This window comes from Paraplanobispora siamensis (genome assembly GCF_016863175.1).
GTDB classification, from domain to species: Bacteria; Actinomycetota; Actinomycetes; order Streptosporangiales; family Streptosporangiaceae; genus Planobispora; species Planobispora siamensis.
In genome coordinates, this window is the sequence record NZ_BOOJ01000069.1 from 1 (window position 1) to 57,399 (window position 57,399).

A 57,399-nucleotide genomic window follows, 5' to 3' on the forward strand; every position below is an offset into this window, starting at 1 on the left:
AGAGGGGGTGATGGCCCAGGCGAAGGAAGAAGGATTAGAGTGCCTGGGCCACGTACTGTCCATGTACTCGCCGATGCTGGAGGAGACATGAGCAACCTGGATGAACGGGCCGAGAGACTGGCCGTGCAGAGGGCGAGCTGGCCGATGCTGTACGACGTCGATGACGGCGCCACGGTGGACATGGGCCAGGTGTGGTCTCTCACACCGGGGAAGATCGGACACGACAAACGGGGGACCGCGCTTGTGGAGGCTCTGGCCGGGCAGGCCGGCGGGGCGGCTGAGCGGCTGCTGTTCGGGGTGCGTTCGTTGTTCGACCGGCGTGACGACGACCTGACGGTTCAGGTGGACGTGGAGGACGGCGACCTGCTGGAGATCACCGCCTGGTCCGCGGGATGTTCGTTGAACCCCGACCGCAGCTGGTGGTTGCGGTGCACGCTGGCCGTGGAGTCCACGCTCGGGTTCGAAGCCGGCGGAGTCAACGGTGTCCAGCTCCGTCCTCACCGGTCGGCCTTCGCCGTCGGCGGCGTGGACGGGGTGACGGTCTTCCGGGAGGACTTCGGCGGTCCGCTGGGGGACATCGCGGCGAGCTTCTACCTGGCGTGGGAAGGCCGTCGTGCGATCGCGGACCGCCTGGGGTGGCGGCGACCCGAGCCGCCATCCGGGACGCCGACGCTGGCGGAGTTCCTGCGGCGGGCACGACAGCGTGTGTGGTCCTGACGGCCCGCCCCTGAGCTTCTCCAACACCAGACGGCCCGCCGGCTGGGCAGTGGGATGAGGAACGCCTACTGCTCAACCGACGGGCCGTTCGCCGTTCCCTCACGGAAGGTGGGGAGACGACGTGACGGGATCAGGGGACGATGAACAGACCGTCGCCCACGGTGCGCTCGCGGCCGTCGGAGGGGCGGTTGATGACCTTGTTGCGGATCACCATCGCGGTCGAGCCGCCGCCGTCGAAGTTGATGGCCTGCTTGGCGCCCAGCCAGCGCATGACCTGGGCGGCCTCCACCATGGAGGCGCCGACGGAGACGCCCGGGTTGCGGCCGTCGACCGTGACCAGGATCAGGCCGCCCGACTTGGTGACGCCGACCATCGTGCGGGGGTGGCGGCGGAGCATCATGTTGACCGAGGCGTGCCCGTCGGCTCCCGCCGTGATCCGGACGCGGCCGTTCCTGACCAGCCCGACGCCGCCGCCCATCACGTAGGTCTGCGGGGTCAGGGGGATGGCCCGGCGGGTGCGGAGGTCGACGACCTTGGTGCTGACCTTCATCAGCCCGCCCTCGGCGGCGTGCTCGTACAGCCAGTCGGCGAAGGTGCCGGTGCCGTGGAGCACGTAGTGGCCCTTGGGTACGGCGCCGCCGGCGGCGCGGGCGTTGACGATCCGGCCCCGGGCGTCGACCACGACCTCGGCGCCGCCGTCCGCGGCGGTCTTGGCGCCGAACTCCTCGGTGTAGAGCACGAGCTCCTCGGCGGCGGCGGCCCGGTTGATCCCCTTGACCTCCGTCTTCGCGCCCGTGGAGGAGATGGCGATGACCGTGGTCTGCAGCTCGGTGATGCGGGCCTTGCGGCCGGTGATGACCAGGCCGCTGCGGCCGGGGACGCCCTCGCTGAGCAGCTTGCCGCCCACCACCGACACGCCCACGGGGTCGCCCTGGAGCGCCCTGGCGGTGTGGATGTTGAAGAATCCGCCGTTGACCCCGGCGACGGCCTTGATCTGCTTGGACATGGAGCTGATGGTCTCGCGCTTGGCGACGCCGGTGCCGACGCTGGTCTTGTAGGTGCCCCGGAAGGTCCTGGGGTCCACCATGACCACGCGCATGTCCCAGGGGCCGGTGGTCACGTCGCCGTCGTCGCCGAGATAGTCGGTCTTGGCCCGGATGTCGAACTCCTTGAGTTCCTTGACCACCTTGTCGGCCTTGGCGCGCTGCTTGAACGTCCACAGTCCCACCCGGACCATGTAGCGCTCGACGGCGGGGGCGTCCGCCGCGGCGGGCTGCACGATCTTCAGCACGCTGGGGGTGAACCCGGCGGCCTCCACGGCCTCGGCCCTGGCCTGGGCGGTGGGCAACGGGCCGTTGTCGTGCCCGTTGGGCATCAGCACCGACACCGTCCACCCCTGCGTGGACTTGCCGTGCATCACGTTGAAAAGCTCGACACCGGGAGCCACCGTGCGCTGGTTCTTGGTCGGCACGCCGCGCTCACCGAGCGGGAACGCCGAGGCGGGAAACCTGACACTCGCCTGCTCGGCCTCCGCCGGCATCGCCGTGACCGCGAGGGCCACGACCGAAAGACCGGCGATGAAACGTCGCGACATATTCTTCTCTCCCCGTGCTGGCCAAACGTCGGTGAACCATGCTGCCGGGATTCATCCGTCAATGGCGGCAAAACGCCGGAAACGGCCTAACGTATCGCCCGACAATGAACCCGCTTATCAGCCAAAGATCGTTCATATCACAACAAGATCGGCTATGTGCGGCGGGAGAGAGGTCAGCCGCGCGGGATCTCCCTGCGGAAGGACTCCAGTGCCAGCAGGGCGACGTGCAGGGAGAGGCAGGACTCGACGTCGTCGAGATCGGTGTCGAGGATGCGTTCCAGGCGGCGGAGCCGGTCGTAGAAGGCGGGCCTGGACAGGTGGGCCTTCTGTGCGGCGACGGCCTTGTTGCGGCCGGCGTCGAGATAGATGCGCAGGATCCGGGTCAGGTCGCCGCCGCGCTGGGCGTCGTGGGCCAGCAGCGGACTGAGCTCGCGCTCGGCGAAGGTCTGCAGCCGGGCGTCGTCGCGCAGCAGGTGGAGCAGGCCGCGCAGGCGCAGGTCGGGCAGACGGTAGAAGGCCCGGCCGTCAGGCTGCCGGACGGCGACGTCGGCGACCTGCTCGGCCTCCAGGAAGCTGCGCCGTACGTCGCGGACGGACTCGACCACCGAGCCGGCGGCGAGCACGAACGGGGTGGTGAAAGTGGCGCGCAGGCGCTCGGACAGGGTGCTCAGGGCGGGCTCGGCGAAGACCCGGGGCGGCAGGGGGAGCAGGACGCCGACGCGGTTCTGGTCCAGTGCGCCGACCAGGGCGGCCATCCGCGCGTCGCGGCAGGCGGCGGCGGTGGCGTCGGCCAGCTCGCCGAGCCTGGCGAGCTGCTCCTGGCTGTCGGGCTGGCCGTCGGGTGAGTCGGCCAGGCGGAGCACCGCGCTGATCAGCTTGCGGCCGGTGAGCGGCACGCCGACCGCCCGGGCGCGGGCCGCCGCCTCGTCGGGATCGGCGTAGGCGTGGGTGAGGATGCCGGTGATGATCGTGCCGTGGGCCTGGCGTTCCAGCGACTCCTGGTGGCGTTCCAGCAGGCGGCCCAGAGCCAGCGTGGTCGCGGCGCGCTCGGCGAGCACGATGTCCCTGGGGCTGGGATCGGCGTCGCACAGCAGGATGAGCCGGCCCCAGTCCTGGCCGCGGGCGCCGACCATGGTGACCAGCCAGCCGGAGGAGGCGTCGTAGGCGGTGCGCTGGCCGGGCGCCACCGCGCGTGAGCGGGTCTCCCAGCTCGCCAGCAGCGTGCCGGTGTCCCGGCCGACCGTCTCGCAGGCGAGCACCTGGTGGGCGAGGTTCTCCAGCAGCACGGGGCGGCCGGACAGGCGCGCGACCTGGCTGAGGACCTCGGCCGGGGAGGCGCCCTCGACGGACAGTTCGGTGAAGACCTCGTGGAGCTGCTCGGAGGCGCGCAGTTCCTCCAGCTGCCGGTCGATGATCCGGGCGTGCACCGACTCGGTGATCTGCACGAACGGGGTCTCGCGGGCCAGCGTGATCAGCGGCAGGCCGTGCTCCTCGGCGGTGGTGACCACCGAGCGGGGCAGCTCCCTGACGAACTTGCGGCCCAGCTCCACGATCAGGCCGGACGCGCCGACGGAGGCCAGCTCGGCGATGTAGCTCGCCAGCTTGTCGGGGTCGTCGGGCAGGGCGATGCCGGTGGTGAGCACCAGTTCGCCGCCGCGCAGCAGGTGGGCGATGTCGGTGACCTCGCCGACGTGGACCCAGCGCACCCGGGTGTCCAGCCGGTCGGCTCCCGCCACGACACGGGGGTTGCCGCGACGGACGGTGTCCAGGGCGAGGACGTCGGCGACGGTGGGGAGCACTCACCGAGAATAGCCGATCAAAGTGTATGTGTGATGGCTCGATGTCTTACATCATGTCCGTGACGCCTCGTCGGGGTCCGCGGCGATGCCCGGGACGTCGGCCCGCGCCCTCTCCCGGCACTCGGCCAGCCGTACCCGCAGCCCGTCCAGCAGACAGGTCAGGCCGAAGTCGAAGGCCAGCGCCCGGACGACGTCGGGGTCCTTGGCCTGGTACTCGTCGAAACGCCGGAGGATGTCCGGGTGGCCCTGGGCGGCCTGCCGCACCGTCTTCATCATGGCCGCGTCCAGTTCCCGGCCGCTCATCCCCGAGCTGTCGAGGGTGGCCCGCCAGGCGAGCTCGGGCCCGGTCCAGCCGAGGACGAAGGCCAGCAGCGTGGAGACCGCGTAGTCCAGCGGCGGGCTCGTGAAGCCCGCCCGCTCGAAGGCCTTCAGCATCTGGGAGGACATGCGCATCGCGTTGGGGCCGAGGGAGGGCATGGTCCCGACGAGCGGGATCACCCACGGGTGCTTGACGAACGCCGCGCGCAGGCCGTACGCGAGGATCGAGGCCATGTCCTCCCAGCTGGTCACCTCGGGATCGGGGAGTGAGAGCTCGCCGTAGACCTCGTCCATGACGAGCTCCATCAGCTCGTCCTTGTGTGCGATGTGCCAGTAGAGGCTGGTGGCGCCGGAGCCGAGCTTCGCGCCCAGGCGGCGCATGCTCAGCGCGTCCACCCCCTCGGCGTCCAGGATCTCCATGGCCGCGCGCACGATCTGGTCGCGGCTCAGGCCGGGGTTCTTCGCGGGCCGGCCCTCGCGGGTCCACACCGAGCTGAAGGGCTCTTTCACGGTTCCAGCATAAATCCCCTCGCACACTGTTCGACTATCGTCGTACGCTGTGCGGGTGACATCGAACACTGTACGATCCGAATCGAACGACGTGCGAGACGAGCGGGATCCGCGACGCTGGTGGATCCTCGGCGTCCTGTGCCTGAGCCTGCTGGTCCTGGTCGTGGACAACACCGTCCTGAACCTGGCCATCCCGTCCCTGATGACCGAGCTCGGCGCGAGCCCTGCGGACATCCAGTGGATCATCGACGCCTACGTCCTGGTCTTCGCGGGACTCCTGCTCACCGCGGGCAGCCTCTCCGACCGGTACGGCCGCCGCCGCTTCCTGATCATCGGCCTGGTGCTGTTCGGCGGGGCCTCGGCGCTGGCCCCGCTGGTCGCCGAGCCGTGGCACCTGATCGCGGTGCGGGCGCTGATGGGCGTGGGCGGCTCCATCCTCATGCCGAGCACCCTGTCGATCCTGATCACCGTCTTCGACGACAGCGAGCGCCGCAAGGCCATCGCGGCGTGGAGCGCGGTGGCCATGGTCGGCGTGATCGCCGGGCCCACCCTGGGCGGCTTCCTGCTGGACCACTACGGGTGGGCCTCCGTCTTCCTGATCAACGTGCCCGTCGCGCTCGTGGCCATCGCGGCGGCTGTCCTGCTGATGCCCGAGTCGCGCGGCCCGAGCCGGCGGCTCGACCCGCTCGGCGTCCTGCTGTCCGTCACGGGCATGAGCGCGCTGGTCTTCGTGGTCATCTCCGTGCCCGCCGAGGGCTGGACCGCGCCCTCCGTGCTGACCGCCGCGGCCGTGGCCGTGCTGGCGATAGGCGCCTTCGTGCTCTGGGAGCGCCGCGCCGAGCACCCGATGCTGCCGCTGGATCTCTTCCGCGACCGCAACTTCAGCGGCGCCTCGTTCTCCATCGTGCTGCTGTCGTTCGGCACCGGCGCGCTGCTGCTGATGCTCACCCAGTACCTGCAGTTCGTGCTGGGCTACGACCCGATGAAGGCCGGGCTCGCGCTGCTGCCGTACGCGGTGGCGGCCGCGCTGTTCAACGCGGTCGGCGCGGGCCTGGGGCAGAAGGTGAGCAACCGCACGCTCATGGCGGCCGGTCTGGGCGTCATGGCGCTCGGTTTCGGGGTGCTCGCCCTCATGACCGCCGAGAGCGGGTACGGCATGCTGATCACCGGCCTGCTGATCATGGGGGTCGGCGGCGGCCTCGCGGGGCCGGCGGCCTACACGACGCTGATGGGCGCGGTCCCGCCGGCGCACGCGGGCGTCGGCTCGGCGCTCAACGACACCGTCCAGCAGGTCGGCATGGCGCTGAGCGTCGCGGTGCTCGGCAGCGTGCTCGCCGGGGTCTACACCTCCTCGATGCCCGCGGACGCGCCCGCCGCCGCCCGCGACTCGATCGCCGGGGCGGCGCAGCTGGGCGACCCGGCCGTGATGGAGGCCGCCGACCGGGCGTTCGTCTCGGCCATGTCGTTCGGCTCCTGGGTCGGCGTCGCCTTCTGCCTGGCCGCCGTGGCCCTGGCGCTGGCGGTGATCCGTCCCCTGCCGAAGCCCCCCGCGGCCGCGGAGCCCGGCCTCGCGGAGGCGGGACAGGCGGCAGGTTCCTGAAGGCGCCCGGTTCCCGGGGATCCCGTACGGTCCGCACCGTCTCCAGCGGGGGCGCGGGCCGTACGGGATCGGGATGCGGGCCGTGCGGGAGCAGGTGTGAACCGTGCGGGAGCAGGTGTGAACCGTGCGGGAGCGGCACGTCACCGGGCTGACACCATGACGGGTTCGGGGTCTTTTCCCCGACACTCTGGCGGTAGGACCGGAGGTGGCGAACCGGGATACTCAATGCATGTCGGACCTTCTTGCGCGCCACCGGGCGGTCATGCCCAACTGGGTGGCCCTCTACTACAACGAGCCCATCGAGATCGTCGGCGGCAAGGGCAACCGGGTCGTCGACGCCTCGGGCAAGAGCTACCTGGACTTCTTCGCGGGCATCCTGACCAACATGATCGGGTACGACGTGCCCGAGGTGCGCGAGGCCGTCGAGCGCCAGATCGCCACCGGTGTCGTGCACACCTCCACCGTCTATCTCCTGCGCGGCCAGATCGAGCTGGCGGAGAAGATCGCCAAGCTCTCCGGGATCGAGAACGCGAAGGTGTTCTTCACCAACTCCGGGACCGAGGCCAACGAGACGGCGCTGCTGCTGGCCACCTACGCGCGCAAGACCGACCAGGTGCTGGCCATGCGGCAGAGCTACCACGGCCGCAGCTTCGGCGCGCTCGGCGTGACCAGCAACCGCTCCTGGAAGAACAACTCGCTCTCGCCGCTGAACGTGCACTTCCTGCACGGTGCCGACCGGCACCTGTCCCAGTTCCGCGGGCTGTCGGACGCCGATTACATCGCGGCCTGCGTCGAGGACCTGCGCCACGTGCTGTCCACCGCGGTCGGCGGTGACGTCGCCGCGCTGATCGCCGAGCCCATCCAGGGCGTGGGCGGGTTCACCATGGCCCCCGACGGCCTGTTCGCCGCCTACAAGGAGGTCCTGGACGAGCAGGGCATCCTGTTCATCTCGGACGAGGTGCAGACCGGCTGGGGCCGTACCGGATCGGCCTTCTTCGGCATCCAGAACCACGGCGTCACGCCGGACATGATGACCTTCGCCAAGGGCCTGGGCAACGGCTTCGCGGTCGGCGGCGTCGTGGCCCGGGGCGACCTGATGGACGGCCTGCACGCGACCGGCCTGGCCACCTTCGGCGGCAACCCGATCTCCATGGCCGCCGCCAACGCCACCCTGGACTACGTGCTCAGCCACGACCTGCAGGCCAACGCGGCCCGCACCGGCGCGCTGATCGTCGACGGGCTCCGCGAGGCCGCGACCCGCCTGCCGGTCGTCGGCGACGTGCGCGGCAAGGGCCTGATGTTCGCCGTCGAACTCGTCGAGCCCGCCACCGGCGCGCCCTCCCCGGCGCTGGCGGCCCGGTTCATGGAGGAGACCAAGAAGGCCGGCCTGCTCGCCGGCAAGGGCGGCCTGCACGGCAACGTGCTGCGCATGGCGCCGCCGCTCACGCTGACGACCGAGGAGGCCGCCGAGGGCCTGGGCATCATCGTCAACGCGCTCGAAGTCGTCAACGCGGAAGCCGCGCAGTAGGCGCACGGCGGACGCGCAAGGAGCACACAACCGTGAAGAACGTCACCCACTGGATCGACGGCGCCCCCGCCGAGGGCGCCGGCCGTACCTCCGAGATCTTCAATCCGGCCACCGGCGAGGTCGCCGGGAGGGTCCACCTCGCCTCGGCCGCCGAGGTCGACGCGGCGGTGGCCGCCGCGGTGGCCGCCTGGCCCGCCTGGCGGGACGCCTCGCTGGTCAAGCGGGCGCAGGTGCTGTTCCGCTTCCGGGAGCTGCTGGTCGCCCACCGCGACGAGCTCGCCACGCTGATCAGCTCCGAGCACGGCAAGGTCCACTCCGACGCGCTGGGCGAGGTCGCCCGCGGCCTGGAGGTCGTGGAGTTCGCCTGCGGAATCCCGCACCTGCTCAAGGGCGGTTTCTCCGAGGGAGTCTCCACCCGGGTCGACTCCTACTCGATCCGCCAGCCGCTGGGCGTGGTGGCCGGGATCACCCCGTTCAACTTCCCCGCCATGGTCCCGATGTGGATGTTCCCCGTCGCGATCGCCTGCGGCAACGCCTTCGTCCTCAAGCCCTCCGAGCGGGACCCCTCGGCGTCGCTGCTGATGGCCCGGCTCTGGAAGGAGGCGGGGCTGCCCGACGGGATCTTCAACGTCGTCCAGGGCGGCAAGGAGGCCGTGGACCGGCTGCTGGAGCACCCGGACGTCAAGGCGGTGTCGTTCGTCGGTTCGACCCCCATCGCCAAGTACGTCTACGAGACCGGCACCTCCCACGGCAAGCGGGTCCAGGCGCTGGGCGGGGCCAAGAACCACATGCTGGTGCTGCCCGACGCCGATCTCGACCTGGTCGCGGACTCGGCCGTGTCGGCGGGTTTCGGTTCGGCGGGGGAGCGCTGCATGGCGATCTCCGTCGTGCTGGCGGTGGACCCGGTCGGCGACGAGCTCGTCAGCAAGATCGTCGATCGGGTGGAGAAGCTGGTCGTCGGACCCGGCGACGACCCGAAGTCCGAGATGGGCCCCCTGGTCACCGAGGTCCACCGCGACAAGGTCGCCTCCTACCTCGACCTCGACGAGGGCTTCGAGATCGTCGTGGACGGCCGCGGGACCCCGGTCCTCGGCGGCACCACGGCGGAGGAGACCCCCGGCTTCTGGCTCGGCCCCACCGTGCTCGACCACGTCCGCCCCGGCTCGCAGGTGCACACCGAGGAGATCTTCGGTCCGGTCCTGTCGATCGTGCGGGTCTCCTCCTACGAGGAGGGCCTGGCGCTGATCAACGGCGGCGAGTACGGCAACGGCACCGCGATCTTCACCAACGACGGCGGCGCCGCCCGGCGCTTCCAGAACGAGGTCGAGGTCGGCATGGTCGGCATCAACGTGCCGATCCCGGTGCCGATGGCCTTCTACAGCTTCGGCGGCTGGAAGGCCTCCCTGTTCGGCGACACCCACGTGCACGGGACCGAGGGGGTGCACTTCTACACCCGGGGCAAGGTCGTCACCTCGCGCTGGCTCGACCCGAGCCACGGCGGGGTCAACCTCGGGTTCCCCACGAACAAGTAGGCCCCGCGGTGCGGGGAGGCGGCCCGCGGCTCCCCGCACCGCGGGCCGCCTCCGGTGCCGCGGGGCCGTACGGCTCCGCCCGCCGGGTCGCCGAAAGGCCGGTAGGCTCCGGGAGGCGGATGTCGGCGGAGGTGCTTCGAGGGGGTTTGCGTGCGCGGGAACAGGCTCGGCCGTACGCGGCTGGCGGCGGTCGCGGGAGCGGGCGTCCTCGCCCTGACGGCCTGCACCGCGGCGGGGGCCGAGAGCGCCGGACCCGTGCCCGGCGCGAGCGCGACCCCGGGCGCCGGGACGAACGCGAGCGCGGGTGCGAACGCCGGGACGAGCCCGGGTCCTGCGGCGAGTCCGTCTTCCACCGCGAGCCCGGGCCCGGCCGCGAGCCGGACCGCGAGCCCGGCGGCGAGTCCCTCCGTGAGTCCCACCCCCTCGGCGTCCATCGGCGCCTCCGAGGGCACGTTGCGGGTGCTCACCTTCGTCGGCCACGTCGAGTACGGCGGGATGAGCCACAGGGCCAACTGGGTGGGGCCCTTCGAGGAGGCGACCGGATGCCGGGTCGCGACGCTCGACCGGGTCACCACGAGCGAGGAGATGGCGGCCAAGTTCGCCGCGAACGCCTACGACGTCGTCTCGCCCTCCCCGGAGCTGGCCGGGCTGCTGACGGCCCGGGGGAGCGTGGCGCCGGTCGACACCTCCCTCATCGAGGGCTACGGGGACATCCCCGAAAGGCTGCGCGAGCTTCCCGCCCTGCGGCGGGGCGATCGGGTCTACGGCATCCCGTACCTTTGGGGGATCAACCAGGTCATCGGCCCGCGGGGCGGCGGGGACGGCCCCGCTGACCTCTACGCGGCGGGCCCGTCGGCGATCAGGAACAGCCCGCTGAGCATCGCCGACGCCGCGCTGGTGCTCAAGAGGACCGAGCCGGCCCTGGGGATCGACGACCCGTTCCGGCTCACCCCGGCCCAGCTCGACGCCGCGGAGAAACTGCTGGCCGCAGGAGACGGGCCCGACCGGATCTACTGGAGCGACCCCGTCGAGGTGATCAGGGCCGTGGCCGGCGGCTCGGCGCGGCTGGCCCAGGCGTGGCCGTACCACGTGGACCTCTTCGAGCGCGCCGGCCGGCCGGTGCGCGCGGTCGAGGCGGCGGAGACGACCGGCTGGGTCGACTCCTGGATGCTCGCCGCCGATACCGCCAGCCCGAACTGCGCCTACAAGTGGCTCAACTGGATCACCTCGCAGGAGGTGCAGCAGCGGGCCTCGGCCTGGACGGGCCTGGCGCCGGCGAATCCGGAGGGCTGCACCGGGCACGCCCGCCCCATCTGCGACCGCCACCACCTGGGGGACGACAAGTGGCTCGACCGCGTCTTCTTCGCCGTTCGCCCGTCACGGGATTGCGGGGGACAAGATGGGGAATGCACTGATTACGACGACTGGGCCAACCGCTGGAAGAAGCTGGTGAGCTAGCCGGCGACCCCCGGTCCGAACGTGAGAGCTGCGGGCGCGTCCGTCCCCCCGCTGGACGTCGCCTGCCGGGGCGCTCTGGGCGCTCCCCCGACCCCGGGGCGCCCCACTCGCGAGCCTCTGATCAGCCCAGTCCCTGATAGGCGACGGAGAAGGCCTCACGGATCACCGCGTAGCAGGAGCAGGCGTGCCCCCGCAGCCGCTCGTGGTCGGTGACGTCGATGGTGCCGCGGCTGTAGCGGATGCATCCGTCGGCGGCCAGGGCGGTGGCGACCTCGCTGACCGAGGCGCGGCGCACCCCCAGCATCTGGGCCAGGAACTCCTGGGTGAGGTCGAAGGAGTCGCTGTGCACCCGGTCGGCGGTCATCAGCAGCCAGCGGGCGCAGCGCTGGCGGATGTTGTGGGCGCGGTTGCAGGCGGAGTTGCGGGCCATCATGGTGAACACGGCCTGGACGTAGCGCTGGATCGCGGTCTGCAGCCCGCCGTCCAGGACGACGACGTCGTTGCGGAACTGCTCGGCGCTGATCCGCAGGGCGGCGCCGGCGATCTGCACGCTGGCGCGCTCGGTGGGCGGGCCGGCGCCCAGGAACACCGACAGCCCGGCCATGCCCTCGTCCCCGACGGTGGCCACCTCCACCAGCTGCCGGCCGCCGAGATCGGTGAGCAGGGAGAGCACCGCGGTCAGCGGGAAGTACACGTGGGAGACGTTGCCGCCGGCCTCGTAGAGCACGTCGCCGACCTTCAGCGTCACGGGTTCCAGATGCTCGGCCAGGCGGTTCAGCTCGGACGGGGGAACGGCCGCCAGGACCTGGTTGCCGCGTACGTCTATCTCGGTCGTCACTGCTGTCTCCACCTCGTGTTCCGTGCTGCGGATCGCCTCAACCGGTCTCGGCGGGCATCACCGGCGCGCTCGCCCAGGGGGGTACGGCCTGGGCCCAGGATGGCAGCGCCGTGCGCATCATCGACGCCGCCCCGGGCGTCATTACCAGCGCGGTGATCGCATCGGCCAGCACGGGCAGGGGCAGGACGAAGTCGACACAGCCCGTGGCGATCGCCGAGGCGGGCATCTGATAGGCGTGAGTCTGGCAGGTCGACTCATGCTGGGCCAGCACCCGGCCGCCCGCGCCTTTGACGTGGCGGACCCCGGCGGCGCCGTCGTCCAGGCGCCCGGACAGCACCCCGGCGATCAGGCGGGAGCCGTACAGCGCCGCCGCCGAGGCGAACATCGCATCGGCCAGCCGGTGCCCCTTCTTGGGCCGCAGAGTGACCGTCCCGTCGGGGCCGAAGGTCGCCTCATGCCCGGCCGGGACCACGTGCACCGCGCCCGCCGCCGGGAGCTGTCCGTCGGCCAGCGTCACCACCGGCAGCGCCGAGTGCCGGCCCAGCACGGTGGGAAAGTTGTCGGGCAGTTCGGCCGAACGGTGCTGGACCAGAACGATCGCGGCCGGGAAGGAGACCGGCAGCGCCGACATCAGCCGGCCGTAGGCGAACACCCCGCCCAGCGACGCGGTGAGGCAGACCATGTCGAAGGCGCCTTCGGCCGCCGTGCTCTGTACGGTAGCGGACACACTCACACTTTAGAGTACGCCACCGTACAAAGCCGCGAGGCCCCGCTGATCTCCCTGGGGCACGGACGTGCCGATCTCTCCCCGGGCCGCGGTCCCTCACCTGCGAGGTCACAGTCCGAACTCGGTCCGAACTCGGTGCAGAAAATCCTGGCGCCGCTATTGGCTGGTCAGTCAGTCAGTGGATAGAGTCCCGCCATGAGAATCCTTCTTGTGGGAGCCGGCGGCGTCGGCTCCGCCGTCGTTCCCATCGCCGCCCGCCGAGATTTCTTCGAACACATCGTGGTGGCGGACTATAAACAGAGCCGCGCCGCCGAGGTGGTGGCCAAGATCGGAGACCCCCGGTTCAGTGCCATCGGGCTGGACGCCTCCGACCAGGCGGCGGTGGAGGCCGCCCTCGCCGAGCACCGTTGTGACGTGCTCTTCAACGCCGTCGATCCGCGCTTCACCATGCCGCTGTTCCGTGCCGCCCTGAACCGCGGCGCCCACTACCTGGACATGGCGATGTCCCTGTCGCGCCCCCACCCCGGCCGGCCGTACGAGCTGCCCGGGGTCAAGCTGGGCGACGAGCAGTTCGCGCTCGACGGCGCGTGGCGCGAATCCGGGAAGCTGGCGCTGGTCGGCATGGGCGTGGAACCGGGCCTGGCCGACGTGTTCGCGCGCTACGCCGCCGACCACCTCTTCGAGAGCATCGAGGAGATCGGCATCCGCGACGGGTCGAACCTGGTGGTGGAGGGATACGACTTCGCTCCGACCTTCTCCATCTGGACGACCATCGAGGAGTGCCTGAACCCGCCGGTGGTCTGGGAGGACGGCCGGTGGTACACCACCGAGCCGTTCAGCGAGCCGGAGGTGTTCGACTTCCCCGAGGGGATCGGCCCGGTCGAGTGCGTGAACGTCGAGCACGAGGAGGTCCTGCTGGTCCCCCGCTGGATCGACGCCAAGCGGGTGACGTTCAAGTACGGGCTCGGCGAGGAGTTCATCGGCGTCCTGAAGACGCTGCGCAAGCTCGGGCTGGACAGCGCGGAGAAGGTTCGGGTGGGCGGGGTCGAGACCTCGCCGCGTGACGTGGTCGCCGCCAGGCTGCCCGACCCGGCCACGCTCGGCGACCGGATGCGCGGCAAGACCTGCGCCGGGACCTGGGTGAAGGGCGTCGGCAAGGACGGCTCGCCGCGCGAGGTCTACCTGTACCACGTGGTCGACAACGAGTGGTCCATGCGCGAGTACGGCTCCCAGGCGGTGGTCTGGCAGACGGCGGTGCACCCGGTGGTCGCGCTGGAGCTGCTGGCCTCCGGCGTCTGGTCGGGCACGGGCGTGCTGGGGCCCGAGGCCTTCGACGCGGTGCCGTTCCTGAACCTGCTGAACGAGTACGGCTCGCCGTGGGGTCTGCGCGACCAGACGCCCGCGGCGCACGAGGAGGCCGGCGAGGTGCTGCTGTCCGCCTGACGTCTGACGTCTGAGCGCGGCCGGCCGGCGCCGCGAACCGACGCCGAAGGGCGGTGACCAGGGGTTCCTGGTCACCGCCCTTCGGCGTACAGGGACAACCGATGTCTATGGTGCTGCCGATCAGGTGTCGAACGTCACATCGTCCGGGAAGCCCGTTGTGTTACAGAATCCGGACACTGTTACGCCTGATCGTTACACGAGACGTCCTATCTTTACTTTGCGTCCAGGTATCGTTTCGAGCATCCCGCATTAAACCGTAAAAAGCGGGATTAATCGTGCGTTTATTGGGGTTTTGGCATGCCCAGATCATGGGCCGGCCGCGTTGCCCCTCGAGCTCTCGGTGATACACGAGGGGAGGACGATGGGCGCCTTTCTGCTGAAGCGGCTGGTCAGCAATGTCCTGCTGGTGGCGATCGCCGCGAGCATGGCCTACTTCCTCGCCGCGACCAGCCTCAACCCGCGCGCCAACTACGAAGGCCGGCAGCCGCCGGTGGCCGAATCGGTCGTCGACGCGACGCTGGAGCAGTACAACCTCAACGACAAGACGCCGGTCTTCGAGCGGTACGTCACCTGGGTCTCCGGGGTCGTCACCGGCGACCTGGGCGAGACCTGGGGCGGCAAGTCCATCAACGACGAGATGGGCCGCCGCATCGGGGTCAGCCTGCGCCTGCTGCTCGTCGGCACGCTCGTCGGCTCCGCCGTCGGCGTCACCGTCGGCGCCTATGCCGCGGTCAAGCAGTACCGGCTGAGCGATCGGGTGATCGGGGTGAGCGCCTTCGTCATCATGGCGATCCCGGTCTTCGTGCTCGCCACGATGCTCACCCTGGTCGCGGTGGGGATCAACGACACCCTCGGGTTCACGCTCCTGGAGTACACCGGTGAGTACAACCCGGCGCTGAGCGGCTGGGACCAGTTCACCAACCGGCTCAACCACCTGATCCTGCCGACGATCTCCCTCGCTCTCGGGCAGATCGCCTTCTACAGCCGCATCCAGCGGAACATGATGCTCGACGTGCTGGGTCAGGACTTCGTCCGCACCGCCCGGGCCAAGGGCCTCAGCCGCCGGACCGCGCTGTTCAAGCACGCGCTGCGGACCTCGCTGATCCCGGCCGCGACCTACTTCGCCTTCGCGTTCGGCACGCTGCTGACCGGCGCGACCTTCACCGAGAAGATCTTCGGCTGGCACGGCATGGGCGCCTGGCTGGTCGACTCGATCCACACCCACGACGTGAACGCGGTCGCCGCGGTGAGCCTGTTCGCCGCCGTCTGCGTGCTGGTGGCCGGATTCCTCTCGGATGTGATCGTGGCGGCCCTCGACCCCCGGGTGCGGGTGAGCTAGATGCGTTCCAAAGTCACTCTCGCCCGCCTGGCGCGCAACCCCCAGGCCCGTTACGGCCTGATCGCGCTGGTCCTGCTCCTGGCGCTGGCCTACGTCGGCCCGTTCTTCGGTCCCTACGACTGGACCGACAAGGACTTCACGTCCTTCCTCTCGCCGCCCTCGGCCGACCACTGGTGGGGCACCACCCAGATCGGCCAGGACGTCTACGCGGTCACGCTGCGCGGCATGCAGAAGTCGATCGTCATCGGCTTCCTCGTCGCCCTGTTCTCCACAGGCCTGGCCGCCCTGGTCGGCGCCTTCGCCGGCTACTTCGGCGGCTGGGTGGACAAGGCTCTGATGTGGGTCACGGACCTGCTGCTCGTGCTGCCCAGCTTCCTGATCATCGCGATCATCTCGCCGCGGCTCAAGGGCGCCTCCTGGCTCTGGTTCGTGGTCCTGCTCGGCGCCTTCTCCTGGATGATCACATCCCGGGTGGTCCGGAGCATGACGCTCTCGCTGCGGGAACGTGAATTCGTGCTGGCCGCCCGGTACATGGGCATCCCCGGCTGGAAGATCATCCTCCGGCACGTCGTGCCGAACCTCTCCTCACTGCTGATCATCGACGCCACCATCAACGTCAGCGCGGCGATCATCGGAGAGGCCGCGCTCTCGTTCTTCGGGTTCGGTGTCCAGCCGCCCGACGTCTCGCTGGGCACGCTGATCGCCGCGGGAAGCGACAAGGTCACGGGCTACCCCTGGCTCTTCCTCTTCCCGGCCGGCCTGCTCGTGCTGCTCGTGCTCAGCGTCAACCTCATCGGCGACGGCCTGCGCGACGCGCTCGACCCGGGGAGCAACAAGTGAACGAGCCCACCACCGGGCGCGACGCGCCCATCCTCGAGGTCAGCGACCTCAACGTCACCTTCCGCGGCGGCATCAAGGCCGTGCGAGGGGTCAGCTACCAGCTCCGCCCGGGCGAGGTCCTCGGCATCGTCGGCGAGTCCGGCTCCGGAAAGTCCGTGACCTCGCTGGCGGTGATGGGCCTGCTCCCCGAGGGCGCCGAGGTCACCGGCTCGGTCAGGCTGCACGGCAAGGAGCTGATCGGCGCGCGGGAGGAGGATCTCACGCGGCTGCGCGGCAAGAGCGTCAGCATGATCTTCCAGGACCCGCTGTCGGCCTTCACCCCCGTCTACACCATCGGCGACCAGATCGCCGAGGCGGTGCGGATCCACCAGAAGGTCGGCAAGGACAAGGCGGCCAGGCGCGCCGTCGAGCTGCTGGACCTGGTCGGCATCCCGCACCCGGACGTGCGGGCCAAGGCGTTCCCGCACGAGTTCTCCGGCGGCATGCGCCAGCGCGCGATGATCGCCATGGCCATCGCCAACGACCCCGACGTGCTGATCTGCGACGAGCCGACCACCGCGCTGGACGTCACCATCCAGGCCCAGGTCCTGGACGTGCTCAAGACCGCGCAGCGGGAGACCGGCGCCGGGATCGTGATGATCACCCACGACCTGGGCGTCGTGGCGGGCCTGGCCGACCGGGTGCTGGTGATGTACGCCGGCAAGCCGGTCGAGACCGGCACCGTGGACGAGATCTACTACCGCCCGCGGCAGCCGTACACCATGGGCCTGCTCGCCTCGATCCCGCGCATGGACCGCCCGACCGAGCGGCTGATCCCGATCGAGGGCAACCCGCCCTCGCCCGCGGCGCTCCCGCCGGGCTGCCCGTTCGCGCCGCGCTGCCCGCTCAAGGTGGACGCGTGCGACGACGCCGAGCCCGAGCTGGAGCGGATCGGCACCGGCGGGCGCATGTCGGCCTGCATCCGCTCACACGAGATCGACCTCAAGGGCCTGGACGGCGCGACCGTCTACCCGGTCCCGGAGGCCCCCGCGCAGCGGGAGGAGCGCAGGCCGCGCGCCGAGCGGGAGACCGTGCTGAAGGTGGACGACCTGATCCGGCACTACCCGCTCATGAAGGGCGCGGTCATGAAGCGCCGGGTCGGCACCGTGTACGCGGTGGACGGCATCAGCTTCGACATCGCCGAAGGCGAGACGCTCGCCCTGGTCGGCGAGTCGGGCTGCGGCAAGACCACCACCCTCCAGCAGATCATGCAGCTGCAGGCGCCGCAGGGCGGCACGGTCGTGGTCCTCGGCAAGGACAGCGCCAAGCTGGCCAAGGCCGAGCGCAAGGGGCTGCGCAGGGACCTGCAGATCGTCTTCCAGGACCCGATGTCCGCGCTCGACCCGCGCATGCCGGTCGGCGACATCCTCGCCGAGCCGCTGCGCGCGCACGGGCACAAGGACGCCAAGGCCATCAGGGCCAGGATCGACGAGCTGCTCACCCTGGTCGGACTGGCCCCCGAGCACGCCGAGCGCTACCCGCAGCACTTCTCCGGCGGGCAGCGCCAGCGCATCGGCATCGCCCGCGCCCTGGCGCTGGAGCCGAAGCTGATCGTGCTGGACGAGCCGGTCTCGGCGCTGGACGTGTCCATCCAGGCGGGTGTGATCAACCTGCTGGAGGACCTGAAGGTCAGGCTGGGCCTGTCCTACCTGTTCGTCGCGCACGACCTGTCGGTGGTGCGGCACATCGCCGACCGGGTCGCCGTCATGTATCTCGGCAAGATCGCCGAGATCGGCGCGGTGGACGAGGTGTACGGCGCGCCCGCGCATCCCTACACCCGGGCGCTGCTGTCGGCGATCCCGCTGCCGGACCCCGAGCTGGAGCGCTCCCGCGAGCGCATCCTCCTCAAGGGCGACCTGCCCAGCCCCGCAAACCCCCCGTCGGGCTGCCGCTTCCGCACCCGCTGCCCCAAGCGCGCCCTGCTGGGCGAGGCCGAGGCGCGCAAGTGCGAGGAGGCGGAGCCCGCCGTGATACGGCTCGCGCCCGCCGGAGACCACGGCGCCGCCTGCCACTACCCCGAGAACACCGAGGCCGTCGCGGCCCCGGGTGTGTGAAATCCCTGTGTTGGAGGAACACGTGAAGGTTGGCTACAAGGCCGCCGCCGGAGCCGCGCTCCTGGCCATGGCCCTGACCGCCTGCGGCAGCGGCGGCACTGCGAACAAGCCGAACGCCGCCTCGTCGGAGGCCGCCAAGGAGGCTGCGGCGCAGCTCCCGGGCAGCACCATCAACCCCGTCCCCTACGAGCAGGTCGCCGACGGCGGCACGCTGACGCTGGCGCTCAGCTCGTGGCAGGAGAACTGGAACTACAACCAGGTCAACGGCACCCACGCCAACACCGACGACGTCATCGAGCCGCTCATGCCGAGCGCCGGCCGCGCCGACGACAAGGCCACCCTCACCGCCCTGTCGGACTACGTGACCGAGTGGAAGATGGAGATCACGGACGGCGTCCAGGTCGTCACGTACAAGATCAACGAGAAGGCCGCCTGGTCGGACGGCACCCCGATCACCTACAAGGACTTCCAGGCGCAGTGGAAGGCCCTGAACGGCTCGAACAAGAAGTACCAGGTCTCCTCGACCGACGGTTACGACCGGGTCAAGTCGGTGGAGAAGGGCGCCACCGACAAGGACGTCGTGGTGACCTTCGAGAAGAACTACCCCGACTGGCAGGGCATGTTCTCGCCCCTCTACCCGGCCTCCACGAACGAGGACCCCGAGGTCTTCAACAAGGGCTGGATCGGCAAGATCCCGGTCACCGCGGGCCCGTTCAAGGTCGAGAAGGTCGACGAGACCACCAAGACCGTCACGCTCGTCCGTGACGACAACTGGTGGGGCCAGAAGGCCAAGCTGGACAAGGTCATCTTCCGCGCCATCGAGGACGGCGCGACGATGAACGCCTTCGCCAACGGCGAGATCGACGCCTTCGAGATCCCGGCCAACGCCTCCGACCTCAAGCGGGCCAAGGAGGTGCCGAACGTCGACATCCGCAAGGCCGCGGCCCCGAACTGGCGCCACTTCACCGTCAACGGCTCGGCCGAGCTGCTGAAGGACAAGTCGGTCCGCCAGGCCGTCGCCATGGGCATCAACCGCGAGACGATCGCCGCGTCCGACCTCAAGGACATGGACTGGCCGATCCAGACGCTCGGCAACCACCTGTACATGAACACCCACAAGGGGTACGTGGACAACTCCGGCGAGGTCGGCAAGTACAACCCGGAGAAGGCCAAGCAGCTGCTGGACGCCGCGGGCTGGAAGCAGGAGGGCGAGTACCGCAAGAAGGACGGCAAGGAGTTCGCCATCCGCTTCACCTACCCCTCCTCGGTGGCGGTCGCCAAGCAGGAGGGTGAGCTCACCCAGGCGATGCTGAAGGAGATCGGCGTCAAGGTCAACGTCGAGCCGGTCCCGGACGACAAGTTCTTCGACGACTACGTCATCCCCGGCAACTTCGACATCGCGCCGTTCTCCTGGCTGGGCACGCCGTTCCCGAACGGCGCCCTGCCGCAGATCTACAAGACGCCGGAGAGCGCCGAGAACTACGGCAGCAACTTCCCGCGCACCGGCAGCCCCGAGCTGGACACCCTGATCGACCAGGCGGCCGGCGAGATGGACCCGCAGAAGGCCATCGACCTGGGCAACCAGGCCGACAAGCTGATCTGGGACCTGGTCCACACCATCCCGCTGTACCAGCGCCCGGACATCTACGCCACGAAGAAGAACCTGGCCAACTACGGCGCCTTCGGCTACGCCGACCCGAAGGACTGGACCGTCGTCGGCTTCACCAAGTAGTCCGGTCAGTCCCGGTCGGTTCCGGGTGACCCCGGGGTGATCCCCGCGCAGGGACCCTGCGCGGGGACGGCCGGCTCCGCCCGGTGAGCCCGGTCGTTCCGTGCCCTTCCCCGTTCCGGCGGGGGAGGGCACGGCCCTTTTCCCGGTCTCTTCCCCGGCCCGGTCTCTTCTCCGGCCCGGTCTCTTCTCCGGCCCGGTCTCTTCTCCGGCCCGGTCTCTTCTCCGGCGGGGCCGTACGCCCTCGAAGCCGGGAAGTCCTTCTCAGGAGAAAGCGACCCGGCGGGTGAGCGGGCGGACGTTCTCCACGGGCTCGGGGACCAGCGCGTCCGCGCACTCCGGGCAGGCGAACAGGATCGCCTCGTTCGGCAGGCGGCCGATCCTGATCCTCGGCCGGGGCCACTTCTTGTGGCAGGCCACGCAGGCGTCACCTTCGCATTGGGCGCGGGTCAGGCCTTCTGGGTCGAACATCATCATGGTCCGTACCGTTCTGGTCGGCCTCCAGTCCACCACGCCTCCCCTCCTGCTCACTCTGTCACCTGTCGCAACCGTTATAACGTTCCTACCCCCGGTGATCGATTTGCTGGAGCCCAAGCGAGGGTTAAATCGCCTCCAGGGTGTGATTCACCCAACGACAAAAGGGGCACCAGGCATCAAGCCGGGTGCCCCCTGCGACGGACTTCAAACTGTCAGATCTCGGAAACGATCTTCTCCAGGATGGTCAGGCCCTCTTCCAGCAGGTGGTCGGGCATGACCAGCGGCGGCAGGAATCGCAGAACGTTGCCGTAGGTGCCGGCGGTCAGCACGAGCAGGCCCTCGGCGTGGCACCGCTTCGCGATCTCGCCCGCGGCCGTGGGGTGCGGCTCCTTGGTCCCGGGGACGACCAGCTCGATGGCGATCATGGCGCCGCGGCCGCGCACGTCGCCCACGATCGGGTTCTTCTCCGCGATGGCGCGCAGGCGCGGGAGCATGACCTCGCCGATGTGCCGGGCCCGGCCCACCAGGTCATCGGCCTCGATGGTCTCCAGCACGCCGAGCGCCGCCTCGCAGGCGAGCGGGTTGCCGCCGTAGGTGCCGCCCAGGCCGCCGACGTGGATCCTGTCGAGGATCTCGGCGCGGCCGGTGACGGCCGCCAGCGGCAGGCCGCCCGCGATGCCCTTGGCGGTGACGATGATGTCGGGGACGAGGCCCTCGTCCTCACAGGCGAACAGGTCGCCGGTGCGGGCGAAGCCGGTCTGCACCTCGTCGGCGATGAACACGATCCCGTTGGCCTTGCAGAACTCGGCGATCCTCGGCAGGAAGCCCTTGGCCGGCTCGATGAAGCCGCCCTCGCCCGCGATCGGCTCGATCAGCACCGCGGCCACGTTCTCGGCGCCGACCTGCTTGTTGATCTGGTCGATCGCCTGGGCCGCGGCCTCCTCGGCGCAGTTCTCCGGGCCCGACGGCCAACGGAAGGGGTAGGCCAGCGGCACCCGGTAGACCTCGGGCGCGAACGGGCCGAAGCCCTGCTTGTACGGCATGTTCTTGGCCGTCAGCGACATCGTCAGCAGGGTCCGGCCGTGGTAGCCGTGGTCGAAGACGACGACGGCCTGGCGGCCGGTGGCGTGCCGGGCGACCTTGACCGCGTTCTCCACGGCCTCGGCGCCGCTGTTGAGCAGGAAGGTGCGCTTCTCGTGGTCGCCGGGGGTGATCTCGTTGAGCCTCTCGGCGACCTGCACGTACGACTCGTACGGCGTGATCATGAAGCAGGTGTGCGTGAAGTCCGCCACCTGCCGCTGGACCCGCTCGACCACGCGCGGCGCGGCGTTGCCCACGTTGGTCACCGCGATGCCCGAGCCGAAGTCGATCAGGGAGTTGCCGTCGGCGTCGACGACCACACCGCCACCGGCGTGCGTCACGAAGACCGGCAGGGTGGTGCCGATGCCCGGCGGGACGGCGGCCTGCTTGCGGGCGAACATCTCACGGGACTTCGGGCCGGGGATCTCGGTGACGACGCGGCGCTCCTGCGGAAGCGACGGGCCGCCCTGGGTGACGGTGCTCATGCTGCGACGGTATGCCGGGCGTGCCGGGATGCCGATGATGCACTATGGCAAAATTGCGAGGATCGCTCTGGCCGTAACGTACAAACCGGGGGTGGTGGTGGCGCCGACGCTGCGCACCGTCGTGCGGCGCCTGCCGCTCGGGCTCGCCGTGCTCGCCGGGCACGAGGCGCTCGACCGGCCGGTGCGCTGGGTGGCCGTGAGCGAGCTGGAGGATCCCACTCCGTTCCTGGAGGGCGGCGAGCTCGTCCTGACCACGGGCATGCGCCTGGACGCCGACGGCGCCGCGCCGTACGTCGACCGCCTGGTCGCCCGGGGCGTCACCGGCCTGGGGTTCGGCGTCGGCCTGGGGCACGAGGAGATCCCCGCCGAGCTGGTGACGGCCGCCTCCCGGGCGGGACTGCCGCTGGTCGAGGTGCCGCGTCAGACCCCGTTCGTCGCGATCGGCAAGGCGGTCAGCGACCTGCTCGCCGCCGAGCAGTACGAGGAGATCACCCGCGCCTTCGCCGCCCAGAACCGTCTCACCCGCGCGGCCCTGCGCCCCGAGGGGCCGCGGGCCGTGGTCGAGCGCCTGGCCAGGGAACTCGGCGGCTGGGCCGTACTGCTCGACGAGGCGGGTGGCGAGCGGCATGCGGCGGGCAGGGGCGCCGCGGCCGTGGCCGCCGTCATCCCCGAGCTCGGCCGCCTGCGCGGACGGCCGCGCGAGGGCGGGACCCCCTCCAGCCTGGCGTTCTCCACCCCCGGAGCGCACGTCGTCGTCCAGCCGCTGGGCGCCCGCCGGATCAGGGGGTTCTTCGCGGTCGGGCTCGGCAAACCCTTCTCGCCGGTCGAGCACACCGTGGTCAACGCCGCCGGATCGCTGCTCACCCTCCTGCTCGAACACGGCAGGGAACACCAGGAGGCCGAGCGCGGCGTCCGCTCCGCCGTGCTGCGGCTGCTGCTGGCCGGGGAGACGCGGGCCGGGCGGGAGACGCTGGAGCTGCTGGGCGGCGGGCTCGCGGACGGGCCGCTGACGGTCCTGGCCTGCGGCGGCGACCCCGAGGCGGTGCTGGAGGCGGCGGCGGAGGAGTTCGCGGCGGACGCCGACGGCCGGGTGGTCGTCATCGTGCCGGCTGAGCGCGCCGAGACCGCGGCGGCGGCGCTGCGCGGTCACGGACCGGTCGGCGTCGGCACCCCGGTGGACGATCGGCAGCTGGGCACGGGCCTGGACCAGGCCGACCGGGCGCTCGCGGCGGCCCGCCGCGGCGGTGAGCCGGTCATGCGCTTCGCCGACCTGGCGGGGCAGGGACTGCTCTCCCTGCTGGACGCCGGAGCGGCCGCGGCGTTCTCCGCGGCGCTGCTCGCCCCGCTGCGGGAGTACGGCTCCCGCGCCGACCTGCTGGAGTCGCTGCGCGCCTACCTGGCGTGCAACGGGCACTGGGACGCGGCGGCGCAGCGGCTCGGCGTGCACCGGCACACCCTGCGCTATCGCATGCGCCGCGTCGCCGAGATCCTCGGCCGCGACCTGGACGACCCCGCGGCCCGGGCCGAGCTCTGGGTCGCGCTGAACGTCTGACGGTCCGGCGTCCTAGAGCAGGGCGGCCCCGGAGTCGCTCAGCTCCGGGGCGGGCTTGGCCATGTAGCGGAAGACGACGGCGCGGGTGACGGTCTCGTAGATGCTCTCGTCGCGCAGGTGACCGGCACGTTCCAGGCTGATCGCCCCCTGCGCGGCCGCCCACAGCGCGTCGGCGATCTTCCTGGGCTGGGTGGGGACGAGGTATCCGGCCGAGATGCAGTCGGCGATCACCCGGTCGAAGATGTTGAGCGCCGCCCTGGCCAGGGTCCTGGCCCGCTCGCTGGGGGTGAAGCCGGGGATCGCCTTCTCGAACATCAGGCCGTAGTAGCCGGGCTCGGCCAGCGCGGCCTCCCGGTACGCCGGGCCGAGGGCGTTGAGGTGCTCAAGGGAGTTCTTGCGCGGGGGCACCTCGTTCAGGCGCCGCCGGAACCGCTCGAAGCCCTCCAGGTAGAGGGCCTCGGCCAGGCCCTCCTTGCTGCCGAACATGGTGTAGATGACGGTCGTGGAGCATCCGGCCTCGCCGGCGATGCGCCGCATCGACAAGCTCTCCGGTCCGACGGTGACCAGAAGACGGCTGGCCACGTCGAGGAGCCGGCTGCGCAACGCGTCCTGACCGGCCCGCTCGCCGAGCATGTAGGCGCCCTGCAACCCGAGCGGCGCCGAGGAGGTCATGGGGGCACGCCTTTCCGATCTGGGGGGTGGCACACGAGACTTAGCCAACGTGAAGATCGTTCAAACCGTCGTCCATAAGAAATATCCCTTAATAATCCCTATTTCGTTACAGGAGATCGAGGGTGAGGTTTATGCGGAACGGCGAGCGATGTCACGGGTCTTGTGCGGACTGGAGTAGGGCCCGGCCCCCGCCGGTGGCATACGGTCGGAAGCATGGACGTGCGCCCCTTCTGGCTCGCCGGCCGCCCCGCGACCGGGGACGGCGAGCTCACCGTGACCAACTCCCATGACGGCCGCACCGTCGGCGTCTGTTCCGTGCCGACCCCCGACCAGGTCGAGGAGGCCGTCGCCGCGGCGGACGCCGTACGCAAGGAGGCCGCCGCGCTCCCGATCCACGTGCGGGCCGAGGCCCTCGCCCACGTCTCGCGCCGCCTGGCCGAGCGCGCCGACGAGATCGCCCACCTCATCATGGAGGAGAACGGCAAGCCCCTCTTCTGGGCCCGCGGCGAGGTCGGCCGCGCCGTCTCCACCTTCCGCTTCGCCGCCGAGGAGACCCGCCGCCTGAGCGGTGAGGCGATGCGCCTGGACACCGAGCCCGCCGCGACCGGCCGCCTGGCCTATGTCTCGCGCGTGCCGTACGGGCCGATCCTGGCGATCACGCCGTTCAACTTCCCGCTCAACCTCGTCGCCCACAAGGTCGCCCCGGCCATCGCCGCCGGCGCGCCGGTCATCGTCAAGCCCGCTCCGGCCACCCCGCTGTCGGCGCTGCTGCTCGGCGAGATCCTCGCCGAGACGGACCTGCCCGCCGGGATGTTCTCCGTGCTCCCGGTGCCCAACGACCGCGCCTCCACGCTGGTCACCGACCCCCGCCTGCCGGTGGTCTCCTTCACCGGCTCGGGCCCGGTCGGGTACGCGATCATGGACCAGGTGCCGCGCAAGCACGTGACCCTGGAGCTCGGCGGCAACGCCGCCGCGGTCGTGCTGGCCGACGCCGACCTCGACTGGGCCGCCTCCCGGGTGGCGCTGTTCTCCAACTACCAGGCGGGCCAGAGCTGCATCGCGGTCCAGCGGGTGATCGTCGAGGAGTCCGTGCGCGAGGAGTTCCTGGGCAAGCTGGTCCCGGCCGTCGAGGCCCTGGTGACCGGCGACCCGGCCGACGAGAAGACCCAGGTCGGCCCGCTGGTCTCGGTCGAGGCCGCCGAGCGCGTCGAGCAGTGGGTCAACGAGGCCGTCGCGTCCGGCGCCCGCGTCCTGACGGGCGGCACCCGTGACGGCGCCACCGTCACTCCGACCGTCCTGGTCGACGCGCCGGCCGACGCCAAGGTCTCCTGCGAGGAGGTCTTCGGCCCCGTGATGATCGTCCAGACCGTCTCCGGCCCGGACGAGGCCTTCGCGGCGGTCAACGACTCCAAGTACGGCCTGCAGGCCGGGGTGTTCACCCGCAACCTCGACCTGGCCTTCCGGGCCAACCGCGAACTCGAGGTCGGCGGCGTCATCATCGGCGACGTCCCCTCCTACCGCGCCGACCAGATGCCCTACGGCGGCGTCAAGGACTCCGGCATCGGCCGCGAGGGCATCCGCTCCGCCATCGCCGACTACACCTACGAAAAGGTCATGGTCCTCACGGGCCTGTCCCTCTAGCCGCGCCGGTGTGTGCCGGCACGGAGCGCAGATCGTGCCGGTACGGCACGGAGCACAGGTCAAGGCTCGGCGCCGGTACGGCGAGACGTGGTACGGCGGTGCTCGGCGCCGTTTGTACGGCGGGCGGCCCTGGTGGGCGGGGCCGTCCCGCTGCGGCGGGGGACATGGTCGTGCCGTGCGGGCGGGTGTTCCGGCCGGCCGGTGTTCTGTGAGTGGCTGAAGCGTGAGTGCGGGGCCGTTCAGGGGGGCTCGCCGTTGCCTTGCGGCCGTGCCGGCGGGAAGGAGCTCAGGGCCGGGCGCCGTAGCTGCGCCCAAGGCGGGGGAGTCGATGCCCGCGCGGTCGGAAGGCGGGTCAGGCCGGGGTCATGCCGGGGTGAGGGCTCGGGTGGAGGCCTGGAGGATGTCGTCCAGGGCTGTGCGGGCCCGGGTGAGGTCGGCTATGTGGGAGTCCAGCTCGGCCAGCTGGGTCTTGAGGTGGTCGAGGACGCAGGCCTGAAGTTCGGTGCCGTCGCCGACGAAGCAGGGCATGAGCTCGCGGATGACCTTGGTGGGCAGCCCTGCGGCGAGCAGGGTGCGGATGCGGGCGACGGTCGCGGGGGCCTCCGGGCCGTAATGGCGGTGGCCGCCCTCGCTGCGGCGGGAGGTGAGCAGCCCTTGAGTCTCGTAGTAGCGGAGGAGCCGGACGGCCACGCCCGTTTCGCGGGACAGTTCTCCGATCTTCATGTGATCCACCTCACAGAGAAGCGGCTTGAATCTGACACCGGTGTCACATCCTAACGTCGATCGCATGACGACGACATCGAGGGCGCAGACGCCCGTTTCGCTGTACGGATTCCTTACCCCCAAGCCCGGCCACGCCGACGAGCTCAGAAGGCTCCTGCTGGACCTCGTCGAGCCGTCCCGGGGACACGGGGGCAGCCTTCAGTACCACCTTCACGAGCAGGAGGACGGCCGGTTCTTCCTCTACGAGGTATGGCGCTCGCAAGAGGACCTCGACCGGCACAACGCGACCCCGCTGCTGCGCGCCTGCATGGACGAGCTGCCCAACCACATAGAAGGGGTGCCCGAGGTCTACTCCGGTGAGATGAGGAGCCCCTATCCGGCCGTCACGGTGTGAAGCCGACTCCGCGAGGGGCGCAGCCACGGCGGCCCGTCCTGCGCCCCTTCCCGACGGCATGGCCGCGAGGCAACGGCGGCCCGCCCTGAACGGCCCCGCTGCCGATTGCTTCAGCCGCTCACAGGACACTGGGCGTCCGGGAAAGGTCCGGCACTACGGCGGGTCATGAGTACGGCGGGCCGGGGACGGGCGCGGAGCGGGCGGGTGTGCAGGCCGACGTGTAAAAGGACCGCACCCCGCGCGCCCGGGCAGGCCGGAGGCCTGAACGCGCCAGAGCCCCGCTGAGACGGCCGGCCGGAACACCCGCCCGCCCAGCGCCCTACCCACCCTCGCCCCGGTGGTGAAACACCCGGCCACGTCCCCGCCCCGGCTCTGCCCGCCGTACAACGGCGCCGACCACCACCGCTCCCCGTCCCGCCGTACCGGCGCCGGTGCCTTGTCCGGCACCCGCGCCGTGCCCGGCGGCGATCAGGCGTTCTGGGCGATGGTGTACAGGTCCTTGGCGATGTTGCCGAAGTAGGGGCCGTACATCGTGCCCTGGTCGTCGCTGTATTTGAAGCTGCTCACCGAGGTGATGACGCCGCGGCCGGTGGCGGGGTTGAAGTCGCTGAACCAGGGGCCGCCGCTGGAGCCGGCGGTCATGGTGCAGCCGAGGCCCTGGTCGCCGGTCTGGTCGTGGGGGTCGGCGCGGACGGGGCCGGCGCAGTAGATCAGGTGCTCGCCGTTGTAGGGCGGATCGACGGGGAAGCCGAAGCCGTAGGTCTGGCGGCCGCGGGGGGCGCCGAAGGAGATGTCCTGGGCGCCGACGACGTCGGCGAGGTGCTTGGTGCCGTTCTTGTTGAGGGCGACCATGCCGACGTCGTGGTTGTCGTCCGCGCTGCGGGACCACGGGCCGGCCACGAACATGCGGCGGGCGGTGAACTGCCCGTACGGCTGGCGGCCCCGGTCGTAGCCCGGGACGAAGGTCCAGTTGTCCGCCCACGCGCCGGTGCCGTCCTTGACGCAGTGCCCGGCGGTGACGACCAGGTCCTTGTTGGCGCCCTTCACCGAGCTGGCCGAGCACACGAAGTCGACCCCGCCCAGGGTGAGGAACACGCGCCCGGTGGTCCTGCCCACCAGCCCGCCGGCGGTCCAGCGGGACCCGCCGGTGGAGGTGGCGGTGGAGGCGCCGGCGCCGGGCCGGGCGGCCTGGTGGCGGGCCGGGACGCGCGGACCGACGAGCGCGCCCTTCAGCGTTCCGAGCAGGCTGATCGGCAGGGCGGCCGCCATCCGGCCGGGAGTCCAGTAGTCGAGCACGCGGCGCCGCTCCGCCGCGCTGACGGTGGCCACGTGCTCGACGACGTCGGTCCCGCCCGGGATCGTCGCGGTGGTGCGGACGGCGGTCCCGAGCGGCCGGAGTGCCTGGGCGGCGCTCGCGGCCCGGAAGCGGTTCTCTGTGTTCGTCACATCGGCGGAAGGGGCGCCCATCAGTCCGGCGACGACGGAAGCGGCCACAAGCAGGGCGAGGCTCGAGGTCATAGGAGCCGAGTTTGCACTACCCGATGTGTTGTTGTGGCTACTTTCGGCAATCTACGGCGTGCCGGTGCTCTGTGCGGCGTCGTAGACGGCTTTGGCCTCCGTGCCGAAGTACGGGCCGAACATCCAGCCGCTGGCGAAGTTGTACTTGAAGCTGTTCACCGAGTTCTGCGTGCCCAGCCCGGTGCTCTCGTTGAAGTTGAGGAACCACGGCCCGCCGCTGGATCCTCCGGTCATGTTGCAGTTCAGGCCGAGGTCGCGGCTGGCGAGGAAGTCGTCGAAGGCCCGGCCGCTGCAGTAGATCAGCCTGGAGCCGTCGTAGGGACTGGCGGCCGGATAGCCGAAGGCGTGCATCTGCTGGCGCCTGGCCTGGTTGAAGGCGATGCCCTGGCCGCCGACCACGTCGGTCAGCCGCCTGCCGTTCAGCGGGGCCACCACGGCGGCGGCCATGTCGTGGTTGATGTCCTCGCTGTTGTTCCACTGGGGGGTCGTGTAGAGCGTGGTCGCCACCCACGTGCCGTGCGGCCGCTCGCCGTTGTTGTAGCCCGGCACGAAGACCCAGTTGGTGTGGAAGGCCCCGCCCATCTTCACGCAGTGCCCGGCGGTGATCACGGTGCTCTTGTTCTCGCTGGTGACGGCGTTGCCGGAGCAGGAGGCGTTGCGTCCCTGATAGGTGAAGAACACCCGGCCGGCGGTCTTGGTGATCTCCCCGCCCCGCGTCCAGGGCGAGCCGGAGGAGGCGCGGGCCGCGGGGGCGCGGGAGTCCGCGACGTCCTCGGCGGGGTCGGCGGGGACCGAGAAGGGCTGGGCCTGTGCGGAGTTGGTCTCCGCGGTGAGGCGCACGCCGCCCTTTCTGGGCGCCAGGGCGTCCAACGGCAGTGCCGCCTCCATTTTCGCCTCGGTCCAGTAACGCTGGACGACGCGCTGCTCGCTCTTGGTGTCGGCGGCCTCCTCCTCGGCGGGCGGGGCGGCGGGTGCTGCGGTGGCGCTGTGCGCGACCGCCGCGGGGAGCAGGGTGCTTCCCGCGGCGAGGGCGAGGATCGGAACCAGGCGTGCCGTGCGGCGCATTTGTACCTCCCGAGACCTGATGCTGGTTCGGGAAGCTAGTGCGCTGCATATCCGTATTTCTCAAAATTCGCGACTATTGATATAGCAGGATTCGGGCGTAAATATCGCTATTCACCGTGCGTTTCTGGCATCACAGATCTCCATGCCGGTTCGACATGGGTACGGCACCCGCGAGAATGGGGCCGTGCAGCCAGACATCACGCGTTCCGTCGTCCTGCTCGGCTCGACCGGCTCCATCGGGACCCAGTCCCTCGACGTCATCGCCCGCAACCCGGAGAGCCTCCGGGTGGTGGCGCTGGCCGCCGGGGGCGGCCGGATCGACCTGCTCGCCCGCCAGGCCGCCGAGTTCCGGCCCGAGGTCGTGGCCGTGGCCGACCCGTCGGCCGTCCCCGCGCTGAAGGAGGCCCTGGCGGCCCGCGGCGTGAGCGCGAAGGTCCTCGCGGGCCCCGAGGGCGTCGCCGAGGCGGCGACCTGGCCGTGCGACATCGTGCTCAACGGCGTCACCGGCGCGCTCGGGCTGACCTCGACGCTGGCCGCCCTGGAGGCGGGCCGGACGCTCGCGCTGGCCAACAAGGAGTCGCTCATCGTCGGCGGCCCGCTGGTCAAACGCCTGGCCAAGCCCGGTCAGCTGATCCCGGTGGACTCCGAGCACTCCGCCCTGGCCCAGTGCCTGTGGGCGGCGGGACCGGCCGGCCAGGACGCCTCGGCCGTACGGAAGCTGATCGTCACGGCGAGCGGCGGGCCCTTCCGCGGCCGGGCCCGCGCGGAGCTCGGGGACGTCACGCCGGAGCAGGCCCTGGCCCATCCGACGTGGTCGATGGGCCCGGTCATCACCGTGAATTCCGCCACACTCGTCAACAAGGGCCTGGAGGTCATCGAGGCCCACCTGCTCTTCGACATCGGCTTCGACCGGATCGAGGTCGTGGTCCACCCGCAGTCGGTCATCCACTCGATGGTGGAGTTCGTGGACGGCTCGACCATCGCCCAGGCCAGCCCGCCCGACATGCGGCTGCCGATCGCGCTCGCCCTCGGCTGGCCCGGGCGGGTCCCCGGCGCCGCCGCCCCCGTCGACTGGACCACGGCCCACACCTGGACCTTCGAGCCGCTCGACGACGAGGCCTTCCCCTCCGTCGCGCTCGCCCGCCACGTCGGCTCGGCGGGCGGTACGGCCCCCGCCGTCTACAACGCCGCCAACGAGGTATGCGTGGACGCGTTCATGGCCGGGCGCCTGCCGTTCCTGGGCATCGTGGACACCGTGGCCGCGGTCGTCGCCGAGCACGACGTCACCGGGGCGGGCTCGGTCGAGGAGGTCCTGGCGGCCGACGCCTGGGCCCGGGCGCGGGCGCGTGAGCTCACCGCCACTACCTAGACTGGAACGCGTCGTCGACTCTTCAAAGGGCTGAAAATGACTTCTGTTGCTCTCGGTATCCCCTCCGTCAGGATCAAGCCGATCGCCGAGCGACGCCGTTCCCGCCAGATCATGGTCGGCTCCGTCCCGGTGGGCGGTGACGCACCCGTCTCGGTCCAGTCCATGACCACCACGGTCACCGCCGACATCAACGCCACCCTCCAGCAGATCGCCGCGCTGACCGCGTCGGGCTGCCAGATCGTCCGGGTGGCGGTGCCCTCCCAGGACGACGCCGAGGCGTTGCCGATCATCGCGAAGAAGTCGCAGATCCCGGTGATCGCCGACATCCACTTCCAGCCGAAGTACGTCTTCGCCGCGATCGAGGCGGGCTGCGCGGCGGTCCGGGTCAACCCGGGCAACATCAAGAAGTTCGACGACAAGGTCGGTGAGATCGCCAAGGCCGCGGCCGACCACGGGGTGCCGATCCGCATCGGCGTCAACGCCGGTTCGCTCGACCCGCGCCTGCTGCAGAAGTACGGCAAGGCCACGCCCGAGGCGCTGGTGGAGTCGGCGCTGTGGGAGTGCTCGCTGTTCGAGGAGCACGGCTTCCGGGACATCAAGATCTCGGTCAAGCACAACGACCCGGTCGTCATGATCCAGGCCTACCGGCTGCTCGCGCAGAAGTGCGACTACCCGCTGCACCTGGGCGTCACCGAGGCCGGCCCGGCCTTCCAGGGCACCATCAAGTCGGCGGTGGCCTTCGGCGCGCTGCTGGCCGAGGGCATCGGCGACACCATCCGCGTCTCGCTGTCGGCCCCGCCGGTGGAGGAGATCAAGGTCGGCATCGGCATCCTGGAGTCGCTGGGCCTGCGCGAGCGCGGCTTGGAGATCGTCTCCTGCCCGTCGTGCGGCCGGGCCCAGGTCGACGTCTACACCCTGGCCGAGCAGGTCCAGGCCGGCCTGGAGGGGCTGAAGGTCCCGCTGCGGGTGGCGGTCATGGGCTGCGTCGTCAACGGTCCGGGCGAGGCCCGCGAGGCCGACCTGGGCGTCGCCTCGGGCAACGGCAAGGGCCAGATCTTCGTCAAGGGCGAGGTCATCAAGACCGTGCCCGAGTCGCAGATCGTCGAGACCCTGATCGAGGAGGCCCTGCGGCTGGCCGAGGAGATGGGCGTCGAGGTCGACCTCGACGACGACGCCCCCGGCCCCGAGGTCGTCGTGCGCTGACCTGCCCGCGTCCCTGCGGCGGTCTGCGCCGGGCCCGGGATGATTACACGTAGCAATCGATTGACTACATAATGGTAATCGTCTGCCCGGATGACCCGTCCCCGCGACGACTTCCGAGGGACCATCTCCTCTGGCACCAGCGAGGGGAGAGACCCAGTGAAGAGGGTCGTGGGGGTCACCGGCGTCGCCGTCATGCTTGCCGTCACCGTCGGAGCGCCGCCACAGGCGGCCGCGCAGGTTCACCCGGGGGCAGGGAGGCTGACCTGGGGGCCGTGCGACGGGACGGGCGCCCGGGAGCCCGCGGACCCGGGGGTGGAGTGCGCGACGCTCCGGGTGCCGCTCGACTACCGCGAGCCGTACCAGACGATCTCCATCGCCCTGAACCGCATCAAGGGCCGGGCCTCCCGGGACCGCGACCACCTGGGTGTCCTGCTGGTCAACCCCGGCGGTCCCGGGGCCTCCGGGCGGAGCCTGGCCAGGCGGGTCGCGGCGGCGCTGCCTCCGGGCCTGGCCGACCGGTACGACGTGATCGGCTTCGACCCGCGCGGGGTGGGCCGCAGTGAGCCCGCGCTGCGGTGCATGGACCCGCGCAAGCACTACGCGGCCCCGCGGCCGGACAACGTGCCCAGGAGCACGCGGGAGGAGACGGAGCTCCTGAGCCGGGCCCGCCAGTACGCCGAGGCGTGCGAGATGCGGTGGAGCTGGGTGCTGCCCCACATGACCACCGAGAACTCCGCCCGGGACATGGACGCGATCAGGCGGGCGCTGGGCGAGCCCGAGATCAGCTATCTGGGCTACTCCTACGGGACCTATCTCGGCGCGGTCTACGCGACGCTCTTCCCCGGCCGGGTCAAGCGGCTGGTGCTGGACAGCGTGGTCGACCCCCGCCGCGTCTGGTACACCGCCAACCTCAACCAGAACGTCGCCTTCGACCGGCGGCACCAGGACTTCCTGCGGTGGGTGGCCCGCCACAACGGCGCCTACCGGCTGGGCCAGACCCGCAAGGCCGTCTCCTTCGCCTGGTACTCCACCCGCGAACGGCTGCGCACCCGCCCGGCGGGCGGCGTGATCGGCCCGAGCGAGTTCGACGACATCTACACCGTCGGCGGCTACTCCGACATGGTCTGGCCGGAGCTGGCCAAGGCGCTGTCCGCCTACGTGCGGCGGGGCGACACCGCGCCCCTGCTGGCCGTGCACCGCCGGTACGCCGCCGGCGACGCCGAGAGCGAGAACGGCTACGCCGTCTATCTGGCGGTGCAGTGCAGCGACGCGGCCTGGCCGCGCCAGTGGACCCGGTGGCGGGCCGACACGGCGGCGATCCACGCCAACCGGCCCTTCCTCGCCTGGTCGAACGCCTGGTACAACGCGCCGTGCGTGTTCTGGCCGGGACCGGCCGGCTCCCCGGTGCGGATCCGGGACGACAAGAGGCTCCCGCCGATCCTGCTCCTGCAGTCCCGGCGCGACGCGGCCACCCCCTACTCCGGGGCGCTGGAGCTGCGCAGGATCTTCTCTCGCTCCCGGCTGGTGGTCGATCCCGGTGGCAACCACGGCGTCTCCTTCGTCGGCAACCAGTGCGCCGACCGGATCCTGGCCGCCTACCTCAGGGACGGCACGCTGCCGCGTGCCGCGGGAGACTCCGGCGCCGACGCGCGCTGCGCGGCGACTCCGGAACCGCAGCCGGAGCAGCGGGCCGTCCCCGTGCCGCAGGCGGCCGGGCAGAGCCGCTGACGGCCGCCGTCCGAGATGGCACGTCAAGCCGGTCATGCGTGGGTTCCTGCCAAAATCGAGGGGGTCGCGTAGGCTGGGCGGGTGATGCTGCGTACAACGGCGTCGCGCGTGCTCGACGACAACGATCGTGACGAGGTTCTGGCGCTTCTCGACGCCGACCCCGTCGTCAACGTCTTCGTCGCCTCCAGGGTCCGTTCGGTCGGGCTCAATCCGGCCCGGCTCGGCGGTCAGATGTGGGGATTCGGCCCGCGTGGCGGTCTGATCTCTCTGTGTTACGCGGGGGCCAACCTGGTCCCGGTGAACGCCGGCCCCGAGGCCGTTCACGCCTTCGCCGACCGGGCGCGCAGGCAGGGGCGCCGCTGCTCGTCGATCGTCGGGCCCGCGGGCGCGGTCGAGCTGCTGTGGGAGCGGCTGGAGCCCTCCTGGGGGCCGGCCCGGGCGATCCGCTGGGCGCAGCCGCTGATGGCCACCTCGACACCCTCGCCGGTGCCGGCCGACCCGCTGGTACGGCGGGTGCGGCCGGAGGAGTTCGAGATCCTGCTGCCGGCCTGCGTGGCGATGTTCACCGAGGAGGTGGGCGTCTCCCCGGAGGCGGGCGACGGCGGCGCGCTGTACCGCTCACGGGTCGCCGAACTGATCCGCATCGGCCGTTCCTACGCCAGGATCGAGGACGGCACGGTCGTCTTCAAGGCGGAGATCGGCGCCGTCACCCCGCTGGCCTGCCAGATCCAGGGGGTCTGGGTGCATCCCGGCCACCGCGGGAAGGGCCACGCGGTGGCCGGGATGGCCGCGGTGGTCAAGCACGCCCTCGACTGCTTCGCGCCGGTGGTCTCGCTGTACGTCAACGACTACAACACCCCGGCCAGGGCCGCCTACCGCAGGGCGGGCTTCAAAGAGATCGACACCTTCATGTCGGTGCTCTTCTGACCCGTCCCCGGCCGGGCGGGCGGACGGACTGGCGGGTCAGGCGGTCGTCCTGACCAGGCGGGTCATCAGGTGTTCCAGCTCGGCATCGGGGGCGTCGGTGAGGCCGGCGTGGACCGGGCCGGCCTGCACGATCGTGCTGCGCGGCGCGGTCAGCCAGCGGAACCGGCTGCCGAGCGGCTCCGCGGACAGGGGGCCCGTCTCGCCGGCGCAGGAGATCGGATAGACGCCGAGCGCGTGCCGTACCCCGTCGAGGTCCACGTTGGCGTCGAGCGCGCGCAGCCGCGCCTCGTCCAGCTCCACCTTGGCGCACAGGTAGTCGCGCGGCTGGCAGTAGAGCAGGATGCCCGCGTTGATCAGCTCGCCCCGCTCGACGCGGGGGATGACCCGGATGACGGCGTACTCGTAGACGTCTTTCATCGGATGCCCTTCCAGAACGCGCCGACCGAGCCGGACCTCTTGTCCTCGCGCGGGGCGGGGGTCCCCGTTCCCGGCTCCGGCCGCCACTCCCGCGGCCCGTGCGCGCGGGCGAGCAGGTGCTCGGTGTAGGCCCGCCGTACGGCCTGCGCGTCGTCGAACCCCGGCTCGTCGGCCAGCCACTCGTCCGGCACCTCGGCCACCACCGCGTCGAGGAGCCCGGGGGTGATCCGCTCGCTCAGCTCGGCGTCGGCCTCCTCCATCGCGGTGGCGAAGGGCGCCAGGACGTGGTCGCCCGCGTCGAAGCCGCGCTGCGGGTCGGCGGTGCGCCAGTTATGGTGGAACCACAGCGCGGCGCCGTGGTCGATCAGCCAGACGTCGCCGTGCCAGAGCAGCAGATTGGGGTTGCGCCAGCTGCGGTCGACGTTGTGGATCAGCGCGTCGAACCAGAGCAGCCGGGAGGCGAAGACCGGGTCCGGCGGCCAGGCCAGCGGCTCGAACCCCAGGGCGCCGGGCAGGAAGTCGACGGCGAGGTTGCGTCCGGCGCTGGCCTTGAGCAGGTCCTGGATCTCCTCGTCGGGCTCGCGGGCGCCGAGCTGCGGATCGACGTCGATCACCTTCAGCTCGGGGGTGCGCAGGCCGAGCCGCCTGGCCAGCTCGGCGCAGATGACCTCGGCGACCAGCACCCGGGGGCCCTGTCCGGCCCCCCGGAACTTCACGGCGTAGGTGCCGAGGTCGTCGGCCTCCATCACCCCGGGCAGCGACCCGCCCTCACGCAGCGGCGTGACGTAGCGGGTCGCCGTGATCTCTTCCAGCACCCGGCCAGGCTATCGGCTCACCCGGGTGCGGCCCGTCAGCCGGCGCCGACGCGGCGGGCCTCCCGTTCCAGGTTGTCCAGGAGCCGCTCCAGCACGGCGTCGTGCTGCCGGCGGATCAGCACCGGCCACAGCAGCCGGAACAGCCCCGTGGTGCGCCCCTTGATCTCGTGCCGGACGAGGGTGCCGCCCTCGACGGGGTGGAGCGTGAACCCGTGTCCGCCGGTCATCTCCTTGGTGTCGAACCAGAGCCGGCGGCAGGGTTCGACGGCGCCGACGCGGTAGCGCATCGGGTCGTGCTCGACGGGGGCGCCGGGCCGGACGCCCTCGGGGAGGCGGAAGCGGCCCTTCTCCTGCGGCCAGAGCGGGTCTCCCGGGCCGCCGATGTTCATGAGCAGCTCCCAGACCTGCTCGGGGGACGCGGGGACGACGCGTTCGTGCACGTTGTAGACCACGGGCCACCTCCATACGGTTGCGTATGGTCTGACTATACGCCTGCGTATGGAGGGGTCGCCGATCGGCCCGGCCATACGCCCGCGCATGGAAGACTGACCAGGTGGGACGGTTGAGCGCGGAGGACTGGGCGGGCGCGGCGCTGGAGGCGCTGGCCGAGGGCGGCCTGGCGGCCGTCGCGGTGGAGCCGGTGGCGGTACGGCTCGGCGCCACCAAGGGGAGCTTCTACTGGCACTTCGCCAACCGCCGGGCGCTGGTCGAGGCCGCGCTCGCCCGCTGGGAGGCCGGGACCGAGGAGATCATCGCCGGGCTGCTGGAGATCCCCGACCCGGTCCTGCGCATGCGCACGCTGCTGGAGCAGGCCTTCGGCGACCCGGTGGACGCCAGGATCGCCTTCCAGCTGATCAGCGCGGCCGACGACCCGCTCGCCGCCGAGACGGCCCGCCGGGTGAGCACGCGGCGGCTGGAGTTCATGGCGGCGTCGCTGGAGGAGGCCGGGCAGCAGCCCGGCCTCGCCCGGGGCCGCGCCGTCGCGGGCTACAGCGTCTATCTCGGGATGGCCGCGCTGCACAGGGTCGGCGCCGTCGCCGAGCCCATCGGCGCCTTCATGGACCTGGCCCTGGCCGAGATGGGGCTCGCCGGCCGCCAGGACACGGGCGGCGCACCCTAACGGTCGAGCTTCGCGATGACCTCCTCGGCGAAGCGTTCGAGGGTGGCGGTCTTGAGCGCCAGGGTGGCCTTGCCGTACCGCTCCTTCTCCTGCGGCGTGGCCAGCCACCAGGGGGCGGCCATCGTCCCGGTGACGCCCTTGTCGGCGAAGCGGCGGTAGGTGTCGGCGTCGGGCATGACGGCGAGCGGGGCGATGATCTCCAGGGCGTCCTGCGGCCTGCCGTACTCCTGCAGATAGCGCCGCAGGTCGGCGAGGACCGCGTCGAGCTGCTCCTCGGTGTAGATGCGGTTGCCGATCCAGCCGTCGCCCAGCCGGGCCGCGCGGCGCAGCGCCGCCTCGCTGTCGCCGCCGACGAAGAACGGCACGGGGGCGGCGGGCACAGGGCAGATCGACAGCGGGCCGAAGTCGAAGTGCGTGCCGTGGTGCTCGACCGTGCCCCCGGCCCACAGCCGCCGCAGCGCCGGGATCATCTCGTCCAGCCTCCGGCCGCGGGTGTGGAAGTCCTGGCCGGTCTGGAGGAACTCCTCCTTGCACCAGCCGACCCCGACCCCGAAGGTGACCCGGTCCCCGGACAGGACCGCGGCCGTCGAGACCTGCTTGGCGACGGTGAACAGGTCGCGGGCCGGGGCGATGTAGACGTTGGGCGCGAAGCGCAGGGTCGAGGTGACCGCCGCCATCGCGCCGATCGTCACCCACACGTCCGGCCAGTGCGTGTCGGCGTTCCAGCGGGGGGCGCCGGTGTCGGAGTAGGGGTAGGGGGAGTCGAAGTCGGCGTAGAAGATGTGGTCCGACAACGTGAGCGTGTGGATGCCGCACCGCTCCGCCACCCTGGCCAGCTCCGTGAACTGGTCGGTCGGAACGAAGGACGCCCCTAGCCAGAACTGCACAGATCCTCCGGGGTCAGTCGGCGAACTCGGGGATGACCTTGGTGGCGAACAGCTCCAGGTTGCGCTTGACGGTGTCGAGCGGGAGCACGCCCTGCTGGCCCTGCATGAACAGGCCGAACCACTCCAGGTCGGGCATGCGGTCGAGCATGCGCTGGATGCCGCGCTTGACGTCGTCGGGACCGCCCAGCAGGGCCATCTCGACCTCGTTCATGCGCTTGAAGTCGCCCTTCTCCGGGCTGATCGGCTTGTGCTTGTCGTCCTCCTGCTTGCGCAGGACCTCCAGATAGCCGAACGGGCCGAAGAAGGCGGCGAAGTCCTTCTGCATGCCCTTGCCGTAGGTGGCGATGGCCTCCTCACGGGTGTCGGCCATGCCGACGATCTTGAGGATGCCGGTGTGCTCGCCCAGCTTGTAGTTCCGGCCGCACTTGGCCGACTCCTCCTGGTAGAGCCGGGCCTTGGCGGCGTGCTCGTCCGGGTTCGGGGTGAACATCCAGGGCAGGATGTCCTCCTGGGCGGCGCGGATCACCGAGCGGTCGGAGATGGTGAACGGCTGCCACAGCTCCGGGTAGGGGTTCTGGTACGGCTTGGGCCCGACGGAGACGGCGTGGATGCGGCCCTGCTCGTCCACCTCGCCGGGGGCGCCGAACTTCTTCGTCCACTCCAGCGCCGGCCAGCCCTCGATCCCCTCGTACGGCGAGGGCACCTCGTAGTCCAGCACGTCCGACTTGTAGCGCAGGGTGTCCTGGGTCCACGCCATCTTCATGATCTTCAGCACCTCGCCGAAGACATCGAAGTTGCGGGTGTCGGAGGCCGAGCCGTCGGAGCGGGCGGCGGCGGCGTGCCAGCGCTGGCCCAGCACGTTCATCCACCGGTTCTGGTAGCCGCGGGCCACGCCCAGGCGGAGCCGTCCCCTGCTGAAGTGGTCCAGCAGCGCCACGTCCTCGGCGGCGCGGATCGGGTCCCAGGCAGGCAGCACGATGCCCAGCGGCGCCAGCAGGATGCGCTCGGTCCTGGCGGCCAGGTCGGTCAGGAACATCAGCGGGTTCACCGAGAACTCGAAGCCCTCGGAGTGGAAGTGGTGCTCGGTCATCATGAGCGCGTCGAAGCCGATCTGGTCGGCGTGCACCGCGATCTCGCGCACCTCGTGCAGCAGCGCCTGGTAGGACTCGACGTCACGCCCGATCGGCCGCCTGGCGACGGCGTTGTCCTCCTGGGAGTATCCGGAGCCGGGAATCTGCGGGTTGAGGAATATCGAGAACTTCACGACGACAGACTCCTTAGCCAGTTGGTGACGACGAGGAGAAACTCCCCGGGACGTTCCTCGTGCAGCCGGTGGCTGCTGCCCTCCCAGACGACGACCTTGGAGCGGGGGTCCTTGAGCAGACCCGCCTCCCACGCCGCCTGGGCCGGATCGAACCAGAAGGCCAGCACCGGGCAGGCCCTGCGGGACAGGTAGGCGTCGGAGTTGTGGCGGACGCCGAGCGCGTCCTGCCCGCCGAACATCGCCTCGAACGCCTGCAGCAGCACGTGCGGGGGAGTGGCGAGGATCCGCCGCCGGTGCCACTCGCGCAGCCACGGCGGGGTCGCCGGGTTCGAGGTCCACCGGTCGTTGGCCAGGGACATCGCCAGCGTGTCCTCGCGCATCCGCTCGATCATCGAGGGGAAGGCGTCGGCCACCGGGCCCGCGAAGCCGTACCCGGGATCGACCGCGACCACCGCCTCGACCAGCGAGGGATGCTCCACCGCCAGGTGGGAGACGATCTGGCCGCCCATCGAGTGGCCGACGGCGACGCACGAGCCGACCCCCAGCCGGGCGCAGAGGCGGGCGAGGTCGTCGGCCATCGCGCGGGGGGTGTTGCCGGTCTCCGGGGCGGAGGAGTAGCCGTGCCCGCGCATGTCGACGGCGATCACGCGGTGCCTGTCGGCCAGGGCCGGGATGTGGTGGACCCACTCGTGGGAGTCCGACCCCAGGCCGTGGACGAGCAGCAGCGTCGTGTCCCCCGCACCGTCGTCGGTGTGGAACAGCCGTACGTCGCCTAAGTCCGTGAACGCCATGAGCGCCTTCCGTGAGGGTCGCCGTGTCCCTGGCAGCCCGGGGCCGTGCGTCGCGGTCGTCTCGTCCTCGGCGTCTCGGCCTCGTCTCCCGCGACGTCAGCAAGCTACCCTAGGAATGATAACCGAGCAATCGCTTGGTTCACCAAGGATCCGTCCGGCGGGGCGGAACGGACGAGAACCGGAGGCCGCCATGCGCCTGGGTGTCACGATGTTCGCCACCGACACGGCGATGCCGGTCGCCGACCTGGCCAGGGCCGCCGAGGAGCGCGGGTTCGCCTCCCTCTACCTGCCCGAGCACACCCACATCCCCGTCTCGCGCCGCACGCCCCCCGCCGGCGGCCAGGACACGCTTCCAGAGGAGTACCGGCGCACGCTCGACCCGCTGGTGGCCCTGGCCGCCGCCGCCGCCGTGACCGGGCGGATCTCCCTGGGCACCGGCATCATGCTCGTCGCCCAGCGCGAGCCCATCGTGACCGCCAAGGCCGTGGCCACCCTCGACCACGTCTCCGGCGGGCGGGTGGTGCTGGGCATCGGGTTCGGCTGGAACGTGGAGGAGATCGAGGACCACGGCGTGCCGTACGGCTCCCGCAGGGACGTCGCGCGCGAGCACATGCTGGCGATGAAGGAGCTGTGGAGCCGGGAGGAGGCGGGCTTCGAGGGGCGCCACGTGCGCTTCGAGCCCTCCTGGTCCTGGCCCAAGCCGGTCTCCGGGCCGCCGGTCTACGTCGGCGGCGCGGCCGGGCCCAAGCTCTTCGCCCACGTCGCCGAGTACGCCGACGGCTGGATGCCGATCGGCGGCAGGGGGGTGCGGGCGGCGCTCCCGGCCCTGCGCGAGGCGTGCGAGAAGGCGGAGCGCCCGATGGCGAAGGTGATCCCGTTCGGCACGCTGCCGAGTCGGGAGAAGCTCGCCTACTACGCGGAGAACGGCATCGAGGAGGTCGTGCTGAGCCTGCCCAGCGCTCCGGCGGACCGGGTGCTCCCCGTGCTCGACGACTACGCCGGGTTCATCACGTTATAGTCGGGTCTCATGTCGCGAGCGGCTCCCCTCCAGCCGGAAGACCCCCCGAGGGTCGGCGCGTACCGGCTGGTCGGACGGCTCGGGGCCGGCGGTCAGGGAGTCGTCTTCCTCGCCGAGCCCGCACAGTCCGCGGAACCCGGCGGGCCCGCCACGGGACCGCCGGTCGCCATCAAGCTGCTGCACGCCCGGCTGCTGAACGACGAGAAGGTCCGGCGCAGGTTCATGGGCGAGATCGAGGCCGTGCGGCGGGTGGCCCCCTTCTGCACAGCTCAGGTGCTCGACGCGGACCTGGACGGCGACCGCCCCTACATCGTCAGCGAGTACGTCGACGGGGTCTCGCTGCAGGAGCACATCGCCGCCGAGGGGCCGCGGGCGGACGGCTCGCTGGACCGGATCGCGGTCGGCACCGCCACCGCGCTGGCGGCCATCCATCGGGCCGGGGTGGTCCACCGCGACTTCAAGCCGGGCAACGTGCTGCTCGGCATGGAGGGCCCGAGAGTGATCGACTTCGGCATCTCCCGGATGATGGACGCCGCCGTCACCACCGGGAAGATCCCCTTCGGGACCCCCGCCTACATGTCGCCCGAGCAGATCAAGGGCGAGTCCGCCGGGCCCCCGGCCGACATGTTCAGCTGGGCGCTGACGGTCGCCTTCGCCGCCACCGGCCGCCACGCCTTCTCCGCCGACTCCTACCACGCCGTGCTCGCCAGGATCCTGTACGGCACGCCCGACCTGGGGCCGCTCGCCGGCCCGCTGCGGGAGATCGTGATCGACTGCCTGGCCGCGGAGCCGCAGGATCGCCCGGGGGCCGAGGAGGTGCTGGGCCGGCTGTACGGCCACGGCGGCCGGGCCGTCTCCCGGCCGGTCCCCGTGCTCGCGGCCTCCACGGCGGAGATGCCCGCGGTCCCCGCCTCCACGGCGGAGATGCCCGCGGTGCGGGACTCCACCGCCGAGATGCCCGCGATCCAGGAGGCCGTGACCAGGGCGACGGCGGAGCGCGGGTCCACGGCGGAGATGCCCGCGCTGAGGTTCCTCGTCGCGGAGCTCCCGGCGCTCGCCTCCGTGCCGCGGATCCTCCGGCGGCGGCGGTGGCGGTGGGTGCTGGCGGTGACGGCCGCCGCGGTCGTGGTCGCGGTGGCGGCGTTCCTGCTGGCCGCGTCCGGCGCTTCCCCGCTGACGGGAACCTGGAAGGGCGTCGCCGACCACGCGAGCGCCGGACGCGTCTTCCCCGTGGAGATCCGCCTGGCGGACGGAGGGCCGGTCCTGCGCTGGGGCGCCGACCTGCACTGCGCGGGACGGCTCACGGTGAAGGAGGAGGGCCCGCCTCTCGCGACCACCTACCGTCTCGATCGGGTCACGGGACAGGAGTGCTACCCGGGGACTCTGGTGCTGTTCCCCCAAGGGGAGGATCGGGTGGCGTTCGAGGTGATCAGGAGTGGTGAGAAGGAGGCGCGATACAGCGGCCGGGCCGTACGGTCTGACTGATCCAGATATAACGCAAGTATCACGGTCTGGGATATAAGCATCTGGTTCCCGTTGACGCGCCGCGAGACCTCTTCTTGAGTGGAGGGGTGGGGCGAGGGGAGGCCCGCGTTGTCCTATGCACAACCGCTCAAACCGGGGGATCCCGAAAGGCTCGGCGAGTACGAGATCGTCGGCCGCCTCGGTCAGGGCGGTCAGGGGGTGGTGTACCTCGGCGTGCGCCCGGCCGCCGGCCCGGAATCGTACGCGGTCAAGCTGCTGCACGATCCTGTGGTGGAGGAGCGGGAGACGTTCCTGCGCGAGGTGGAGCTGGCCAAGCAGGTGGCCCGGTTCTGCACCGCCCAGGTGATCGAGGCGGGACTGGACGGCGACCGCCCCTACATCGTCAGCGAGTACGTCGACGGCCCGTCGCTGCACCGCGAGGTCGCCGTCAGCGGCCCCCGGACCGGGGGCGGGCTGGAGCGGCTGGCCATCGGCACGGCGACGGCGCTGGCCGCCATCCACCGCGCCGGGATCGTGCACCGCGACTTCAAGCCGCAGAACGTCCTGCTGGGCCCCGACGGCCCCAGGGTCATCGACTTCGGCCTGGCCAGGGCGCTGGACGCCGCGGCCACCCAGAGCGGGCGCGGCGTGGGCACCCCGGCCTACATGGCGCCCGAGCAGGTGGAGGGTGATGCGATCAGCCCGGCCGCCGACGTCTTCTCCTGGGGCGCGACCATGTGCTTCGCGGCCAACGGCCACGCCCCCTTCGGGCAGGACTCGATCGCGGCCGTCCTGCACCGCATCCTCACCGCCCCGCCGGAGCTGGGCCACCTCGACGGCTGGCTCGGCGCGCTGGTCGCCGCCTGCCTGAACAAGGACCCCGGCGAACGGCCCACCGGCCAGGAACTGCTGCTGGCGCTGCTCGACGACGACGCGAGGTCGGCCGTGCTCAGGTCGTCGCTCGTCTCCATCCGCTCCTCCGCGTTCCCGCCGGTCTCCGGGGCGCCGGGGCCCGGGTCCTCCGCGCCCGGCCGTACGGGCCCCGCGGGCCCGTCCGGGGGCGCCGACGCCGACGGGTACGACGACCCCTCGTGGGGCGCCTCCGGCGAGCACGCCGTGGTCAGGACCCATCCGGGCCGGGCGGCCACCAGGGCGTCGGTCGCGATGTCGGGGTCGCTGCTGGTCAGCGCGGCCGTGCTGGTGGCGGTGCTGGTCCCGGCGCTGAGCGCGAACCGCGGGCCGCAGACGGACGGGCAGCAGTTCAGGCCGCCGGCGGCGACCGCCCAGCAGACCGCTCCCAGTGCGCAGCCGAGCGACGACGCGGTGGCCGACGACCGGTCCGACACCTCGGAGCCGACCCGGGGAGAGGCGCCCTCCCGCACGGCCGGGCCCACCGGCGGCGGGCAGACCACGGCCCCGCCTCCCGCCGGGATCGCGGTGCCCGCGCTGGTGGGACTGGATCGTTCCGCGGCGACACGCGCGATCAAGCGCGCCGGGCTGGTCCCCGGGGCCGTCACCGAGGCCGACTCCCGGGAGCCCGTCGGGCGGGTGCTGCGATCCTGGCCGGCGGCGGGGAGCACGGCGCCCAAGGGGAGCACGGTCCGTCTGGAGGTCTCGGGGGGAGTACGGGTGCCCCAGGTGGTCGGGCTGCGCAGGAAGGCGGCCGGGGCGGCGCTCACGCAGGCGGGACTGGCCCTGGGCACGGTGACGGCCCGTTGCTCGGACCAGCCCAAGGGGCAGGTGCTCTCCAGCACTCCGGCGGGGGGGAAGCGCGTCTCCGCGGGGACCGCGGTCGCGCTGGTCGTCTCCCGCAAGGGCGGGCAGGTGCCCGCGGTCGTCGGCCTGAGCCAGGCGAAGGCGCGCGACGTGCTGGCCGCCGCGGGCTTCGGGGTGCGGGTGCGGGCGCGTCTGGTCGCCGACGCCTCGAAGGACGGGGTGGTGCTGCAGCAGAACGTGGCGGCCGGCTCGTGCGCCCGCCAGGGGGTCGCGGTCGTCATCACGGTCGGAGTCAAGGCGCAGACCGGGCCGGGGGGCGACCCCACCCCCTCGCCGGACCCGACGGACTCCGCCGAGCAGGGGTCCGGCGACGCCTACCCGTGACCGGGTCCCGGTGCGGTGCCGGGCACCGGCGCGCGCCGGTCCCGGGCGGATGGTCAGGCTGAGGAGCCGTAGGCGGCCGAGGCGGCGGTCAGCAGGGCCTCCCGGACGACCTCCTCGGGCAGGTCGCTCGTCTTGACCACGGCGTACTGCAGCGAGCCCACCACCGCCCAGGCGCGCACCCGGCCGGCCGGGCCGGGGTCCGGGCCGGCGAGCCGGGCGTAGATGCAGTCGCGGAAGGCGCGGATGACCTCGCCGGGGGAGCCGGGCGGGGCGCTGTCGGCGCCGCCGATGTCCTCCATGATCAGTCGGATGATCGTCCGGTGGCGGACGACGAAGGTGACCAGCGCCTCCAGGAACGCGTGCTCGTCGTCGAACTCGGACTCGATGAGAGCGACGATGTCCTGGGCCGCGGGGGCGAGCAGCTCGGCGGCCAGCCGGTCCTTGGGGTGGAAGTGGTAGGCGACCGCCGTCTTGGTCAGGCCCACCGCCGAGGCGATGTCGGCCAGCGACGTGGCGGCGTAACCGCGTTCGGCGAACAGCTGACGGGCGGCGTCGAGGATCCGGCTCCTGGTGTCGTAGCCGGGCTCAAGTGTGGTCATCGTCTCATTTCCACGGGGAGCGCGATCGACCCGGAATGACGGGTACTAGGCTTTACTCGTCGTTCTGTACGGCCGTACAGAACGGTGTTACAAACGTATGTCACCGAGTTTAATAGGGGCGGTCACCATGTCTGGCCTGTTGGGGCGAATAGGCGGTTGGTGCGCAAGGCACGGCGTGATCGTGCTGTCGGTGTGGATCCTGCTGGCGGCGGGGCTGACCGCGGGGTCGCTGCTCTTCCCCGGGCCGGTGAGCAACAACGTCTCCATTCCCGGGACCGACGCGCAGCGCGCCCATGACCTCATGAGCGAGGGATTCGGCCCGGGATACGACGCCGGCGGGACGATCCAGCTCGTCCTGTACTCCGGTGACGGCCTTCTGACCACCGAGGCCCGCGAAGAGGCCGTGGAGCAGGCGATGGATGACATCCGCCGGCTGCCGCACGTGGCCGAGGTGCTGAGCCCCTACCGGATGGGCGGCATGGCCGCCAACCGGCAGATCGGCATGATCACGGTCAAGCTCGAGGGCCACGACAACACCAAGCTGGCCGAGACGACCAAGACGATCTCCGCGGCCGCCGAGCCGGTCCGCGCGGCGGGCGTCGAAGCGGTGCCCGCCAACGCCGGGACCCCGGCCGACAAGGAGATCAAGACGGGCGCCAGCGAGATCATCGGCGTCGTCTGCGCGATGCTGGTGCTGCTGTTCGCCTTCGGCACGCTGGTGGCCGCGATGATCCCGATCTTCGCGGCGCTGGTCAGCATCGCGACCGGCCTGGGCGTGATCGGCCTGCTCGGCCACCTCGTGGACGTGCCCAAGCAGGCCTCCATCATGGCGACGATGATCGGTCTGGGCGTCGGCATCGACTACGCGCTCTTCCTGCTCAGCAGGCACCGCAAGCTGCTCGCCGACGGCGTGCCCGTGCGCGAGGCGGTCCGCAGGGTCTCCGCCAGCTCGGGCGGGGCCGTGGTGTTCGCCGGCGGCACGGTGGTCATCGCGCTCAGCGCCCTCATGCTCGCCGGGTTCCCGATGCTGCGCACGCTCGGCTGGATCACCGGCATCTCGGTCATCTGCGCGGTCCTCACCTCGGTCACCCTCGTCCCGGCGCTGCTCGGCCTGCTCGGGCACAAGGTGAACGCGCTGCGCCTGCCGTTCATGGGCAGGCGCGGGAACGACGGCTCCTCGGGCTGGGCCGGACTGGGCAACTGGGTCGCCCGCCGCCCCTGGAGCGTTCTCGCCCTGAGCGTCGCGGTCCTGGCCGCGCTGGCCGCGCCCGCCCTCGCGCTCAAGCTCGGCCCGCTCGACGACGGCTTCGGCGACCGGGGCACCGACTCGCGCCGCGCCTACGAGCTCATCGAGGCCGGGTTCGGGCCGGGCATGAACGGCCCGCTGGTGGTCGTCGCCGAGCTGGAGGAGAAGGTCACCGACCGCGAGCCCGAGCCCGCCGTACTCCAGGCGCTGAAGGACGGGGTCGGGGACGTCGACGGCGTGCGCTTCGTCGGCGACCCGCTGCTCAACTCCGCGGGCACCGCGGTGCTGCTGCAGGCCGTCCCCGAGTACGCGCCCAGCGACCCCCGGGCCCTGGACGTGGTCGAGGACGTGCGCGCGCTCCGGATCGAGGGGGCGAGCGTGCACGTGGGCGGCAAGGTGGCCGGCATGGCCGACGCGGGTGACACGATCGCCGAGCGCACCCCGCTGGTCGTCGGCGTCGTGGTGCTGCTCAGCGCGCTGCTGCTGCTCCTGGCGTTCCGCTCGCCGATCGTGGCGATCAAGGCCGCCCTGATGAACCTGATCTCGCTCGGCGCCGCCTTCGGGGCGCTCTCGCTGGTCTTCTCCCTCGGCCTGGGCAGCGGCCTGGTCGGCATGGACCCGCCGGTCGGCGTGGACGACTCCTACCTGAGCACGCTGTTCTTCTCGGTGCCGATCGACAGCTACATCCCGCTGATGCTCTTCGCGGTGCTGTTCGGCCTGTCGATGGACTACGAGGTGTTCCTGCTGACCGCCGTGCGGCAGTCCTACCTCAAGCACGGTGACAACAGCAGGGCGGTGGCCGAGGGGCTGGGCACGACCGGCCGGGTCATCACCTCCGCCGCGCTGATCATGGTGTCCGTGTTCGTCGCCTTCATCGCCTACCCGGACCCGATGGTCAAGATCTTCGGTGTCGGCCTGGCGGTGGCCATCGCGGTGGACGCCACGATCATCCGGGGCTTCCTGGTCCCGGCCACCATGGTCCTGCTCGGCCGCTACAACTGGTGGTGCCCCCGCTGGCTGGACCGGATCCTGCCCAACCTCTCCGTCGAGGGTCACGACGAGGAGTCCATGACGGAGGAGGAGCCCCGCAGGGAGCTCGTCGGCGCCGGCCGTTCCTAGCGGCGCCTGCGGCCCGGCCATCGGCACGTCCCGGAGGAGATCAGTCGAAGACGACGACGCTGCGGGCCACCGCGCCCTCGCGGACGTGGCGTACGGCCTCGTTGATCTCCTCCAGCGGCACGCGCTCGCTGACCAGGCGGTCGAGGTCGAGACGGCCCCGCAGATACTGCTCGGCGAGCATCGGCAGGTCCCTGATCGGGGCGGCGTCCCCGCCCTGGGTGCCCATGAGGCGGCGGGAGGCGAACAGCAGGCCGGGTTCGAGGGTGATCGGGCGGCCCTGGGGCGGGCTGCCCACCATCACGGTCGTGCCGCCGGGCTGGGTCGCGGCGAAGGCGTCGGCCAGCACGCCCGGCACGCCGGTGACGTCGAAGGCGTAGTCCACCCCGCCCCGGACGACCTCACCGACCTGCCGGGGCAGGTCGGTGGAGAGGATCGCGTGGGTGGCGCCGAACTCGCGGGCCAGTTTGAGCTTGGGCTCGGCGACGTCGGCGGCGATGATCGTCGTCGCCCCGGCCAGCACCGCGCCCTGCACGACGTTCAGCCCGACGCCGCCGCAGCCGACCACCAGGACGCTGGAGCCGGGCGTCACCGCGGCCACGTTCAGCACCGCGCCCACCCCGGTGATCACGCCGCAGGCGAGCAGGCACATGGTGTCGAACGGCGCGTCCTTGGCGATCTTCACGCACATGGGCTCGTTGACCACGGCGTACTCGGCGAAGGACCCGATGCCGATCATCGTCCGGGCGTCGGCGCCGTCCACCCTGATCCGGGTGGTGCCGTCGCGCATGGTGCCCATGATGGCGGCCATCCTGGCCGGGCCGGAGCACAGGTGGAAGCGCCCGGCCCCGCAGTTGCGGCACCGGCCGCAGGCGCCGTTCATCGCGATGATCACATGGTCGCCCGGCCGGACGCCCGTCACCCCCTCGCCGACGCTCTCCACGATCCCGGCGCTCTCGTGGCCCAGGACGAAGGGGAGCCGGCGCACCACGGGGCTCTTGCCGTCCATGGCCTTGATGTCGGAGCCGCACACGCCGGAGGCCTTGATGCGGACCCGCACCTCACCGGGGCCGGGGTCGTCGATCTCGACCTCACGGACCTCCATGGGCCTGTCGAACCCGGTCAGTACGGCCGCACGCATCAACATCAGTCCGCTCCCGTCGCGCCGGAGGCCCGGTCCGCTCCGCACGCTAGCCCGGGAGGTCATTTAAAGCAAGCAATTGCTTGGTAAGCACATGGGTACAACGCTCCCATAACGTCCATTGACACCCCTGATCGGGCAAACCTACGCTGACCGAAACCAAGCGAGCGCTAGGCCAAATAACCCTAGGTCAGACAACCGCGACAGGGCATGGCTGTACGGCACGGCAGGGAGTGACCCATGGGACGGCAGGCAGTGCGACTCGTCGGCCTGGTGGCCGCGGCGGCGCTGGCCGCGGCGGGCTGCGCGGCCGAGCAGAAGGCGGCGGGCGGGGGCGGCTCCGGCGAGACGCCCGGGGTGACCGCCACCGCGATCAGGGTGGGCGGGGTGCTCACCAAGACCAGCGCGAGCGGCTACTCCACCAAGGACGCCGAGATCGGCGCCCGGGCCCGCTTCGAGCGGGCCAACGGCGCGGGCGGCGTGCACGGGCGGAAGATCGAGTTCGTCGGGGCCGAGGACGACAACCAGGACGCGGCCAAGGGTGACGCGGCGGCCAAGAAGCTGGTCCAGAAGGACAAGGTCTTCGCGCTGGTCCCGGTGCACGGGCCCAACTTCGGCGGGGCCGCCTTCCTGGAGCAGCAGGGCGTGCCGTGGTTCGGCTGGGCGACCGGCCCGCAGTGGTGCGGGACCCAGACGGGCTTCGGCTACAACGGCTGCCTGGCCCCCAAGCCGGGTGCGGGCTCGCAGACCTGGTGGGGCAACCAGATGGCCGAGCTGCTCGGCGGGTCCGAGGGCAAGACGGTCTACGTCCAGACCACCGACTCCAGTGGCAGCAAGTACGGCGGCAAGACCATCTCCCAGTCCTTCGAGGCCGCCGGATTCAAGATCGTCGGTATCAACTCCGGCCTGCCCGCCGCGGCCCCGCCGCCCGACTGGCTGCCCTACGTCAACAAGATCATGACCTCGGACGGCGGGAAGGCGCCGGACCTGGTGGTCTCGATCATCGCCGGGACCAAGTTCAACGTCGGCCTCTACTCGGCGCTGAAGAAGGCCGGGTACGAGGGCCTGCTGTCCGACGCCACCAGCTACGACGCGGCCATCCTGAAGGACCCGGCCACGGCCCAGGCGCTGGAGGGCGTGATCGCGGCCCCGATGTTCGAGCCCTTCGAGTCCGACGCGCCCGAGATCGCCCAGCTCAAGGCGGACGTGGAGAAGGTCGCCCCGGGCACCGTGCTCACCCAGCACCTGGCCATCGGCTACTGGTCGGCGGACATCTTCCTGAAGATCCTGGAGCAGACCGGCAAGGACCTGACCCGGGAGAGGTTCCTGTCCACCGCCAACGGCTCGTTCACCTACGAGAACGCCGGCTTCGGCAGGATCCAGTACCCCAGGGACCACAACGAGCCCAACGGTTGCGGGGCCCTGGTCAAGCTGGAGGGCGGCACCTTCAAGGTCGCCAAGAACATGAAGTGCTTCGACAACGTGCCGCTGAAGTAGGTCCCGTGCGGGACCGGCGGCCCCGGCGTGCCGCCCGCGAGCTGGCGGGCCACGTGGGCGGCATGACGCGAGCGGCCGGGGCGGCCCCCCACGCCCCGGCCCTCGCCGTACGGCGGGCGCCGTCCCCCACCGCGACGCCGCCCGCCGCACCGGCCCCGATCGAGCGGGTCCGGGGCCGGGGACCGGGGGGATCCGGCCGGTGGAACAGGCGCGAACTTTCGGAGTGAAGACCCTTGTCGGAGCTTGTCGGCTACATCGTCAGCGGTCTCGTCACCGGGGCCGTCTTCGCCGTCATGGCCTCGGGCCTGACCCTGTCCTACGCGGCGACGGGCGTGTTCAACTTCGCCCACGGCGCCGTCGGTTTCCTGGCCGCGCTGCTGTTCTTCGAGCTCAACGTCGGGTTCGGGCTTCCGGCCTGGCTGGCCGGGCTCATCGCGGTGCTGGTGTTCTCGCCCCTGCTCGGGTACGTGCTGCACCGGGTGATGTTCCGGGGCCTGGCCCAGGCCGGGGAGACCGCGCAGATCGTCGGGACCATCGGCCTGACGATCGCGCTCCCCGCGCTCGGGCTCTGGATCGTCGACCTGACCGCGGAGCCGCTGGGCCTGCCGCGCGCCGACGCGACCTCGCTGCCACGCGGCCTGGGGCCGTACCCGCCGGTCAACGTCACGGTCGCCGGCGTCACCCTCGACTCCGACCAGCTCCTCACGTTCTTCTTCGCGGTGCTGGCCGCCGCCGGGCTCTGGGCCTTCATGCGGCACACGCCGTACGGCCTGCGGATGCGCGCCTCGGTCGACCGCCGCAGGCTGGCGACCCTGCGCGGGATCGACGCCGACGCCTCCTCGGCGATGGCCTGGATGCTCAGCTCCACCCTCGCCGGGCTCGCCGGGGTCCTGGCCGTGCCGACCCTCGGACTGGACCCCACCGCGTTCACCGTGATGCTGTTCGTCTCGGCGACCGCCGCGGTCTTCGGGCGGCTGCGCTCGATCCCGGTGACGTTCGCCGCCGGGCTCGGGCTCGGCGTGGTGCAGAACCTCGTGGCCGGATACGCAGACTTCGCCGAGGACGTCACCGGCCTGCGCACGGCGGTCCCGGTGATCCTGCTGTTCGCCGGGCTGATCCTGCTCAACAGGTCGGGGGAGCGGGTCGCCGGCTCCGCCGCCGAGGACGCGCCCCCGCCCGACTATCTGGCCGACCTGCCGGTGTGGCGGCGGCGCCTGCCCTGGGTCGTGGGCCTGACCCTGCTGCTCGGCTGGACGCTCACCCGCCCCGCGGACGACTTCTACGTGAGCGTGGTGGCGCAGGGACTGGTCCTCGCGCTGATCTTCTGCTCGTTCGTGGTCGTCACCGGCATCGGCGGCATGGTGAACCTGGCCCAGGCCTCCTTCGCCTCGATGGCCGCGCTGACCTGCGGATGGGCGTTCTCGGCCGGGTTGCCCTTCCCGGTGGCGATCCTGCTCGGCGTGCTGGGCGCCACGGCGGTGGGCGTGCTCGTGGCGCTGCCCGCCCTGCGGCTGGGCGGGCGGATCCTCACGCTCGCCACGCTCGCCCTGGCCCTCCTCGCCGACCAGGTGCTCTTCCAGGTCGACGCGTTCAGCAACGGCACGATCGGCTGGCCGCTGCCCGCGTTCGGCCTCGGGTTCGCCGACACCACCGACCCGCGCGTGCGCGTCGTGCTGCTGCTCGCCCTGATCGGGCTCGTCGCCCTTCTGGTGCGGAACCTGGAACGCTCGGCCTCGGGCCGGGCGATCCTGGCCGTGCGCTCGGCCCCGGCCGCCGCGACGACCTCGGGCGTCTCCGCACCCCGTACCAAGATCATGCTCTTCGCCCTGGCCTCGGGCATCGCCGGGCTCGGAGGCGTGCTGTTCGCGAGCTTCAAGGGGTCGGTGACGGCCACCGACCTGCCCGCCATGGCGGGGTTCGTCTGGCTGGCGGTGGTGGTCCTGCAGGGCGTGCGCCGGATCGGCGGGGCGGTGCTCGGCGGCCTGATCGCCGCGATCTTCCCCGAGCTGCTGGCCACCTGGCACGTCTCCGCGCACGTCGGCGCGATTCTGTTCGGGACCGGTGGGATGATCCTGGCCAAGCATCCCGACGGGGTGCTCGCCCAGATGGCCGAGGCCCGCTACCGGCGCCGGCGGCGCAGGCTCGAACGGGCCAGGGCCGCTGAGATCCAGGCGGAGGCCGCGGCCACCGCACGGGCGGGCGTCACGGAGCGGGCGGGCGTCACGGAGCGGGCGGGCGTCACGGAGGCGGAGGCGGTGTCGAACGGGGCCGGACCGCCTCCAGGCGGCGGGAGCACGACCGGGGCGTCTCCGGGTGGCGGGGACGCGGCCGGGGCGGACGCGGCGTCCCCGATGCGGGCCGTGGCGGGAACGAGTGAGGATTCCGCCGACGGCGGCGCGTTGTTCCGGCTGGAGAACGTGGTCGCGGGATACGGCGACGTGACGGTGCTGCGCGGGGTGGATCTGTCGGTACGGCCCGGCGAGGTGGTGGCGCTGCTCGGGGCCAACGGCGCGGGCAAGTCCACGACCTGCGCGGTGGCGGCCGGGGATCTTCCGGTGACGGCCGGGCGGGTGCTGCTGGACGGGGTGGACGTCACCTCCTGGCCCGCCCACCGCCGCGCCCGGGAGGGCGTGCTGCTGGCCCCAGAGGGGCGCGGGGTCTTCCCCGGCCTGACGGTGGAGGAGAACCTGCGGACCTGGCTGTCCGACCCCGATCCCGTCTACGAGCGCATGCCGCAGCTGGCCGGGCGCCGGGGGATCGCGGCGGGCGCCCTGTCGGGCGGGGAACAACAGCTGCTCACCCTGGCCCCGGCGCTGGTCAGGCCGCCCCGGGTGCTGATCGCCGACGAGCCGTCCCTGGGCCTGGCCCCGCTCGTCGCGGAGCGGGTCTTCGAGGTCTTCGCCGAGCTGAGGGACCGCGGCGTCGCGCTCGTACTGGTGGAGGAGAAGGCCACCTCCGCGCTGGAGCTGGCCGACCGGGTGGCCTTCATGAGCCTGGGCCGCGTCATCTGGACCGGCCCGCGCGCCGAGGTGGACGAGACCCGGCTCACCGCCGCGTACCTGGGGGTGTCGAGGTGAACGGCGCGACGGACAGCGGGGTGAGTGTGAACGGACGATCGGGTGCGGGCGGCGAGGCCGGTGCGGGGGCGCGTGAGGGGGTGGGCGCGGCGCTGGCGGTCGAGGCGGTCTCGGTGTCCTTCGGCGGCGTGCACGCTCTGTCGGGGGTCTCGTTCGAGGTGCCCGAGGGGCAGGTCTGCGGGGTGATCGGGCCCAACGGCGCGGGCAAGACCACGCTGTTCGACGTCATCTCCGGGCTGCGCCGGCCGACCTCCGGCTCGGTCACGATGGCGGGCCGCGACGTCACGGCCGTGCCGGCGGTACGGCGGGCGCGTGCCGGGCTGCGCCGTACCTTCCAGAGAACCCAGGTGTTCGGCCGCCTGACCGTGGCCGACAACGTGCTGACCGCGATGGAGTGGCGCGGGGGCGGCGGCGGTCTCCTGGCCGACCTGGCGGGCCTGCCCTCCCGGCGGGCCCGGGAACGGGAGCGCCGGCGGCGGGCGGATGAGGTGCTCGACCTGTGCGGGCTGACCGAGCTGCGCGGCGCCTACGCGGCCGCCCTGCCCGTCGGCCAGCGCCGCCTGGTCGAACTGGCCCGGGCTCTGGCCGACGGCCCCTCGCTGCTCCTGCTCGACGAGCCGACCTCCGGTCTCGACGCCGAGCAGACCGCCCGCCTCGGCGAGGTCGTCCGCTCCCTGAACACCACGACGCTGCTGGTCGAACACGACATGAGCTTCGTCATGGAGGTCTGCGACCGCCTCGTGGTCCTCGACCTCGGAAAGGTCATCGCCGTCGGCACCCCCGCCGAGGTCCGCGACGACCCCGCCGTCCGCGCGGCCTACCTCGGCTGACGCTCAGCGTGAGCGGTGGGCGTCAGCCCGGTGATCGATCGCCGTGACGATCACTTCGTGGTTCTCTTCGTCGATCTCGTAGAGGGTTCGATATGTTCCCCGCCGTGCGGAACGGGTGCCCTCGTACGGCGGGAGCAGGAGAAGCTTGCCGACCCGGCGGGGGTTTTCCAGGAGCGCACCCGTGATGAACTCGTATGCGGCGGCGGATACCTTCTCCGGCAGCCGGGAGGCCAGTGCCCGAGCCGCCGGAACCGTTATGCGCAGGGTGCAGGCGGGTAGGCCGTCCTCCGTCGGCCGCGTTCGCTGCGCTGCTGTGTCCATGGCTCGCTCGCTCCGCTCGCTCACGTGCCCTCCTCCGTCGGCCGCGTTCGCTGCGCTGCTGTGTCCATGGCTCGCTCGCTCCGCTCGCTCACGCAGATCGCCTCGCCCGCTTGGCCGTCAGGGCCGCGAGCTCATCGGCGTCCAGCACGTCACCCGCGTCGATCGCCTCCCGCGACTCGGCCAGTTGCCGCATCGCCTCGGGGCTGGAGAGGACGTCGAGAGTCTCTTCCAGGGCGGCGAGGTCATCGGGAGAGATCAGCACCGCGACCGGTTGACCATGGCGGATGATGGCCACCCGGTCGTGGGTGCGGTGCACCTCGTCGATCAGCTCGGAGAGGCGGTTCCGGGCGTCGGTGAAAGGAAGGGCGGTCATGCTCGACGTACAGGCGCTCAGTGGCGTGAAGTCTGTACAGATCAGGTGAACAGCTGGCCGGCGTTGACGTCGAGGGTGGCGCCGGTGATGGAGCGGGCCCGGTCGGAGGCGAGGAAGATGATCGCGCGGGTCACGTCCTCCTCGGTGGCGATCCGGCGCAGGGCCATCGCGCTCACGTCGCGGGCCAGGATGTCCTCGTAGGCGACGCCCTCGGCGGCGGCCCGGGTGCGCATCCAGTCGTCCAGGACCTCGCTGGCGATCCAGCCCGGCGCCACGCAGTTGACCCGCACGCCGTACGGCCCCAGCTCGTCGGCCAGGCAGTGGGAGAGCAGGTGCGCGGCGGCCTTGCCCGCGGCGAAGTCGCTGCGGCCGGCGTATCCCTTCCTGGACGACATGGACGTCACGTTCACGATCGCGCCCTCGCCCCGCTCGACCATCAGGGGAGCGAGGAAGCGGCAGGCGAGCAGCGTGCCGTACGCGCCGATGTCGACCGCCGTGCGCCAGGAGGCCAGGTCGTCCAGGGTCATCTCCAGCACGTTCTTGCGGTGGGTGCCCGGGAAGGCGGCGTTGACCAGGATGTCCGGACCGCCGAGCCGGTCGGCGACCGTGGCGGCGAGGGACTCCATGTCCCGGGCGCTGGTCACGTCGGCGGAGACGGCCAGCGTGCCGGGGACCTCCGCGGCGATCTTCTCGACCGTGGCGGCCGTCCGGGCGGCGACGACGACGCTGGCTCCCTCCGCGGTCATCAGACGGGCCAGCGTCCGTCCCAGCCCGGGCCCGGCCCCGGTGACGACCGCGACCTTCCCCCGGAGCGCGCCGCCCGGTTCGTGCGAGCCGTGCGGCGCCCGGCCCGGTCCGGGTGAGTCGTGCGGAGTCGGGTCCGGTCCGTGCGGGCCCGGGTGCACGCCGTACGGCATGCGGTCAGGCTCGGGTGTGCGGTCTGTCCCATCCGGCATGGGAGCACGATAACAAGCGGTCGCTAGGTTGGTGCATCTGTGTCCGACCTTCCTCCTGTACGGCTTACCAAGCGTGCGCTAGGTTGGTATAACGACGGGGAGACCGCGTCCGGGCGGCGGTTTCCGGACCGGCAGTTCGGAGGTGGCCGTGAGGTTCGGAGTGCCGCTCGGGCTCCTGCACCCGGACGCGTGGAAGGACGTCGCGGTCGCCGCGGACGAACTCGGCTTCGAGTCGGTGTGGCTTCCGGAGCACCTGGTCTTCACCACCGACCTGTCGCTCGCGGTCTACCCGGGGACCGACAAGCCCGGCATCTCACCGGCCACCCCGCTGTTCGACGCACCCGCCTACCTGTGCTGGCTGGCCGGGCTGACCTCCCGCGTCATGCTCGGCACCGCCGTCCATCTCTACGCCCTGCGGCACCCGTTCGTCTCGGCCCGGGCCTTCGCCACACTCGACCGGGTCTCCGGCGGGCGGGCGATCTGCGGGGTCGGGGCCGGGTGGTACGAGGGGGAGTGGCTGGCGGCCGGGGTGGACTTCGCCACCCGCGGCGCCCGGCTGGACGAGGCGATCGAGGTGACCCGCAGACTGTGGTCGGAGCCCGCCGTCGCGCACGCGGGCCGCTTCTACGACTTCCCCGAGGTGGCCTTCGAGCCCAAACCGGTCCAGGCGCGGCTGCCCATCCTCGCCGGAGGCGAGTCCGGGGCCGCCCTGCGCCGCGCGGCGCGTCTGTGCGACGGCTGGATCAGCATGCCCCACTCCCTGACCTCGGTCCGCGGCCCCCTCGGCAGACTCGCGGCCCTGCGCGACGAAGCCGCCCGCGACGGAAACTCCGGCGACCGCCCGTTCTCGGTCACCGTCCACGCCTACGAACTCACCGGCCCCGCCGAGATCCCGCACTGGGAACGCCTCGGCGTCGACCGGATGATCGTGCGCCCCTGGCACCGCAGCCGCGAGGCGGTCACAGCCCTGACCGCCTTCGCCGCCGAGTACGGCCTCCGCCCCTGATCACCGTCCCGGCCGGCTGCAAGAGGTTCGCCGGTCCGGGGAAGGCCTGCACTCCTGATCGCCGTCCCGGCTGTCGCGGGGGGCTTTTGCTTTGGCGCCGGTGCGGGGGGAGGGGGTCAGACGGCTGTCGGCGCCTCTGTGCGGTGGGCGGCCCGGTGGCCGGAGTAGGCGACGGGGGCGAGGATGTCGCCGTCCGCGGGGGCGGTGGGGCGGGGGACGGCCGCGTTGACGGCGGGGTCGGGGCGGCGGTGGCGGCGGCCCCGCGTCGGGGCGTCCTGGCGGAAGGCGGCGGGCTCCTGGACGAAGGTGGAGGTCTCGGCCCTGCGGTGGCGCCGGCCGCGAGGGGCGTCCTGGACGAACGTCGAGGTCTCGGCCCTGCGGTGACGCCGGCCGCGCAGCGGGGCGTCCTGGGAGAAGGTGGACGACTCGGCGACCGGGCGCTCGGTGAAGCGGCGCCGGCCC

Annotated in this window: 49 protein-coding genes (1 of these 49 only partly in view); 26 read left to right on the forward strand and 23 right to left on the reverse strand. The window is 71.6% G+C overall.

Translation table 11 applies throughout. The features are described 5' to 3' along the window. The first annotated feature begins 87 nt into the window (after positions 1–87). Positions 88–717 carry a hypothetical protein gene (locus Psi01_RS36175; RefSeq protein WP_204068673.1) on the forward strand — a complete coding sequence of 210 codons (630 nt, stop codon included), beginning with the start codon at positions 88–90 and terminating at the stop codon, positions 715–717. Between the two features lie 130 nt (positions 718–847). On the opposite strand, the gene Psi01_RS36180 is transcribed toward Psi01_RS36175, so the two are convergent. The 3 genes from Psi01_RS36180 to Psi01_RS36190 form a co-directional block, all read right to left on the reverse strand. Next, on the reverse strand, positions 848–2,311 hold the full coding sequence (locus tag Psi01_RS36180; RefSeq protein WP_204068674.1) for a phosphodiester glycosidase family protein: 1,464 nt from the start codon (positions 2,309–2,311) through the stop codon (positions 848–850). A 173-nt stretch (positions 2,312–2,484) separates the two neighbouring features. Next, on the reverse strand, positions 2,485–4,110 hold the full coding sequence (locus tag Psi01_RS36185; protein WP_204068675.1) for a PucR family transcriptional regulator: 1,626 nt from the start codon (positions 4,108–4,110) through the stop codon (positions 2,485–2,487). 51 nt (positions 4,111–4,161) lie between these two features. Further along, positions 4,162–4,938, reverse strand: a complete 777-nt coding sequence (locus tag Psi01_RS36190) for a TetR/AcrR family transcriptional regulator C-terminal domain-containing protein (protein WP_239128285.1) — start codon at positions 4,936–4,938, stop codon at positions 4,162–4,164. 91 nt (positions 4,939–5,029) lie between these two features. On the opposite strand from Psi01_RS36190, the gene Psi01_RS36195 reads away from it, so the two are divergent. The 4 genes from Psi01_RS36195 (at position 5,030) to Psi01_RS36210 (ending at position 11,056) form a co-directional block, all read left to right on the forward strand. Further along, positions 5,030–6,538, forward strand: coding sequence for an MFS transporter (locus tag Psi01_RS36195; RefSeq protein ID WP_239128286.1), 1,509 nt, complete (start codon positions 5,030–5,032; stop codon positions 6,536–6,538). A 229-nt stretch (positions 6,539–6,767) separates the two neighbouring features. Beyond that, positions 6,768–8,066, forward strand: a complete 1,299-nt coding sequence (locus Psi01_RS36200) for an aspartate aminotransferase family protein (protein ID WP_204068678.1) — start codon at positions 6,768–6,770, stop codon at positions 8,064–8,066. A 32-nt stretch (positions 8,067–8,098) separates the two neighbouring features. Beyond that, a complete protein-coding gene (locus Psi01_RS36205) occupies positions 8,099–9,598 on the forward strand; it encodes a CoA-acylating methylmalonate-semialdehyde dehydrogenase (RefSeq protein WP_204068679.1) in 1,500 nt (499 codons plus the stop codon). Between the two features lie 150 nt (positions 9,599–9,748). Continuing rightward, complete coding sequence (locus Psi01_RS36210) at positions 9,749–11,056, forward strand: extracellular solute-binding protein (RefSeq protein ID WP_204068680.1); 1,308 nt, start codon at positions 9,749–9,751, stop codon at positions 11,054–11,056. A 121-nt stretch (positions 11,057–11,177) separates the two neighbouring features. Here the strand turns inward: Psi01_RS36210 and Psi01_RS36215 are convergent, their stop codons facing one another. Beyond that, a complete protein-coding gene (locus Psi01_RS36215; protein WP_204068681.1) occupies positions 11,178–11,894 on the reverse strand; it encodes a Crp/Fnr family transcriptional regulator in 717 nt (238 codons plus the stop codon). Between the two features lie 37 nt (positions 11,895–11,931). Further along, entirely contained in the window at positions 11,932–12,621 is a 690-nt protein-coding gene (locus Psi01_RS36220) for a chemotaxis protein CheB (protein ID WP_204068682.1), read from the reverse strand. Between the two features lie 195 nt (positions 12,622–12,816). Between Psi01_RS36220 and Psi01_RS36225 the strand changes: the two genes are divergently transcribed. The 5 genes from Psi01_RS36225 (at position 12,817) to Psi01_RS36245 (ending at position 20,068) form a co-directional block, all read left to right on the forward strand. Further along, entirely contained in the window at positions 12,817–14,064 is a 1,248-nt protein-coding gene (locus Psi01_RS36225; RefSeq protein ID WP_204068683.1) for a saccharopine dehydrogenase family protein, read from the forward strand. Positions 14,065–14,425: 361 nt separating this feature from the next. Beyond that, positions 14,426–15,403, forward strand: a complete 978-nt coding sequence (locus Psi01_RS36230; RefSeq protein WP_204068684.1) for an ABC transporter permease — start codon at positions 14,426–14,428, stop codon at positions 15,401–15,403. Continuing rightward, positions 15,404–16,243, forward strand: coding sequence for an ABC transporter permease (locus Psi01_RS36235; protein WP_204068685.1), 840 nt, complete (start codon positions 15,404–15,406; stop codon positions 16,241–16,243). It abuts the gene before it with no gap. Further along, positions 16,240–18,336: an ABC transporter ATP-binding protein gene (locus tag Psi01_RS36240; protein ID WP_204068686.1), complete on the forward strand. Its 2,097-nt coding sequence runs from the start codon at positions 16,240–16,242 to the stop codon at positions 18,334–18,336. Before Psi01_RS36235 ends, Psi01_RS36240 begins: the two co-directional genes overlap by 4 nt. Before the next feature lie 22 nt (positions 18,337–18,358). Further along, positions 18,359–20,068, forward strand: a complete 1,710-nt coding sequence (locus tag Psi01_RS36245; protein ID WP_204068687.1) for an ABC transporter family substrate-binding protein — start codon at positions 18,359–18,361, stop codon at positions 20,066–20,068. Between the two features lie 261 nt (positions 20,069–20,329). Here Psi01_RS36245 and Psi01_RS36250 read toward each other — a convergent pair whose 3' ends face one another. Together Psi01_RS36250 and gabT are read right to left on the reverse strand one after the other, a co-directional pair. Further along, positions 20,330–20,578, reverse strand: coding sequence for a hypothetical protein (locus Psi01_RS36250; RefSeq protein ID WP_307819294.1), 249 nt, complete (start codon positions 20,576–20,578; stop codon positions 20,330–20,332). Positions 20,579–20,754: 176 nt separating this feature from the next. Beyond that, the gene (gabT, locus tag Psi01_RS36255) at positions 20,755–22,107 is read right to left on the reverse strand and encodes a 4-aminobutyrate--2-oxoglutarate transaminase (protein ID WP_204068688.1); all 1,353 of its coding nucleotides are present in this window, start codon (positions 22,105–22,107) and stop codon (positions 20,755–20,757) included. 91 nt (positions 22,108–22,198) lie between these two features. Here gabT and Psi01_RS36260 point away from each other — a divergent pair, with 91 nt between their 5' ends. Next, positions 22,199–23,659, forward strand: coding sequence for a PucR family transcriptional regulator (locus Psi01_RS36260; RefSeq protein WP_307819295.1), 1,461 nt, complete (start codon positions 22,199–22,201; stop codon positions 23,657–23,659). A 12-nt stretch (positions 23,660–23,671) separates the two neighbouring features. Here Psi01_RS36260 and Psi01_RS36265 read toward each other — a convergent pair whose 3' ends face one another. After that, on the reverse strand, positions 23,672–24,331 hold the full coding sequence (locus Psi01_RS36265; RefSeq protein WP_204068689.1) for a TetR/AcrR family transcriptional regulator: 660 nt from the start codon (positions 24,329–24,331) through the stop codon (positions 23,672–23,674). Positions 24,332–24,544: 213 nt separating this feature from the next. Here Psi01_RS36265 and Psi01_RS36270 point away from each other — a divergent pair, with 213 nt between their 5' ends. Further along, positions 24,545–25,972: an aldehyde dehydrogenase family protein gene (locus Psi01_RS36270; RefSeq protein ID WP_204068690.1), complete on the forward strand. Its 1,428-nt coding sequence runs from the start codon at positions 24,545–24,547 to the stop codon at positions 25,970–25,972. Between the two features lie 363 nt (positions 25,973–26,335). On the opposite strand, the gene Psi01_RS36275 is transcribed toward Psi01_RS36270, so the two are convergent. Further along, positions 26,336–26,695, reverse strand: coding sequence for a MerR family transcriptional regulator (locus Psi01_RS36275; protein WP_204068691.1), 360 nt, complete (start codon positions 26,693–26,695; stop codon positions 26,336–26,338). Between the two features lie 64 nt (positions 26,696–26,759). On the opposite strand from Psi01_RS36275, the gene Psi01_RS36280 reads away from it, so the two are divergent. Beyond that, complete coding sequence (locus tag Psi01_RS36280; RefSeq protein ID WP_204068692.1) at positions 26,760–27,089, forward strand: putative quinol monooxygenase; 330 nt, start codon at positions 26,760–26,762, stop codon at positions 27,087–27,089. Between the two features lie 468 nt (positions 27,090–27,557). Here the strand turns inward: Psi01_RS36280 and Psi01_RS36285 are convergent, their stop codons facing one another. After that, entirely contained in the window at positions 27,558–28,607 is a 1,050-nt protein-coding gene (locus Psi01_RS36285) for a trypsin-like serine peptidase (protein ID WP_204068693.1), read from the reverse strand. 51 nt (positions 28,608–28,658) lie between these two features. Then, entirely contained in the window at positions 28,659–29,672 is a 1,014-nt protein-coding gene (locus tag Psi01_RS36290; RefSeq protein WP_204068694.1) for a trypsin-like serine peptidase, read from the reverse strand. Positions 29,673–29,856: 184 nt separating this feature from the next. Between Psi01_RS36290 and dxr the strand changes: the two genes are divergently transcribed. From dxr to Psi01_RS36310, 4 genes are all read left to right on the forward strand, one after another. After that, the gene (dxr, locus tag Psi01_RS36295) at positions 29,857–31,041 is read left to right on the forward strand and encodes a 1-deoxy-D-xylulose-5-phosphate reductoisomerase (RefSeq protein ID WP_373872536.1); all 1,185 of its coding nucleotides are present in this window, start codon (positions 29,857–29,859) and stop codon (positions 31,039–31,041) included. Between the two features lie 36 nt (positions 31,042–31,077). Then, on the forward strand, positions 31,078–32,244 hold the full coding sequence (ispG, locus tag Psi01_RS36300; protein ID WP_204068696.1) for a flavodoxin-dependent (E)-4-hydroxy-3-methylbut-2-enyl-diphosphate synthase: 1,167 nt from the start codon (positions 31,078–31,080) through the stop codon (positions 32,242–32,244). A 156-nt stretch (positions 32,245–32,400) separates the two neighbouring features. Continuing rightward, on the forward strand, positions 32,401–33,972 hold the full coding sequence (locus tag Psi01_RS36305) for an alpha/beta hydrolase (protein ID WP_204068697.1): 1,572 nt from the start codon (positions 32,401–32,403) through the stop codon (positions 33,970–33,972). Positions 33,973–34,056: 84 nt separating this feature from the next. Next, positions 34,057–34,899: a GNAT family N-acetyltransferase gene (locus tag Psi01_RS36310; RefSeq protein ID WP_204068735.1), complete on the forward strand. Its 843-nt coding sequence runs from the start codon at positions 34,057–34,059 to the stop codon at positions 34,897–34,899. A 36-nt stretch (positions 34,900–34,935) separates the two neighbouring features. Here Psi01_RS36310 and Psi01_RS36315 read toward each other — a convergent pair whose 3' ends face one another. The 3 genes from Psi01_RS36315 to Psi01_RS36325 are packed head-to-tail and all read right to left on the reverse strand — an operon-like array spanning position 34,936 to position 36,583. Further along, positions 34,936–35,316: a DUF3037 domain-containing protein gene (locus Psi01_RS36315; protein WP_204068698.1), complete on the reverse strand. Its 381-nt coding sequence runs from the start codon at positions 35,314–35,316 to the stop codon at positions 34,936–34,938. Then, positions 35,313–36,131 (reverse strand): HipA family kinase, encoded by an 819-nt coding sequence (locus Psi01_RS36320; RefSeq protein WP_204068699.1) that lies wholly within the window; start codon positions 36,129–36,131, stop codon positions 35,313–35,315. Before Psi01_RS36320 ends, Psi01_RS36315 begins: the two co-directional genes overlap by 4 nt. A 35-nt stretch (positions 36,132–36,166) precedes the next feature. Beyond that, a complete protein-coding gene (locus Psi01_RS36325) occupies positions 36,167–36,583 on the reverse strand; it encodes an SRPBCC family protein (protein ID WP_204068700.1) in 417 nt (138 codons plus the stop codon). A 101-nt stretch (positions 36,584–36,684) separates the two neighbouring features. Here Psi01_RS36325 and Psi01_RS36330 point away from each other — a divergent pair, with 101 nt between their 5' ends. Continuing rightward, positions 36,685–37,251: a TetR/AcrR family transcriptional regulator gene (locus Psi01_RS36330; protein WP_373872537.1), complete on the forward strand. Its 567-nt coding sequence runs from the start codon at positions 36,685–36,687 to the stop codon at positions 37,249–37,251. Here Psi01_RS36330 and Psi01_RS36335 read toward each other — a convergent pair. From Psi01_RS36335 to Psi01_RS36345, 3 genes are read right to left on the reverse strand one after another with little or no spacing between them, the layout of a single operon-like run. Continuing rightward, positions 37,248–38,138, reverse strand: a complete 891-nt coding sequence (locus Psi01_RS36335; RefSeq protein ID WP_204068702.1) for a TIGR03619 family F420-dependent LLM class oxidoreductase — start codon at positions 38,136–38,138, stop codon at positions 37,248–37,250. The genes Psi01_RS36330 and Psi01_RS36335 overlap by 4 nt on opposite strands. A 13-nt stretch (positions 38,139–38,151) precedes the next feature. Then, positions 38,152–39,402, reverse strand: a complete 1,251-nt coding sequence (locus Psi01_RS36340) for an LLM class flavin-dependent oxidoreductase (RefSeq protein WP_204068703.1) — start codon at positions 39,400–39,402, stop codon at positions 38,152–38,154. Next, positions 39,399–40,193 carry an alpha/beta fold hydrolase gene (locus Psi01_RS36345; protein WP_204068704.1) on the reverse strand — a complete coding sequence of 265 codons (795 nt, stop codon included), beginning with the start codon at positions 40,191–40,193 and terminating at the stop codon, positions 39,399–39,401. Before Psi01_RS36345 ends, Psi01_RS36340 begins: the two co-directional genes overlap by 4 nt. A gap of 190 nt (positions 40,194–40,383) precedes the next feature. Here Psi01_RS36345 and Psi01_RS36350 point away from each other — a divergent pair, with 190 nt between their 5' ends. The 3 genes from Psi01_RS36350 to Psi01_RS36360 all read left to right on the forward strand — a co-directional run bounded on the left by Psi01_RS36350 (position 40,384) and on the right by Psi01_RS36360 (position 44,775). Beyond that, positions 40,384–41,211 (forward strand): TIGR03619 family F420-dependent LLM class oxidoreductase, encoded by an 828-nt coding sequence (locus Psi01_RS36350; protein WP_204068705.1) that lies wholly within the window; start codon positions 40,384–40,386, stop codon positions 41,209–41,211. A 9-nt stretch (positions 41,212–41,220) separates the two neighbouring features. Next, positions 41,221–42,696: a serine/threonine-protein kinase gene (locus Psi01_RS36355; protein ID WP_204068706.1), complete on the forward strand. Its 1,476-nt coding sequence runs from the start codon at positions 41,221–41,223 to the stop codon at positions 42,694–42,696. 108 nt (positions 42,697–42,804) lie between these two features. Further along, positions 42,805–44,775: a protein kinase domain-containing protein gene (locus tag Psi01_RS36360; RefSeq protein ID WP_204068707.1), complete on the forward strand. Its 1,971-nt coding sequence runs from the start codon at positions 42,805–42,807 to the stop codon at positions 44,773–44,775. 53 nt (positions 44,776–44,828) lie between these two features. On the opposite strand, the gene Psi01_RS36365 is transcribed toward Psi01_RS36360, so the two are convergent. Then, entirely contained in the window at positions 44,829–45,374 is a 546-nt protein-coding gene (locus Psi01_RS36365) for a TetR/AcrR family transcriptional regulator (RefSeq protein WP_204068708.1), read from the reverse strand. 175 nt (positions 45,375–45,549) lie between these two features. On the opposite strand from Psi01_RS36365, the gene Psi01_RS36370 reads away from it, so the two are divergent. Continuing rightward, positions 45,550–47,739: an MMPL family transporter gene (locus tag Psi01_RS36370; RefSeq protein ID WP_239128287.1), complete on the forward strand. Its 2,190-nt coding sequence runs from the start codon at positions 45,550–45,552 to the stop codon at positions 47,737–47,739. A 40-nt stretch (positions 47,740–47,779) separates the two neighbouring features. Here the strand turns inward: Psi01_RS36370 and Psi01_RS36375 are convergent, their stop codons facing one another. Then, positions 47,780–48,883: an alcohol dehydrogenase catalytic domain-containing protein gene (locus tag Psi01_RS36375; RefSeq protein WP_204068710.1), complete on the reverse strand. Its 1,104-nt coding sequence runs from the start codon at positions 48,881–48,883 to the stop codon at positions 47,780–47,782. Between the two features lie 234 nt (positions 48,884–49,117). Here Psi01_RS36375 and Psi01_RS36380 point away from each other — a divergent pair, with 234 nt between their 5' ends. The 3 genes from Psi01_RS36380 to Psi01_RS36395 all read left to right on the forward strand — a co-directional run bounded on the left by Psi01_RS36380 (position 49,118) and on the right by Psi01_RS36395 (position 54,281). After that, the gene (locus Psi01_RS36380) at positions 49,118–50,374 is read left to right on the forward strand and encodes an ABC transporter substrate-binding protein (RefSeq protein ID WP_204068711.1); all 1,257 of its coding nucleotides are present in this window, start codon (positions 49,118–49,120) and stop codon (positions 50,372–50,374) included. A 233-nt stretch (positions 50,375–50,607) separates the two neighbouring features. Beyond that, the gene (locus Psi01_RS36385) at positions 50,608–53,451 is read left to right on the forward strand and encodes an ABC transporter permease subunit (RefSeq protein ID WP_239128288.1); all 2,844 of its coding nucleotides are present in this window, start codon (positions 50,608–50,610) and stop codon (positions 53,449–53,451) included. 26 nt (positions 53,452–53,477) lie between these two features. Continuing rightward, a complete protein-coding gene (locus Psi01_RS36395) occupies positions 53,478–54,281 on the forward strand; it encodes an ABC transporter ATP-binding protein (protein ID WP_239128289.1) in 804 nt (267 codons plus the stop codon). Positions 54,282–54,284: 3 nt separating this feature from the next. On the opposite strand, the gene Psi01_RS36400 is transcribed toward Psi01_RS36395, so the two are convergent. From Psi01_RS36400 to Psi01_RS36410, 3 genes are all read right to left on the reverse strand, one after another. Next, positions 54,285–54,626, reverse strand: a complete 342-nt coding sequence (locus Psi01_RS36400) for a type II toxin-antitoxin system RelE family toxin (RefSeq protein ID WP_239128290.1) — start codon at positions 54,624–54,626, stop codon at positions 54,285–54,287. Positions 54,627–54,690: 64 nt separating this feature from the next. Next, the gene (locus Psi01_RS36405; RefSeq protein WP_204068712.1) at positions 54,691–54,975 is read right to left on the reverse strand and encodes a type II toxin-antitoxin system Phd/YefM family antitoxin; all 285 of its coding nucleotides are present in this window, start codon (positions 54,973–54,975) and stop codon (positions 54,691–54,693) included. A gap of 41 nt (positions 54,976–55,016) precedes the next feature. Then, entirely contained in the window at positions 55,017–55,931 is a 915-nt protein-coding gene (locus tag Psi01_RS36410) for an SDR family oxidoreductase (protein ID WP_204068713.1), read from the reverse strand. A 148-nt stretch (positions 55,932–56,079) separates the two neighbouring features. Between Psi01_RS36410 and Psi01_RS36415 the strand changes: the two genes are divergently transcribed. Next, on the forward strand, positions 56,080–56,937 hold the full coding sequence (locus Psi01_RS36415) for a TIGR03619 family F420-dependent LLM class oxidoreductase (RefSeq protein WP_204068714.1): 858 nt from the start codon (positions 56,080–56,082) through the stop codon (positions 56,935–56,937). 116 nt (positions 56,938–57,053) lie between these two features. On the opposite strand, the gene Psi01_RS43795 is transcribed toward Psi01_RS36415, so the two are convergent. Next, a protein-coding gene (locus tag Psi01_RS43795; protein ID WP_239128291.1) for a CHAP domain-containing protein crosses the window boundary here: on the reverse strand, positions 57,054–57,399 show its end. 1,448 nt of this gene lie beyond the right edge of the window; the window shows 346 of its 1,794 coding nt (coding positions 1,449–1,794); its start codon lies off the right edge, out of view; it ends in the stop codon at positions 57,054–57,056.

What these genes read in the sequence shown, in the direction of transcription:
- Psi01_RS36175 (WP_204068673.1), top strand. Translation starts at nt 88, where the DNA reads ATGAGCAACCTGGATGAACGGGCCGAGAGACTGGCCGTGCAGAGGGCG.
- Psi01_RS36180 (WP_204068674.1), bottom strand. Translation starts at nt 2,311, where the DNA reads ATGTCGCGACGTTTCATCGCCGGTCTTTCGGTCGTGGCCCTCGCGGTC.
- Psi01_RS36200 (WP_204068678.1), top strand. Translation starts at nt 6,768, where the DNA reads ATGTCGGACCTTCTTGCGCGCCACCGGGCGGTCATGCCCAACTGGGTG.
- Psi01_RS36225 (WP_204068683.1), top strand. Translation starts at nt 12,817, where the DNA reads ATGAGAATCCTTCTTGTGGGAGCCGGCGGCGTCGGCTCCGCCGTCGTT.
- Psi01_RS36230 (WP_204068684.1), top strand. Translation starts at nt 14,426, where the DNA reads ATGGGCGCCTTTCTGCTGAAGCGGCTGGTCAGCAATGTCCTGCTGGTG.
- Psi01_RS36235 (WP_204068685.1), top strand. Translation starts at nt 15,404, where the DNA reads ATGCGTTCCAAAGTCACTCTCGCCCGCCTGGCGCGCAACCCCCAGGCC.
- gabT (WP_204068688.1), bottom strand. Translation starts at nt 22,107, where the DNA reads ATGAGCACCGTCACCCAGGGCGGCCCGTCGCTTCCGCAGGAGCGCCGC.
- Psi01_RS36265 (WP_204068689.1), bottom strand. Translation starts at nt 24,331, where the DNA reads ATGACCTCCTCGGCGCCGCTCGGGTTGCAGGGCGCCTACATGCTCGGC.
- Psi01_RS36270 (WP_204068690.1), top strand. Translation starts at nt 24,545, where the DNA reads ATGGACGTGCGCCCCTTCTGGCTCGCCGGCCGCCCCGCGACCGGGGAC.
- Psi01_RS36275 (WP_204068691.1), bottom strand. Translation starts at nt 26,695, where the DNA reads ATGAAGATCGGAGAACTGTCCCGCGAAACGGGCGTGGCCGTCCGGCTC.
- Psi01_RS36280 (WP_204068692.1), top strand. Translation starts at nt 26,760, where the DNA reads ATGACGACGACATCGAGGGCGCAGACGCCCGTTTCGCTGTACGGATTC.
- Psi01_RS36285 (WP_204068693.1), bottom strand. Translation starts at nt 28,607, where the DNA reads ATGACCTCGAGCCTCGCCCTGCTTGTGGCCGCTTCCGTCGTCGCCGGA.
- Psi01_RS36290 (WP_204068694.1), bottom strand. Translation starts at nt 29,672, where the DNA reads ATGCGCCGCACGGCACGCCTGGTTCCGATCCTCGCCCTCGCCGCGGGA.
- ispG (WP_204068696.1), top strand. Translation starts at nt 31,078, where the DNA reads ATGACTTCTGTTGCTCTCGGTATCCCCTCCGTCAGGATCAAGCCGATC.
- Psi01_RS36310 (WP_204068735.1), top strand. Translation starts at nt 34,057, where the DNA reads ATGCTGCGTACAACGGCGTCGCGCGTGCTCGACGACAACGATCGTGAC.
- Psi01_RS36315 (WP_204068698.1), bottom strand. Translation starts at nt 35,316, where the DNA reads ATGAAAGACGTCTACGAGTACGCCGTCATCCGGGTCATCCCCCGCGTC.
- Psi01_RS36345 (WP_204068704.1), bottom strand. Translation starts at nt 40,193, where the DNA reads ATGGCGTTCACGGACTTAGGCGACGTACGGCTGTTCCACACCGACGAC.
- Psi01_RS36350 (WP_204068705.1), top strand. Translation starts at nt 40,384, where the DNA reads ATGCGCCTGGGTGTCACGATGTTCGCCACCGACACGGCGATGCCGGTC.
- Psi01_RS36355 (WP_204068706.1), top strand. Translation starts at nt 41,221, where the DNA reads ATGTCGCGAGCGGCTCCCCTCCAGCCGGAAGACCCCCCGAGGGTCGGC.
- Psi01_RS36365 (WP_204068708.1), bottom strand. Translation starts at nt 45,374, where the DNA reads ATGACCACACTTGAGCCCGGCTACGACACCAGGAGCCGGATCCTCGAC.
- Psi01_RS36375 (WP_204068710.1), bottom strand. Translation starts at nt 48,883, where the DNA reads ATGTTGATGCGTGCGGCCGTACTGACCGGGTTCGACAGGCCCATGGAG.
- Psi01_RS36380 (WP_204068711.1), top strand. Translation starts at nt 49,118, where the DNA reads ATGGGACGGCAGGCAGTGCGACTCGTCGGCCTGGTGGCCGCGGCGGCG.
- Psi01_RS36405 (WP_204068712.1), bottom strand. Translation starts at nt 54,975, where the DNA reads ATGACCGCCCTTCCTTTCACCGACGCCCGGAACCGCCTCTCCGAGCTG.
- Psi01_RS36410 (WP_204068713.1), bottom strand. Translation starts at nt 55,931, where the DNA reads ATGCCGGATGGGACAGACCGCACACCCGAGCCTGACCGCATGCCGTAC.